Source organism: Sphingomicrobium sediminis (assembly GCF_023805295.1).
Taxonomy (GTDB): domain Bacteria; phylum Pseudomonadota; class Alphaproteobacteria; order Sphingomonadales; family Sphingomonadaceae; genus Sphingomicrobium; species Sphingomicrobium sediminis.
In genome coordinates this window covers 2,275,732-2,321,309 of the sequence record NZ_JAMSHT010000001.1, presented here as the reverse complement: position 1 = coordinate 2,321,309, position 45,578 = coordinate 2,275,732, and the positions used below count along the sequence as shown (strand labels likewise).

Annotated in this window: 42 protein-coding genes and 1 tRNA gene (1 of these 43 running past the window's edge); 27 read left to right on the top strand and 16 right to left on the bottom strand. The window is 63.0% G+C overall.

The window, feature by feature from the left end; all coding sequences use genetic code 11:
- The 3 genes from NDO55_RS11900 to NDO55_RS11890 form a co-directional block, all read right to left on the bottom strand.
- The coding region (locus tag NDO55_RS11900) for a beta strand repeat-containing protein (RefSeq protein WP_252115466.1) at positions 1-8,473 on the bottom strand (8,473 nt) is incomplete at its 3' end.
- Positions 8,474-8,763: 290 nt separating this feature from the next.
- Positions 8,764-10,554: a multicopper oxidase family protein gene (locus NDO55_RS11895; protein WP_252115464.1), complete on the bottom strand. Its 1,791-nt coding sequence runs from the start codon at positions 10,552-10,554 to the stop codon at positions 8,764-8,766.
- A gap of 252 nt (positions 10,555-10,806) precedes the next feature.
- Positions 10,807-10,896 (bottom strand) — tRNA-Ser (locus NDO55_RS11890).
- A gap of 139 nt (positions 10,897-11,035) precedes the next feature.
- On the opposite strand from NDO55_RS11890, the gene NDO55_RS11885 reads away from it, so the two are divergent.
- The 8 genes from NDO55_RS11885 (at position 11,036) to NDO55_RS11850 (ending at position 16,575) form a co-directional block, all read left to right on the top strand.
- Positions 11,036-11,725 carry an SDR family oxidoreductase gene (locus NDO55_RS11885; RefSeq protein WP_252115462.1) on the top strand — a complete coding sequence of 230 codons (690 nt, stop codon included), beginning with the start codon at positions 11,036-11,038 and terminating at the stop codon, positions 11,723-11,725.
- Positions 11,726-11,852: 127 nt separating this feature from the next.
- Positions 11,853-12,332, top strand: a complete 480-nt coding sequence (locus tag NDO55_RS11880) for an EF-hand domain-containing protein (protein ID WP_252115461.1) — start codon at positions 11,853-11,855, stop codon at positions 12,330-12,332.
- Positions 12,333-12,467: 135 nt separating this feature from the next.
- Positions 12,468-13,172, top strand: a complete 705-nt coding sequence (locus tag NDO55_RS11875; RefSeq protein WP_252115459.1) for a response regulator — start codon at positions 12,468-12,470, stop codon at positions 13,170-13,172.
- A 4-nt stretch (positions 13,173-13,176) separates the two neighbouring features.
- Positions 13,177-14,556, top strand: a complete 1,380-nt coding sequence (locus NDO55_RS11870) for an ATP-binding protein (RefSeq protein ID WP_252115457.1) — start codon at positions 13,177-13,179, stop codon at positions 14,554-14,556.
- 19 nt (positions 14,557-14,575) lie between these two features.
- Positions 14,576-14,911 carry a heat shock protein HspQ gene (gene hspQ, locus NDO55_RS11865; RefSeq protein ID WP_252115456.1) on the top strand — a complete coding sequence of 112 codons (336 nt, stop codon included), beginning with the start codon at positions 14,576-14,578 and terminating at the stop codon, positions 14,909-14,911.
- A 161-nt stretch (positions 14,912-15,072) separates the two neighbouring features.
- Positions 15,073-15,591, top strand: coding sequence for a 50S ribosomal protein L21 (rplU, locus tag NDO55_RS11860; protein ID WP_252115455.1), 519 nt, complete (start codon positions 15,073-15,075; stop codon positions 15,589-15,591).
- Between the two features lie 2 nt (positions 15,592-15,593).
- A complete protein-coding gene (rpmA, locus tag NDO55_RS11855; RefSeq protein WP_252115454.1) occupies positions 15,594-15,863 on the top strand; it encodes a 50S ribosomal protein L27 in 270 nt (89 codons plus the stop codon).
- A gap of 169 nt (positions 15,864-16,032) precedes the next feature.
- Positions 16,033-16,575, top strand: coding sequence for a GNAT family N-acetyltransferase (locus tag NDO55_RS11850; protein WP_252115453.1), 543 nt, complete (start codon positions 16,033-16,035; stop codon positions 16,573-16,575).
- A gap of 60 nt (positions 16,576-16,635) precedes the next feature.
- Here the strand turns inward: NDO55_RS11850 and NDO55_RS11845 are convergent, their stop codons facing one another.
- Positions 16,636-17,517 (bottom strand): metal-dependent hydrolase, encoded by an 882-nt coding sequence (locus NDO55_RS11845; protein WP_252115452.1) that lies wholly within the window; start codon positions 17,515-17,517, stop codon positions 16,636-16,638.
- 84 nt (positions 17,518-17,601) lie between these two features.
- Here NDO55_RS11845 and NDO55_RS11840 point away from each other — a divergent pair, with 84 nt between their 5' ends.
- From NDO55_RS11840 to NDO55_RS12105, 6 genes are all read left to right on the top strand, one after another.
- On the top strand, positions 17,602-18,159 hold the full coding sequence (locus NDO55_RS11840) for a TetR/AcrR family transcriptional regulator (protein ID WP_252115451.1): 558 nt from the start codon (positions 17,602-17,604) through the stop codon (positions 18,157-18,159).
- Between the two features lie 9 nt (positions 18,160-18,168).
- Positions 18,169-19,227: a GTPase ObgE gene (gene obgE, locus NDO55_RS11835; RefSeq protein ID WP_252115449.1), complete on the top strand. Its 1,059-nt coding sequence runs from the start codon at positions 18,169-18,171 to the stop codon at positions 19,225-19,227.
- A complete protein-coding gene (locus NDO55_RS11830; RefSeq protein WP_252115447.1) occupies positions 19,224-20,138 on the top strand; it encodes an NAD-dependent epimerase/dehydratase family protein in 915 nt (304 codons plus the stop codon). The genes obgE and NDO55_RS11830 overlap by 4 nt, the downstream gene beginning before the upstream one ends.
- Before the next feature lie 58 nt (positions 20,139-20,196).
- A complete protein-coding gene (locus NDO55_RS11825) occupies positions 20,197-20,439 on the top strand; it encodes an acyl carrier protein (RefSeq protein ID WP_252115445.1) in 243 nt (80 codons plus the stop codon).
- Positions 20,436-21,677, top strand: coding sequence for a serine palmitoyltransferase (gene spt, locus NDO55_RS11820; RefSeq protein WP_252115443.1), 1,242 nt, complete (start codon positions 20,436-20,438; stop codon positions 21,675-21,677). Before NDO55_RS11825 ends, spt begins: the two co-directional genes overlap by 4 nt.
- Positions 21,678-21,758: 81 nt before the next feature.
- On the top strand, positions 21,759-23,696 hold the full coding sequence (locus NDO55_RS12105) for a response regulator (RefSeq protein WP_252115441.1): 1,938 nt from the start codon (positions 21,759-21,761) through the stop codon (positions 23,694-23,696).
- Here the strand turns inward: NDO55_RS12105 and NDO55_RS11810 are convergent, their stop codons facing one another.
- Complete coding sequence (locus NDO55_RS11810; protein WP_252115439.1) at positions 23,697-24,206, bottom strand: DUF2141 domain-containing protein; 510 nt, start codon at positions 24,204-24,206, stop codon at positions 23,697-23,699.
- A 118-nt stretch (positions 24,207-24,324) separates the two neighbouring features.
- Between NDO55_RS11810 and lptF the strand changes: the two genes are divergently transcribed.
- Both lptF and lptG read left to right on the top strand, forming a co-directional pair.
- Positions 24,325-25,548, top strand: a complete 1,224-nt coding sequence (gene lptF / locus NDO55_RS11805; RefSeq protein WP_279639107.1) for an LPS export ABC transporter permease LptF — start codon at positions 24,325-24,327, stop codon at positions 25,546-25,548.
- Positions 25,545-26,645, top strand: coding sequence for an LPS export ABC transporter permease LptG (lptG, locus tag NDO55_RS11800; protein WP_252115437.1), 1,101 nt, complete (start codon positions 25,545-25,547; stop codon positions 26,643-26,645). The genes lptF and lptG overlap by 4 nt, the downstream gene beginning before the upstream one ends.
- A gap of 10 nt (positions 26,646-26,655) precedes the next feature.
- Here lptG and NDO55_RS11795 read toward each other — a convergent pair whose 3' ends face one another.
- On the bottom strand, positions 26,656-27,765 hold the full coding sequence (locus NDO55_RS11795) for a fatty acid desaturase family protein (RefSeq protein WP_252115435.1): 1,110 nt from the start codon (positions 27,763-27,765) through the stop codon (positions 26,656-26,658).
- Between the two features lie 140 nt (positions 27,766-27,905).
- On the opposite strand from NDO55_RS11795, the gene NDO55_RS11790 reads away from it, so the two are divergent.
- The gene (locus NDO55_RS11790) at positions 27,906-29,045 is read left to right on the top strand and encodes an N-acetyltransferase (protein ID WP_252115434.1); all 1,140 of its coding nucleotides are present in this window, start codon (positions 27,906-27,908) and stop codon (positions 29,043-29,045) included.
- Here the strand turns inward: NDO55_RS11790 and xth are convergent.
- The 3 genes from xth to NDO55_RS11775 form a co-directional block, all read right to left on the bottom strand.
- A complete protein-coding gene (gene xth, locus NDO55_RS11785; protein ID WP_252115432.1) occupies positions 29,042-29,821 on the bottom strand; it encodes an exodeoxyribonuclease III in 780 nt (259 codons plus the stop codon). The genes NDO55_RS11790 and xth overlap by 4 nt on opposite strands.
- Positions 29,821-30,147, bottom strand: coding sequence for an iron-sulfur cluster insertion protein ErpA (erpA, locus tag NDO55_RS11780; RefSeq protein WP_252115430.1), 327 nt, complete (start codon positions 30,145-30,147; stop codon positions 29,821-29,823). The genes xth and erpA overlap by 1 nt, the downstream gene beginning before the upstream one ends.
- Positions 30,148-30,219: 72 nt before the next feature.
- A complete protein-coding gene (locus NDO55_RS11775) occupies positions 30,220-31,125 on the bottom strand; it encodes a M23 family metallopeptidase (RefSeq protein WP_252115428.1) in 906 nt (301 codons plus the stop codon).
- A 379-nt stretch (positions 31,126-31,504) separates the two neighbouring features.
- Between NDO55_RS11775 and NDO55_RS11770 the strand changes: the two genes are divergently transcribed.
- Both NDO55_RS11770 and serA read left to right on the top strand, forming a co-directional pair.
- Positions 31,505-32,617 carry a phosphoserine transaminase gene (locus NDO55_RS11770; RefSeq protein WP_252115426.1) on the top strand — a complete coding sequence of 371 codons (1,113 nt, stop codon included), beginning with the start codon at positions 31,505-31,507 and terminating at the stop codon, positions 32,615-32,617.
- 20 nt (positions 32,618-32,637) lie between these two features.
- A complete protein-coding gene (gene serA / locus NDO55_RS11765; RefSeq protein WP_252115614.1) occupies positions 32,638-34,194 on the top strand; it encodes a phosphoglycerate dehydrogenase in 1,557 nt (518 codons plus the stop codon).
- A 3-nt stretch (positions 34,195-34,197) separates the two neighbouring features.
- Here serA and NDO55_RS11760 read toward each other — a convergent pair whose 3' ends face one another.
- A complete protein-coding gene (locus NDO55_RS11760) occupies positions 34,198-35,013 on the bottom strand; it encodes an aldo/keto reductase (protein ID WP_252115425.1) in 816 nt (271 codons plus the stop codon).
- 132 nt (positions 35,014-35,145) lie between these two features.
- Here NDO55_RS11760 and NDO55_RS11755 point away from each other — a divergent pair, with 132 nt between their 5' ends.
- Together NDO55_RS11755 and NDO55_RS11750 are read left to right on the top strand one after the other, a co-directional pair.
- A complete protein-coding gene (locus tag NDO55_RS11755; RefSeq protein WP_252115424.1) occupies positions 35,146-36,435 on the top strand; it encodes an adenylosuccinate synthase in 1,290 nt (429 codons plus the stop codon).
- Positions 36,432-37,169, top strand: coding sequence for a class I SAM-dependent methyltransferase (locus tag NDO55_RS11750; RefSeq protein ID WP_252115423.1), 738 nt, complete (start codon positions 36,432-36,434; stop codon positions 37,167-37,169). Before NDO55_RS11755 ends, NDO55_RS11750 begins: the two co-directional genes overlap by 4 nt.
- Here the strand turns inward: NDO55_RS11750 and NDO55_RS11745 are convergent.
- From NDO55_RS11745 to NDO55_RS11730, 4 genes are read right to left on the bottom strand one after another with little or no spacing between them, the layout of a single operon-like run.
- Complete coding sequence (locus NDO55_RS11745; protein ID WP_252115422.1) at positions 37,162-37,515, bottom strand: YkvA family protein; 354 nt, start codon at positions 37,513-37,515, stop codon at positions 37,162-37,164. The genes NDO55_RS11750 and NDO55_RS11745 overlap by 8 nt on opposite strands.
- Complete coding sequence (gene fabI / locus NDO55_RS11740) at positions 37,515-38,318, bottom strand: enoyl-ACP reductase FabI (RefSeq protein WP_252115421.1); 804 nt, start codon at positions 38,316-38,318, stop codon at positions 37,515-37,517. Before fabI ends, NDO55_RS11745 begins: the two co-directional genes overlap by 1 nt.
- Positions 38,315-39,292 (bottom strand): YihY/virulence factor BrkB family protein, encoded by a 978-nt coding sequence (locus NDO55_RS11735; RefSeq protein ID WP_279639208.1) that lies wholly within the window; start codon positions 39,290-39,292, stop codon positions 38,315-38,317. The genes fabI and NDO55_RS11735 overlap by 4 nt, the downstream gene beginning before the upstream one ends.
- Positions 39,293-39,340: 48 nt before the next feature.
- Complete coding sequence (locus tag NDO55_RS11730; protein WP_252115418.1) at positions 39,341-40,279, bottom strand: DnaJ C-terminal domain-containing protein; 939 nt, start codon at positions 40,277-40,279, stop codon at positions 39,341-39,343.
- 75 nt (positions 40,280-40,354) lie between these two features.
- Here NDO55_RS11730 and pdxH point away from each other — a divergent pair, with 75 nt between their 5' ends.
- Genes pdxH through NDO55_RS11715 form a run of 3 tightly spaced genes read left to right on the top strand, consistent with a single transcriptional unit; the run spans position 40,355 to position 42,650 of the window.
- A complete protein-coding gene (gene pdxH / locus NDO55_RS11725) occupies positions 40,355-40,921 on the top strand; it encodes a pyridoxamine 5'-phosphate oxidase (protein WP_252115417.1) in 567 nt (188 codons plus the stop codon).
- The gene (locus NDO55_RS11720) at positions 40,918-41,853 is read left to right on the top strand and encodes a cation diffusion facilitator family transporter (protein WP_252115415.1); all 936 of its coding nucleotides are present in this window, start codon (positions 40,918-40,920) and stop codon (positions 41,851-41,853) included. Before pdxH ends, NDO55_RS11720 begins: the two co-directional genes overlap by 4 nt.
- Entirely contained in the window at positions 41,850-42,650 is an 801-nt protein-coding gene (locus NDO55_RS11715) for a PhzF family phenazine biosynthesis protein (protein ID WP_252115413.1), read from the top strand. The genes NDO55_RS11720 and NDO55_RS11715 overlap by 4 nt, the downstream gene beginning before the upstream one ends.
- Here the strand turns inward: NDO55_RS11715 and mnmA are convergent.
- Positions 42,647-43,753 (bottom strand): tRNA 2-thiouridine(34) synthase MnmA, encoded by a 1,107-nt coding sequence (gene mnmA / locus NDO55_RS11710; protein WP_252115411.1) that lies wholly within the window; start codon positions 43,751-43,753, stop codon positions 42,647-42,649. The two genes, NDO55_RS11715 and mnmA, sit on opposite strands and share 4 nt — an antisense overlap.
- Before the next feature lie 79 nt (positions 43,754-43,832).
- Here mnmA and NDO55_RS11705 point away from each other — a divergent pair, with 79 nt between their 5' ends.
- The 3 genes from NDO55_RS11705 to NDO55_RS11695 all read left to right on the top strand — a co-directional run bounded on the left by NDO55_RS11705 (position 43,833) and on the right by NDO55_RS11695 (position 44,879).
- The gene (locus tag NDO55_RS11705) at positions 43,833-44,033 is read left to right on the top strand and encodes a hypothetical protein (protein WP_252115409.1); all 201 of its coding nucleotides are present in this window, start codon (positions 43,833-43,835) and stop codon (positions 44,031-44,033) included.
- A gap of 93 nt (positions 44,034-44,126) precedes the next feature.
- Positions 44,127-44,426 (top strand): CtrA inhibitor SciP, encoded by a 300-nt coding sequence (gene sciP, locus NDO55_RS11700; protein ID WP_252115407.1) that lies wholly within the window; start codon positions 44,127-44,129, stop codon positions 44,424-44,426.
- Positions 44,427-44,624: 198 nt separating this feature from the next.
- Positions 44,625-44,879, top strand: a complete 255-nt coding sequence (locus NDO55_RS11695) for a GlsB/YeaQ/YmgE family stress response membrane protein (protein ID WP_252115405.1) — start codon at positions 44,625-44,627, stop codon at positions 44,877-44,879.
- 75 nt (positions 44,880-44,954) lie between these two features.
- Here the strand turns inward: NDO55_RS11695 and NDO55_RS11690 are convergent, their stop codons facing one another.
- Positions 44,955-45,578 carry the 3' portion of an SIMPL domain-containing protein gene (locus tag NDO55_RS11690; RefSeq protein WP_252115404.1) on the bottom strand. 108 nt of this gene lie beyond the right edge of the window, so 624 of the gene's 732 nt are visible here — the last part of the coding sequence; its start codon lies off the right edge, out of view; it ends in the stop codon at positions 44,955-44,957.

The window sequence follows — 45,578 nt, the reverse complement described above, 5'->3', positions numbered from 1 at the left end:
GCGTCGTGCCCGTGCCGGTGGTCGAGGTCGTGGTGAAGGTCGAAGAACCCGCACCGCGCGCAATCGCCGCAACGGTCACGCTGCCCGAGTTGGTGAGATCGACATCGAGACCACCCGGATTGACCGTCACGACCGCCGTCGTGCCCGTGCCCATCGTCGTGGTCGAGCCCGTACCGGTCGCCGAGATATTGATCCCGAAGGCCGTCGCACTGGCGCCGCCAATCGCAGCCGAAGCCACCGCGACCGCACCAATGTCACCCGAGTTGGAAACACTCGCCTCAGCTTCCTGCGCATCGACATGGTAGCCCACCGCAAAAGCATCAGCCTGCGCCGCATGAACCGCCGTCGCTCCAGCAGCAATCGAACCCGAATTGTCGAGGGCGAGCCCGATATCGCCGGGTTCGGAGCCATCGATATAGATAGCCGAGGCATTCGCCCCACCGCTACCGGCCGTACCCGTCGCCGTCGCCAGCGCGTTCGCGCTGATCGTACCGGCGTTGCTGATCGAAGCCGTCACCGTGGTCGGATTACCGTCGATCGACTGCTCGACACCGATAGCATTGGCGAAGGCCAATGCAGGGCCGCTCGCATTGGCATCGGCGACCGCCGAAAGTGAAATCAGGCCGCTATTGCCGACAAAGGCCAAAGCCTGAGACCCACCAACGCGCTGGTAGACGCCGGTTCCGCTAGCGCCGACCGAGACTGAAGAGGCTGAGCCCACCGCGGAGCCGAAGCCGGCAAGGCTGCCGCTATTGGCGAGCGAGGCTACAGCCGAGCCCGATTCATTGGCCTGTGCGCGATTGTCGACCACTTCGACATAAGCGAAAGCCGTTGCCTGGTCCGGCGCAACCGCATTGGCCTGCGCGCTCACACTCACGTTCCCGCTATTGGACATGGTCGCCACCGCGCCGCTGTCGCCCGTCACATATTGCAGCATCGCGCCCGAAGCGCTCGCCTCGGCATTGGCCTGGCCTGTCGCGAAGGTGTTGGTGACGAGCGTGGTGCCCGATCCCATCATTGTCGTCGAGGTTCCGCTGGCCGCAGCGTTGGCGACAGCAGTCAGGCTGATCGTGCCGCTGTTCGAGACCGAGCCCGTGCCAGGTCCGCTCTCGGCGTTCACACGCTGCGCCAAGCCCGAAAGGGCGATCGCGTCGGCGTCGGCGTTGCTGGACCCGGTCGCATTGGCCGAGGCCAGCTGCGAAATCGTGCCGCTATTGCTGAGCGTTGCGGTCGCTGTCGCGCCAACCAGTTGCTGATAGATGCCGCGCACGTTGACGTCGGCCTGCGCCCTGCCGCCCGAAGAGACCGCGTTGCCGATCCCGTTGCCAGAGAGAGCGCCGCTATTGGCGAGCCAGCCCGTGACCGGACCCGACCCATAGGCAAAGCCGCCCTGCTCGATGAGGTCGATATCGACCTCGGCATAACCCTCGGTCCCACCGCTTGCGCTAGCATTGATGGCCGCGTTGATGTCACCGCTATTGTCGAGATAGACATCGACCGTGTTGCCGCTGGCATCCTGGTCGATCCCGTCGATAATCCCGTCGGCGCTCGCATAGTCGGGGCCCGACGCCACGACATTCAAGTTCGCCGACAGCGTAGCCGAATTGGACAGCGTCGCCTCGAGCGATCCACCACCGATATTCTGGTCGAGAATGTCGATGTCACCGTCAGCCAGCGCGCTACTACCCGACGCGATGGCGCTAGCGCTACCCGACAGCGCAATCGCTGCCTGGTTCACCAGCACTGCTTCGACAGTGCCGCCAAAGGCATCCTGATCAATGCCGCTAAGGTCGGCGCTTGCGTAAGCGTTGCTGCCCGAAGCGAAGGCCGCCACGTCGGCATCCATGCTACCGGAATTGACGATCGTCACCGAACGCTGGCCGGCAAAGAAGCCCGACGCATTCTGGTCGATCCCGTCGAAGCTCGCATAGGCATAAGCCGAACTGGCGCCGACCGCCGAAGCGCCGACCGCGACCGAAATGGCGCCGTCATTGGCCAGGTCGAGCGACACGGTGTCGCCATTGCCGCTCTGCTCGATCGCATCGACGTCGGCCGTGGCATAGGCATTGCCTTCGCTGCCGGAGGCCATCGCATTCATCGAGACCGTGATGTCACCAAGATTGTTGAGCACTGCATTGGCGGTGCCGCTTTCGCTGGCGAACGCATCCTGGTCGATGATGCGGGCGTCGGCCGAAGCATAAGCCGAGCCCGCTACGGCAACCGCACTGCCCGATGCAGCGATCGTGCCGCTATTGCTCAGGATCGCGGTGGCGATATTGCCATTCACATCCTGGTCGATGCCGCTGATCGAAGCATAGGCCTGCGCGAATTCCGAACCGACGGCGTCGGCCGCGGCAACTACATTGATCGCCCCCGAATTGTCGATGACACCGACAGCCGTCCCGCCGGTCTGTATGAACGTGGTGGTCGTACCCTCGCTGGTTACGGGAACAGAGTAGGCTGCAGCATCGACATCCTGCCGGATACCGGCCGCTTCTCCGATCGCAGTGGCGAACCCGCCCGATCCGGTCGCCGAGGCCACCGCCGATGCGGAAAGCGAGACGGTTGCCGAATTGACGATGCTCGCATCGGCAGTCCCGCCGCGCGCATCCTGGAGAATGCCATTGGTCCATGCATCCGCGCGGGCCTGCGCATTGCCCACGACATTGGCATCGCCATCGATCGCGATAGCGCCGCTATTGACGATATTGGCACTGACCGGGCCATCGCCCTCGAAGTTGTTCGCTCCTTGCTCGATCCCGGTCACCCAGGCCAACCCGAACGTGCCTCCGGTGCCGCCGCCAATGACGTCCATCGTCGCTTCCACGTCGATCGCGCCGCTATTGTTGATATCGGCATTGGCCGAACCACCCGAATTCACCAGTTGGCGGATGCCGTCGCCGGCAGCATTACCGCCGGCGGGCGCACCATCGCCACTGGCGAAAGCGAAGGCATCGATATCGATCGAACCCGAATTGGCAATCGCGCCCGTGGCTGACATCGCCGCGCCGACCGTCTGGGCGATCGCGACACCTGCCCCGAGCGCATTGACGTTGCCAGTGCCCTGCGCGCTCGCATCAGCATCCAGCGCGATACTGCCGCTATTGGTGATACTGCCATCGGCTTGCGATCCGAAGATGCGTTGTTCGACCCCGCCAAGTCCCGCGAAGGCATTCGCGAACGAGCCCGAAGCAATGGCATCGGCATCGGCAACGAGATTGATCGCACCCGAATTCTGAATGACACCAATCCCGCTTGTTCCGCTCGCCGCCTGCTGGAAGATTGCAACACCGCCCGCATTGACGAAGGCGTCCGTACCCGAACCTTCTGCAATCATCGTGGCGTTGATGGCCCCGCTATTGCTTATAGAAACGTCGGCGACACTTTCAGCAGACGCGACCTGCCGGATGATGTTCACTCGGCCAAACGCATTGGCACCGCTGCCCGCAAGTGCCGTCACATTATAAGTCAGGTTATTGGAGCCAGCCCCGACATAGTCGAGGTCAACATTATCACCGAAGCCCAGCTGTTCGAGCAAATCGATTCCCGAGCCAGCGCCGGCGAAGGCGTCGCCGCTACCGGAAGCCAATACGTCGACATCGACACTGAGGACGCCAACTTGCGATAGTGTCGCTTCGACAGTCGTGGCCTGACCCGACTGATGGATAGCCCAGAGGGCACCGCCTGCGACAGCATTGATGCCTTCAGACGTCATCGCGACAGCATCCACATCAATATCGACGGTCCCGCTATTGGCGAGGTGAAGCGCGAGCGACGTCCCGACCGCATGCTGGTCGAGCGCAGACGCCTGATAGCTGGCATTTGCTGCAAAACCGCCACTCGCAAAGGCCGCGACGTCCACATCGATCAGGCCACTATTGCGCTGGTCGAGATCGATCTCCTGGCCAAAAATGTAGGACCGCTCGCCATTGCCGTAAGCAAAGGCGTTGGCCGTGCCGCCGCCAACGGCATAGGCCGAAGCATCGATCGAGATCGTGCCGCTATTGGTGAAGTCGATCGCATAATCATTTGCGCTGAACTGCCAGTGGTTGACGCCGATCGCGGTCGCTTCGACATTCGCAAAATTAGACGCAAGAGCACTGGCATTGGCCGCGACATCGATCAGGCCGGCATTGGTCATTCCGACCGCCACCTCAGATCCGAAGCCCAGTTGCTGAACGCCAACGCCCACCGCGCTGGCGAAGGCGTTGAACTGCCCCTCGCCGCCTGCCACGGCACCAGCAGAGACATCGAGGACGCCGCTCGTCCCGTTGACGAGGTTGAGCGCAACGCTCGATCCGAAGCCCAGCTGCGTGATCCCGCGGGCCTGTGCACCCACATCACCGAATACGCCCAGCTGATCGGCATCCGCGTTGACATCGACCAGCCCGTCATTGGTGAGATTGACGATGGCTACCGGTGCGTTGACCTGCTGATTGAGCGCATTGGCCAGCGCCACGCCGCTGCCATTGCCGATCAGGTCGAGTTCAGCCGAAATCCCGATCAAGCCGACATTGACGATATTGGCATAGCCCGTACCCGCGGCGAAGACGTTCTGGTCGATGCCGGCGGCACCGTCGACCGAGGCAAATCCCTGCACACTCTCGCCCGAAGCAAAAGCACCGGCCGCCAGCTCTACGGTGCCATTGTTGACGAACGAGGCCGAGGCATCGCCATTGCCCGCCTCGACATTCTGCAGCAGGCCGAGGCCCACATTGGCGTTTGCATCGGCCCCGCCTCCCGAGATGGCAGTAGCCACAGCGCTGCCGAAGAGCAGGCCGTCATTCTGGAATCCGGCAAAGGCATCGCCGCTACCGGCACTGGCAAACTGCCCGGCGACATAGCCGACGACTGCGGTTGCTTCCGCAGAAGGCCCGGCCACGACGGCCGCGGCTTCTGCCACGCCGCTCACCGTACCGGTATTGGTGAAGTTCACGGTCGCGCCTGTGGACGTGATCGCGGCTACCGTCGCAAAAGTCCCTGTCGGCGAAGCTTCGGGGAAGTTGATCGCTTCCTGTCGCACGACATTGGCAAAGGCGAATGCCTCCGCAGCCGTCCCGGCGGCAGAAGCATCGGCATTGACGGCAATGACACCGCCATTGTTGATCGAGGCCGATGCGACGTCGCCTTCCGCAATCGCGATCTGCGACACGGCGGCGCCCTCGCCGCCAATACGCGCATCGGCATCGGCAAATTCACCGCGGGCCGCAGCCACCAGGTCGACATTGATGAGACCATCATTGTCGATTGACGCCGAAGCGCCGCCCGGTCCGCCCTGCGCGGCCTGGATCAGGATGACGTCCATCTGCGCTGTTGCTTCCCCGCTGGTGGCAAGGACGGCCAAGCCAGCCGCATAGATATCCGCACTGAGGGTTGCACTGGTGGCGTTGACAAAGTCGATGCCGACCGCAGTGCCCTGGCCCGACTGCCACACCATCGCGCCGCCATTGGCGCTGGCATAAGCGCCAAAGCCGCCCTCGCCGGTCAGTGCCGAAGCCGCAGCCTCGGCCAGGAGCGCACCACTATTGTTGATACTCAACGAGGCGCTCGAGGCGGCCTCGACAATCTGCGCGATGCCGTAATTGCCCTCGGAGCCGTTGACCAAGGCAGTCGCCTCGGCAGATGCGCCCCCGGCAAGGGCGTTGGCATCCATGAGGACCGTGCCGCTATTGACGATGGCGCCCGTTGCGCCAGCCTCGCCGACATTGACCTCTTGGTAGATGGCTTGCGTGGCATAGGCGAAGGCATCGACGAAGGCCCCGCCGGCTACCGCCGTCGCTTCGAGCGACACGCCGCCGGCATTGGAGATGCTCGCGACACCGCCCGTCACCGCTTCGCCATCCTGCCCAAGGCCGATCACGACCCCGGCGACAACATCGTTGGCGTCGCTTGCAAAAGCGCCAAGCGCAACATCGCCCTCATTCTCGAGCGACAAGTCCACGGACAGACCGTCGGCCTGTTGCCCAATGCCTATTGCTGCAATCGCGACCGCATCGTCCGAGAAGACCGCGTCCGCTCCCGCAGCAGCCTGGAGTGCAATGACACCATTATTGTCGGCAACGGCGATAGCGCTGCCCGAGAAAGCATTGACCTGCTGGAGATTGCCGAAGGCCAGGGCCGTCGCATTGGCCGATGAAGCCCCTTCGGCGATCGCCACCGCGTCCAAAAGGATGGAAGCCGTCCCGGTCGTGCCGGTCCCCGTGCCCGTACCTGTCCCGGTGCCCGTGCCGGTTCCTGTGCCAGTTCCAGTACCCGTCGCCTCGGCTCCGTTGACGAAGCTGGCAAAGGCGAAACTACCGGCCGTCACCGATTGATTGACACCATTGGCGATCGCACTGGCCTGCGCATTTCCGAAAGCCTGTGCGATGGCCACAGCAGAGATGTCGATCAGGCCGTCATTGGAAACCCCGATCGAAACCGAACCGCCGGTCGCGAACTGGTCGATCCCGCCCGCGCGCACGAACGGCCCTTCGATGGTCGAACCGACTTGCGCCACGGCAACCGCGCCAGTCGAGCCTTCCGCCGTGGCGATCATATTGATGTCGATAGTGCCGCTATTATTGATCGAGGCGTCGACTGCGCCGCCACTGATATTCTGGACGACGGGAAGAGCACCTGCACTTGCGGTGGCAGTGCCGCCCCCGTTACCCGCCGCAATAGCAACCACGAAGAGGTTGATGCTGCCTTCATTGTCGATCAGGGCATTGGCGGACGATCCCGCGCCAATGACAGCCTGATTGATGACACCGCCATTCGCCGAGGCATTTTCCGCATCGGCAAAGACCGAAATACCGATATCGCCATCATTTCTCATCGACAGGTTCGCAACCGTCGGGAAGAGCGAGAATTGCGCCATGATGTCGAACGTGGACGCGCTAGCACTATCGGGCGCAGATGCGCTGACTACCAGCTCCATCGAGCCATTGTTCGCCATCAGCATGTCAACCGTGCCGGGCAGGAAGAGCGAGGACTGGCTCATCCCTTCGGCGAAGACCGCAGTGGCGTTGCCATTGGACCCGCTGGCCACGGCATTGGCGCTCAGCGTGATCGCGCCGTCATTGACCATGTCGAGATCGGCATCACTGCCGAAAAATCCGGTGAAGAAGCCGCCCACGGCGATCTGCTGGAAGGCGCCGCCAGCATTGAAAGCAATGGCCTGCGCACTGCCAGTGGCAATCGCAACCGCCGTAACGCCCACATCAAGTGACCCCGACGTGCCGTTATAGAGACTGGCGGCACCGCCGACGACGCCGTCAAGCGCCTGGACGACGGCCACGCTATTCTGCGCGAAGGCGAAAGCATTGCTCGCCGTACCGCCTTCGACATAGCCGGCATCGGCGACGACGTTCATCGAGAAAGCACCATCATTGTTTAGCGCGATGCTGCCGGAAACATTGCTGGTGCGCGCGAAGACGACCTGGCCGATGCCAGGACCGAAGGCCTGCGCATAGGCGTCGGCACCCGCGCCATCGGCAACCGCTGTCGCGTTAATAAAAATGTCGCCCGAATTATCGAGCGACACGGCAAGGTCTGCGCTGCTGGCCGCGGCACTGGCGCGCTGTACGATCCCTTCGAACAGGATCGCATTGGCGTTCGCCGTGCCCGAAGGCGCAATGGCCGCCGCATCGACATCGATTTCGACTTGGCCGGGGAAGAGCGAGGTCGTCGGTGCTGCATTGAGGTCCATCGCGAGATTGACCGAATTCTCGCCGGTCCCGACTTGCGCGATGCCGGCACCCGAAAGCGCCGCATTGGCCGTCGCGCCAAGCGCGACGGTGCCGGTGTTGAACGCATTGGCGGTGATTTCCACGCCAAGATCGTTCGAATTCTGGATGAGCTGGTCGACGTTATTGCCGACACCGCGCTGCAGCAGCGCAACGCCTTCAATCGTTGCATTGGCGACGACATTGGCGGTCGTCGTCCCGGCGACCATCACAGTCGAGGTTTGGGGCGCACCCGTACCGGTACCCGTCGTGCCGCTTCCCGTCGTAAGACCGGGCCCGGTGGCACCGGTTGCGGTGTTGCCGCCGCCAGTCGTTGCGACACCCGTCAGGGTCTGGGTGCCCGAAGCATTTACGCCATCGGCAGTGATTTCGGCGATGGCCAGGATATCGATGGGGCCGGTATTGGAGGCAACCAGGGTAACATTGCCTTCGCTTCCGGTTCCCGTAGCGCTCGCCGACTGGATGACCTGACCATTGGTCGTCGAGGAGACCCGCGCTGTAATCTGGTTGGCGTCCATCGTCGCGGAAGCCGTGACCGTCGTGCGCACACCGCAATCATTGATGAGGGGAGCATCGGCGCAAATCGCACTGATCTCGATGACGTCGACGATATCGACATCGGTCGTGGGGTTCGGGGACCTTCCGCCATCATCGATAATGATGGGCGCCGCGACGGATGGCATGGCCAGTCCGAGCGTCGCGATGGATGCACTGGTAAAAAGAATATTGCGCGTAGATGTGGTCATCATCTGTCCCCTGTTGATCCTGCCGGATCGCCCATGGCGGTGCGCCGTCGCGCACCACCGCCTAGCCCCGCCTGAGGCTCGATTGGTGTGACGCAACGCAACAGAGTACGTTTTCGGTAAACCGAGAATTAATAGCAGTATCCCGCAAAACTGCGGTTGGCAAGCGCTAGTTCCTAACCAAAATCAATCATTTGAAGTGGCAAATCCAGAGAGTGAATCCAGCCCAGTTGTGCACTGAATTTTTCATGACGCCGCAAGGACTTGGGTTTGAATAGGCCGCACCCCACCAGTCGCTAATGCATCATGGCTTGCGTCGTCGGCGACCCGGGCATCACCATGCGAATGCCCTGCATCATTCCGGCATCGCCATGACTGGCAAAGTGACAATGCATGACGAAGTCGCCGATATATCGACGGTATCTCGTGCGCATGGTGACCTTGTAATCCCGCTTGATGAGCAAGGTGTCGCGCCAGCCTCCGACCACGCCGTCATAATCGCTGTCATATGCCGCCGTGCCCTCCACGGTGACATCATTTCCGTCCTCGTCGAGGATGGCGATCACCTGGAATGGGTTTACGTGGATGTGGAACGGATGCTCGGCCAGATTGGAAGTGATTTCCCATTCCTCGACATCGCCAAGCGTCAGGGTTCGATCGATGCGGCCATGTTCGTAGGGCAGGCCGTCGATACTCAATATCGCGGGGCTGTCTTCCTGTTCCACGATGCTGAAGGTCGCCTGCTGATATCCGGTGATCTCGTCGTCCCGGACCGCTTCATGCCAGGTGAAGGCGCTCAGCCCCAGCTCGCCTGAAAGGTCACCGATGACCCGCTCTCTCACTCGCTGATCGTCGATGCGCATTTCGGCATGTTCGCGCAGGGTGTGCATCAGGTGCGACGCGACATTGTCGACCGGAGCAGCCTCGCCGCCCACGTCCAGGATGCCGATGACACGATGGTCTTCGTGGTCCATCCTCCAGCTCTGGTCATTGACCATGCAATAGAGTCCTGGCTGCTCGAAATAGACGAGCGAATCGTAACGCGAGCCTGCATGGATCACCGCCTCGTCGACCTCGCGCATGGCATTGCGGGTCAGCCCGTCATCGGCAAAATGGAATTGGGCAACCTCATCGCCTGAACAGAAATTGGAGATCCAACCCCTCTGCTCGTGCGCCGTGATGCCGCGTAAGGCCGGTGCGCCATCGGCCACGCGGCGAATGCTGACATTGACCGAGCGACGAAGGCCGGCGTGGATCATCCGCAGTCTCTGAAAACGTCCGGTCGACAAACCGGACAAGGTCGGCTGGACTTCGCCATTCACGCCGATCAGGCGGCCCGACGTCATTTCGCGCAATGGCCCGAATTGGTCCCACGACGAAACCTTGCCGACATCACCCTCATCGCATGTCCAAGGCGGCAATTCCCAGGGCCTGGTGTCGGGATCAGGCCAGGCCGGCGCCTTGATCTTTTCGGTATCGTCGAAACAGCCATATTGGATCTGCGAGAAGAGCAGGACTTGCTCCCCGAACGCACTTTCACCCTGACCGAAAAGGATGTCCACGTCGCCGGGAGAACCGATTGTCGGCAGGCGGTCGCCTTCGATGATCAGCGCGCCGGCCATCCCCGACCCCAATTGGGCGCTGGTCGCACCATGCATGTGAGGATGGTACCAGAAGGTGCCGGCGGGATGATCGTCAGGGATGACGAATTCGTAATCGAAGCGATGACCCGGATCGATCGAGATCATGACATTGTCGCTATTGCCGCCCGGCGACACCCACAGACCGTGGGTGTGAATATTGGTCGAATTGAAGCATTCCTCGCGCTCGACCTCTTCGGGCGTGCAAGGTGCCAGGTTGTTGGCAACGCCCAGCCGCAAAACCTGGCCTGGCGACACGCGCAACTCGGGCGCCATGAAGCGATCATTGCCCTCGCCACGAAACGCCCGCAGCTCGACCTTGTCGTTTCGCCCGGTCCAGGGATTGTAGATTTCACCCTCGGCAAACTCGACGGAGACTTCGTAGCTGGGCGATGCAGGCTCGACCGTCGCGGCATTGCCCGCGCCGAGCGCGCTTGCACTCGCCAAAGAAAAGATGAGCGTGGATATTGTTTTGGATTTTGCGCGCATGACGTCCCCCCAGACAGGGCCGTCACATCCGACGAACGCCACTGGTCGAAACGACCCTTTCGCGTACGCAACTCTTCATAGTGATTATGGCGGGGTGACCGGCGAGTCAAACGAAGCCTTGCGGCGAGAAGCAACGGACGACGGTGGACGCCCGCAAAGAAGAAGGCGCACCAAGCGGATGGCGTCAGCAGGAATTTCGGGAAAGGAAAATGGCGGAGAGGGTGGGATTCGAACCCACGGTACGGTTGCCCGCACAACGGTTTTCGAGACCGCCCCGTTCGACCACTCCGGCACCTCTCCGCATGGGATTTGGGACGCAAGCACGAAGGGCGCGTCCCGGGTCGGAGGCGGCCTCTAGCAGCGCTTTTCGATTCTGAAAAGGGGTTGTTCGCACAAAGGCCATATTGAACCCGCCGCTGACCCCGCGCATTGCCCCGCCATGAGCGATTTTTCCAACGCGATCGTGATCGGGCAGGGCGGCATCGGCGGCGCCATCGCCGATGCCATCGAAGCGCGCGGCGGACGCGTCACGCGGCTCGGACGCCAGACGACACCGCCGATCGACTTTCTCGAGCCCGCCACCATCGAGGCGGCCGCGTCGGCATTGGAGGCCCAGGGCCCCTTCGACGCCGTCATCATCGCTAGCGGTATTCTTCATTCGGACGCATTCGGACCCGAAAAGAGCTGGCGCATGCTCGACGCCGATCCGCTGACGACGACATTCGCCATCAACACGATCGGCCCGGCATTGGTCGCGCGGCACTTCATCCCGCTGCTGCCGCGAAAAGAGCGTTTCCTGTTCGCTGCGCTCTCGGCGCGTGTCGGCTCGATTTCCGACAACCGGATCGGCGGCTGGTATGGCTATCGCGCCAGCAAGGCCGCGCTCAACCAGATAATCCGCACCCTCGCCATCGAACTGGGCCGAACGCACAAGGAAGGCGTAATCGCCGCGCTGCATCCGGGCACCGTCGATACGAAGCTGAGCGAACCCTTCCAAGGCAATGTCCCGGACAAACAACTGTTCAGCCCCGAAAAGAGCGCCAACCACCTGCTCGACGTCCTGTCGGGCCTGACGCCGGAAGATAGCGGCGGTCATTTCGACTGGGCCGGAGAGCCCGTCCCCGCCTGATATTCCGGCGACATTTTGCGACATTGTCGGCCTTGGCTGGCAAATCTCTGCGACGCAGACACTCCATAACGGTCATCGTCAGGGCACCACCCCCGGGCCCCGAACGATGACAAGGAGTTTTCGAGCGATGAAGAAATTGACCATCCTGATTGCCGCGACCGCAATCGCGCTGCCCATGGCCGCACAGGCCCACCAGCCGGGCCCGCGCGGTCCGCAGGGCGACATCACGCTGGCCGAGGTCGAGGCACAGAGCGCCGAGCGCTTCGCCAATATCGACGTGAATGGCGACGGCCAGCTCACGCAGGACGAGATGAAGGCGCATGCCGAGGCTCGCAAGGCCGAGTGGCAGGAAAATAATGACGGCGAACGTCGTGGCCCCCGGGCCCGTCGTGGTGGCCGCGGCGGCGGCGAAGGTCGTGGCTTCGACCGGCTCGACGCCGATGGCAGCGGCACCCTCAGCCTCGCCGAATTCCAGTCCCGCCCGCTCGCCATGTTCGAACGCGCCGACGCGAATAATGATCGTGTCGTGACCGAAGCCGAGCGTAACCAGGCCCGCGCCGAGTTTCGCGAGAAGCGCGCCGAGATGCTCGGCCAGCGCGGCCAGTAACCGGCCGTCCTCCAAGGGATTGCTCCCTGCCGCGTGTCTCCCCGCAATCAACCCGTCGTGCGGCAGGGAGTTAAGGGGGCTGGCCTTGCCGGCCCCCTGCCCTATCATCCGACCCGTGTCAGAAGGACCGATCCATTGAGCCGCCCGCACCTCCTCCTGGTCGAGGACGAACCCGCCATCCGCACCCCATTGGTGCGTTATCTCGAGCGCGAAGGCTTTCGAGTGACGGCGTGCGGCGATGCCAAGGCGGCACGCGACGTGCTCGGCGGCTTCGCCTTCCATGCGGCGATCCTCGACATCATGCTGCCGGGTGAAGACGGCTTGAGCCTCGCCCGCTCGATCCGCGAGCAAGGCGACCTGCCCATCCTCTTCCTCTCGGCGCGTTCCGAGGATGTCGACCGCATCGTCGGCCTCGAAATGGGTGCCGACGATTATCTGACCAAGCCGTTCAATCCGCGCGAACTGCTCGCCCGCATCAAGGCGATCCTGCGCCGCGCCAAGCCGGCCGACACGCCTGCCGAAGCGGATGGCGGCAGCTTCCGCTTCGACGAATATCGGCTCGATACCGATCACCAGCGCCTGCTGCGCGAGGAACAACCCATTCCGCTTACCAGCGGCGACTATACGTTGCTGCTGACCCTCGTCGAACGTGCCGGGCGTCCTTTGTCGCGCGAACAATTGCTCGACCTCACCAAGGGCCGCGAAGCCGATCCGTTCGACCGCTCGGTCGACAATGCCATCATGCGCCTGCGCAAGAAGCTGGGCCCCAAGGGCAGCGAGATCATCCGCACCGTCCATGGGGTCGGCTACACGCTCGCCGTCCCGGTCGAGCAGGGCTGAGCCGATGCGCCTGCCCCGCCTTTCGCTCGCCACCCAGGTCGCCCTGATCGTCGGCATCGCCATCTTCGTGGCGCAGCTCATCAACCTGTCGCTCGCGGTCGAGAATCGGCGCGGGCAGCTCATCACCAATGCCGTCGTGCCGGGCGCCCAGCGAATCGCGCTGGTCGCGGCCGACCCGCGGCTCGTCGAACGCGTTGCCGAATTTGGCGATCGTCGCGACCGCCGTCCCATGGCGCGCATGATGGAGCGCGACCGCCGCTGGATCCGCAGCCAGGTCAGCGACATCGATCCGGTCCCGCCGAGCGCACGTGACTTTCCGCGCGGCACCGAGATCCTGGAGACCACTTTGGCCTCCAGTGGCGTGCAAGCCCGCGCCGCGCGCGCCGCCTTGTTGCCGCCGAGCAATCCGCGCGAAGAAGGCCGCGAGGGTCGCGTTCAGTTGATGCTTGCCGTGCAGATCGAGGACGGGCGCTGGCTCAGTATCATGGCGCCGGGGCCGCAGGCGGTCGGCCCGTTGATCCGCGCGCTGATCTTCCAGTCCTTCCTGATCGCACTGGCGGTCCTCATCCCGACCCTGTTGCTGCTCAATCGTGTCGGCGGATCGCTCAAGCGCCTGACCCGCTCGGCGCAGCGTTTCGACGGGCATGAAGCGGTCGAGCCGCTTCCCGAGACGGGCCCGCGCGACGTCGCAACGCTCACCGGTGCCATCAATGCCATGCAGTCGCGCATCGCTGCCATGATGAGCGAGAAGGACGTCATGCTGGGCGCCATCGGGCACGACCTTCGCACACCCCTCACCGCCTTGCGGCTCGAGGCCGAAGCGGTCGAGGATGACGAGCGCCGCGATGCCCTCGTCGCGCAGATCGAAGCGCTGCATGGCCAGTTCGAGGCTGTGCTCGAGCTCGCCCGCGCCAGCCGCCCGATTGCGCATCATCAGACAGTCGCGCCGACAGAATTACTCGAACGCCTCGCTGCCGAACGGCGCAAAGCCGGGCAGGACATCGAGCTGGCCGGCATGGACGCTGCCCCATTCCCCGGCGACCCTGCCGCCATTGCCCGTGCGCTGGACAATCTCATCGACAACGCGCTGCGCTATGGCGAGACGGCGCGCCTGTCGGTGGTCGGCGATGAACACAACGTCACGATGTCGGTGACCGATGACGGACCGGGCATCGCCGCCGACGAGCGCGACAGCGTCCGCGAACCCTTCCGCCGTCTCGAGGGCTCGCGCAATCGCGGGACGGGCGGGCACGGTCTTGGGCTTGCCATCGTGTCGGCAATCATGCGGCGCCATCATGGCGAGCTCGTCCTCGCCGACCGCGACGATGGCGAAAGCGGCCTCGTCGCCAGCCTCGTTTTTCCGCGGCGCTTGCCTCAATCCTGAGGCGCCCTACATTAATGGCATGAGTAATCTGATTCCCACCGCGCGGTTCGGCATCGGCGATGTCGTCAAGCACCGCCTGCTCGATTTTCGCGGCGTCATTGTCGATGTCGATCCCGAATTCGCCAATAGCGAGGAATGGTACGAAGCCATTCCCGCCGACATGCGCCCGCACAAGAAGCAGCCTTTCTACCACTTGCTCGCCGAGAATGACGAGACGAGCTACGTCGCCTATGTGAGCCAGCAGAACCTCGTCGCCGACGACGAGGATGAAGAGATCAGCCACCCCGAGATCGGCGCGATCTTCGACCGCTTCGAGCCGGGTCGCTATCGCCTGCGCGCCGAACGGATGCAGTAAGGCGACCGACGGACCGGCAAAAAGCCGTCACGAAGTGGTCATTACTGTTGACTCACGCCCCTCGTTTCCATAGGTGGCCCCATCCCTTCGCATCGGTACTGCAACTGGCAGGCGCTGACGCGCAGGCACTGATATTAATTTTGACCTGAAGAGAAGAGCCAATGTTCGCAGTCGTGCGCACCGGCGGTAAGCAATATCGCGTTGCCCCCGGAGACAAGATCGTCGTCGAGAAACTCGCTGGTGAAGCGGGCGACGAAGTCACCCTTGATGACGTGCTGCTGGCCGGCGAGGGTTCGGACCTCAAGTCGACCGACGGCCTCACCGTTGCCGCCAAGATCGTGGCGCAGGCCAAGGGCGAGAAGGTGACCGTTTTCAAGAAGCGTCGTCGCCATAACTATCGTCGCAAGCGCGGCCACCGCCAGCAGCACACGATCCTCGAGATCGTGTCGATCGGCGGCAAGGCAGCTGCGAAGAAGGCAGCGCCGAAGAAGGCCGCAGCCAAGAAGGACGATGCTGCGCCTGCGAAGAAGCCGGCCGCCAAGAAGGCTCCGGCCAAGAAGGCAGCAGCGAAAAAGTCGACAAAGGATGCTGCACCTGCTAAGAAGGCAGCGACCAAGAAACCTGCGGCCAAGAAGGCTCCTGCGAAGAAGCCCGCGGCCAAGAAGACCGAGAAGAAGTAACGATGGCACATAAGAAGGCAGGCGGCTCGTCGCGTAACGGCCGCGATTCCAATCCGAAATATCTCGGCGTCAAGAAGTTTGGCGGCGAAAGCGTCGTCGCGGGCAACATCATCGTGCGCCAGCGCGGCACCAAGTGGTATCCGGGCGACAATGTCGGCCTGGGCCGCGACCACACGATTTTTGCGCTTATCGACGGCCGCGTCACGTTCCGTGACGGCAAGCTCGGCCGCAAATACGTCCACGTCGAATCGATGGGCGAAGCAGCCGAATAAGGGCAGATCGATAACGGATCTTCCCTCCTGGGACGGTCCGGAAAATGAACAAAGGGAGAAGGGACCGCTCCAGGTCCCTTCTCTTTTTTTGTGTCCAGAAAAAGAGATGTCCGAAACTTCTCCCTGAATTGTCACGAACCCCGATTAGCGGGGCGGCGAAGGAGAAGACATGATGTTCGCGGTGACCCAGCGATTGCTGTTACGTCCCGGTTGGCAAGATGACGCGCCCGTACTGGCGCGCAAGATTGCCGACGAGAAAATCGTTCGCAACCTTGCCCGCGCCCCCTGGCCCTATGGGCTGGAGGAAGCGGCGGCGCATCTGGAGCGAATGCAGACGGCCGAACTTCCGAGCTTCCTCATCACGCGTCGTGACAATGCCGACATTATCGGTGCCTGCGGGTTCGGCTACGAACCGTCGGGCGAGATCGAGTTCGGCTACTGGATTGCCCGCGACCATTGGGGCCAGGGTTATGCGACCGAAGCCGGCCGCGCCGCGCTCGACATTTCGCGCACCCTCGGCTGGGACAAGATTGTCGGCGGCCATTTCATCGATAATCCCGCCAGCGGCCGGGTGCTCGAAAAGCTCGGCTTCGTGCCGACCGGCGCGCGCGTCATGCGGCATAGCTGCGGACGCGGCGGCGAGGCGATGTGCGAGCTGTATAGCCTCGACCTCAACGGCGCGGTAGCGCGCACGGAGGCCGCAGCGGCCTGATCGGGTCCGAAGAGCGGGAGGACAGGCGCGGCCGGTTGCGTGACCCGGTCGCGCCTTTTCCTATGCGGCTGCCGCAGCGCGGCGAACCTTGCGCCCATTGCGCATGTAATCGTGACTTTCCGTATCCTCGTAGGCCGCGATCAGCTCACGATCATCGTCATTCCACGGATGGAATTTGGGCATGAAGAAAGCGGCCCAGGCGCCGAGGATCTTGCGGAACATGCCCGGCGAGACCAGCGCATATTTCAGCAGGCCCCACTTGGCCTTCCAGCCGGTGATGGCGTCCTGCTCGAGCAGGTAGAGCGCACCCTTGAAGCGGTCGGGGAAGAAGTGACTGGTGACGTTGAGCATCACCATCGTCTTCACCTTCCAGCGCTTGAAGCGTGACCAGTCCTTGGTGGCGTGCATCCAGGTGTCATATGCGACGCCCTTATGCTCGATTTCTTCGGCCGCATGCCATTTCCACAAGGCTGCGGTGGAGGCCTCCGCACCGTCAAGGTGACGCGGGTCGGCAAGCAGTTCGTGGGCGAGGATCGCGGTATAATGCTCCAGCACCATCGTGGCGGCGAGCGAGGCGATGAGCGGCTTGTCCGAAAGGAAGTCGATCCGCTCTTTCACGCGCGCATAGAGCGGCGCCATGTCATAACCGCTCTCGCTGGCGCGCTTGTTGAAGGCGTCATGCTCACGGCTGTGAATGGCTTCCTGCGTGGTGAAGGCCTTGATATCGGCGCCGAGACGCTCGGGCGTGTCTTTGGCAAAAGCGCGAACCGAGCGAACGAAGAAGGCCTCGCCATCGGGAAACGTCGCCGACAGCGCATTGTACATCGCCGTCGCATAAGGGTTTCCGCCATGCCACCAGCGCGGTGCCGCATTCTCCGGCGCGAACTTGCGATCGCGCGGGGTAATGGTCAGATCGGTCGGCGTAACGCTTGCAGTGGTCAACTCTTCGCTCCTAAAGGACGCATTCTTGTATCTAGATGGGTGTAACTGACATTTATGTCAACATCGTTGCCAACTCGTAAACGCATGACCCCCGAGGAAAGCCGGGCCGCCGCCGTCACCGCGGCGCGCGAGCTGCTGCGCGACGAAGGCGCGGCAGCGGTGACCCTGAAGGCGGTCGCCGGCAAGATGGGGCGCACTCATGCCGCCCTCCTCCATCATTTCGGCTCGGTCGACGAATTGCATGCCGCGCTTGCCGACGAAATCGCCCGCGAGGTCGCCGATTCGATTGCAGGAACGGTGGGGCGCTACCAGGCCGGCCAGACCAAGCTGCGCCACGTCGTCGAGGAAATGTTCACCCAGTTTCGCGAGCAGAATTTGGGCGAGCTTATTGCCTGGGTGGTGCTGTCGCGTCGCCGCGATGCGTTGAAGCCGGTCGAAAAGGCGATTGCCGGCGTGGTGACGCAGATCACCCGTAATGACGATGACCGCCCGCTCGACCGCGCCACCATGGGGCTCGTCCTTATCGCCATCGGCGATGCGCTGGTCGGCGACGAGGTCGCGCGGGCCACCAACCTGCCTCACGAAGTCGCGCACGACATTGCGGTCAAGCAAATCCTCGCAGTTCTCGGCGAACTGCGCTAGGGGCGCGCGATGGCGCATTTCCTGGACCAGGCGAAGATCTTCATCGCATCGGGCGCTGGCGGCCCCGGTGCGGTCAGTTTCCGTCGTGAAAAATATATCGAATTCGGTGGCCCCGATGGCGGCGATGGCGGCAAGGGCGGCGACATCGTCTTCGAAGCCGTGCCCGCGCTCAACACGCTCATCGACTTTCGCTACACGCAGCATTTCAAGGCCCCGCGCGGCAAGGGCGGCGCCGGTCGCAACCAGACCGGCGCGGGCGGACGCGACCTCGTCATCAAGGTACCGGTTGGCACGCAGGTGCTGGCCGACGATGAGGAACGCTCGCTGATCGCCGACCTTGCCAAGGAAGGCCAGACCGTCCGCTTGCTCAAGGGCGGCATCGGGGGTCGCGGCAATATGAGCTACAAGAGCTCGACCAACCGCGCCCCGCGCCAGCACCAGCCGGGCGAACCGGGCGAGGAAATGTGGGTGTGGCTGCGTCTGAAGCTGCTTGCCGATGTCGGCCTGATTGGTTTGCCCAATGCGGGCAAGTCGACGTTGCTCAATGCCGTCTCCAACGCAAAGGCCAAGACCGGCGCCTATCCTTTCACGACGCTCCATCCCAAGTTGGGCGTGGTCCTGCACAAGGGCCGCGAATTCGTCATGGCGGACATTCCGGGCCTCATCGAAGGCGCTGCCGAAGGGGCCGGGATCGGCGACCGTTTCCTCGGCCATGTCGAGCGCACCAAGATCCTGGTCCACCTGATCGATGCCGATGGTGGCGATCCGGCCAAGGCCTATCGCACTGTTCGCGACGAGATCGAGGCCTATGCCGATGGTGAGGACCTTTCCGACAAGAATGAGATCGTCGTGCTTTCGCGCACCGACACGGTCGATGAAGGCGTGATCGAAATCGCCCGCGCCGAGCTTGCCGAAATCGGCATCACCGACGTCCTCGAAGTCAGCGCGATGGCCGGCGAAGGCATTGAGCCGCTGCTCGACAAGATCATCGAGACCCTGCCCGAAAAGCAGGAGAAGAAGAGCGAGTTCGGGGACGATCACGACGAACCGGACTGGTCGCCGCTATGAGCAAGAAGCCGCTGGCAGTAACCGGTGCGACCGGTTTCGTCGGCGGGCGCCTGCTCGAGCTGGCCCACGAACTGGGCCGGCCCCTCACCTGCCTCACTCGGCGCCCGCAGCCCGAAAAAGCGGGCGTCAAATGGGTGCAAGGCGACCTGCACGACAAAGCCGCGCTCGCGCAGCTTTGCGAAGGCGCCGATGCGGTGATCCACATTGCCGGCGTCATCAACGCGCCCGACCGCGAAGGCTTCGAGAAAGGCAATGTCGAGGGCACCAAGAACCTGCTCGATGCCGCCAAGGCGCAAGACGTTTCCCGCTTCGTCCACGTCTCCAGCCTCGCCGCGCGCGAGCCGAGCCTGTCGCTCTACGGCGCCTCCAAAGCACGCAGCGAAACGGCAGTGAAAACCGCAGGCATCGACCATGTCATCGTCCGTCCGCCCGCCGTTTACGGCCCTGGCGACCGCGAGACATTGGAATTGTTCAAGATGGCGCAGCGCGGGCTCGTAATGCTCCCGCCCAAGGGGCGCATGAGCGTGGTCCATGCCGACGATCTCGTTCGCCTGCTGCTCACCCTCGCCGACGGCCACGGTCGCTCGGGCCTGCTCATCGAGGTCGACGACAATCATGCGGGCGCATGGACGCATGAGGGCTTCGCCAAGGCCTTGGGCCGGGCCGTTGGGTGCAAGACCATGACGCTTTCGATGCCAAAGCCGGTCGTCCGCTTCGGCGCGACGCTCGACCGCATGTTTCGTGGGGACAAGGCTAAGCTGACCCCAGACCGCGCCGCCTATTTCTGCCACCCTGACTGGAGCGTCGATCCCGACAAGCGGCCCGACCCCGACCTCTTCACGCCGGCCATCGCCACCCCGGACGGGCTGCGCGACACGGCGCGATGGTACCGGGAAAAAGGTTGGCTCTAGCCCCGATTTTGCCCCATTTCATTGCCATTTGGCGCCACGAAATCTATTGGGGTTCACCATGACAGACCGCGCAGACGTTAAGACCCGCATTTTCGGGCTCATCGAACAGTTCAACAAGAAGGGCATCGACGTCTCGGAAGAGACGCGTTTCGCCCAGGATCTCGAGTGGGAAAGCCTCACCGTGCTCGACTTCGTCGCCGAGGTCGAGGACGAGTTCGACATCCTCATCACCATGAACCAGCAGGCCGAGATCGAAAAGGTCGGGCAGTTGGTCGACGCCGTCGCGGAGATGGTGGGTTGAGCGGCACCGGGGCGGACCTCAAGGCGCCGGAGACGCAGTCGGGCGACCTGTTCGACAAGTTCCAGCCGCTGATCGACACGCGCGAGAAGCTGCTGTCGACGGGCGTCACCGACCCGTTCAGTTTGGTCATGGAAAAGGTGCTCTCGCCGACCGTCGCCATCTGCAACGGGCGCGAGACCATCCTGCTCGGCACTTACAATTATATGGGTATGACCTTCGATCCCGACGTCATCGCGGCGGGCAAGAAGGCGCTGGACGAATTCGGCTCGGGCACCACCGGCAGCCGCGTCCTCAACGGCACCTACTCGCTCCACAAGGATTGCGAAGACGCGCTCAAGGAGTTTTTCGGCACCGAGCATGCCATGGTTTTCTCGACCGGCTATCTCGCCAATACCGGCATCATTTCGACGATCGCCGGCAAGGACGATTACATCATCCTCGACATCGACAGCCACGCCAGCATCTATGATGGCTGCGCGATGGGCGACGCCAATGTCGTGCCGTTTCGCCACAACGATATCGAAGCCCTCGAAAAGCGTTTGAAGCGCCTCCCCGAAGGAGCCGGCAAGCTGGTCATCCTTGAGGGCGTCTATTCGATGCTTGGCGATGCTGCACCGCTCAGCGAGATGGTCCCGCTCTGCAAGAAATATGGCGCCATGGTGCTGGTCGACGAAGCGCACTCGATGGGCTTCATCGGTGAGAATGGCCGCGGCGTGGCGGAAGAACAGGGCGTCTTCGACCAGTGCGATTTCATCATCGGCACCTTCTCGAAATCGGTCGGCACGGTCGGCGGCTATTGCGTCTCCAACCATCCCAAGTTCGAGATCATGCGCCTCGTTTCGCGCGGCTATGTCTTCACGGCCTCGCTGCCGCCCAGCGTAATGGCGACCGCGGCGACCTCGATCCGCAAGATCATGGACGCCAAGTACAAGCGCGAGCATCTCTGGAAGAATTCCAAGCGCCTCCACAAGAGCCTGACCGATCTCGGCTTCGAGCTCGGTACCAAGGAACCGCAATCGGCCATCATCAGCGTGATCATGCCCGACCTCGAGCGCGGCGCGATGATGTGGGAAGCGCTGCTGCGCGAAGGTCTCTACGTCAATCTCGCCCGGCCGCCGGCGACGCCTGCCGGAATGACGCTGCTGCGCTGCTCGCTCTGCGCGCTGCATTCGGACGAGCAGGTCACCGAAATCATCGGCATGTTCGAGCGCGCCGGGAAAGCGACCGGCTGCATCTAAAGCTTTGCACAGTCATGATCGGGGGTTATGACTAAGCCTATGACGGCAGGGGAAAAATCGGGGGCCGCGGATTGGCGACGCGTGGGCATCGCCCTTGTGGGCATGGTCGTCCTCTTCGCCATGATCGCGACCATCTGGCTCGTCGCCACCTCCAGCGAGATGCGCGACGAGGCAACGCAGCGCGAGCGCGACGCCTATGACGTCACCCTGCTGACCCGTACGCTCGATGCGTCCATCTCGCGTTCCGAAGCCGCGCTCGGCCGCTTCGTGCTCGATGAGGAGCGCGAGAGCGGCAACCTCTATTATAATGACTGGCGCCTCGCGCGGCAGCAGATGAACCAGCTCGTTCGCCTAACTCGCAGCAGTCCCGAACAGGCCGAGCGCGTCGCCGAGCTGGGCCGCCTGTTCGACCTGCGCGACGAAGAACTGGCACGCGTCGCCCGCGCTGCCGATGCGCAGCAGGGCGATGGCGGGGTCAACCTCTTCTACGCCGCCGGCCAGTCCGAGACCGGGCCCGGCATGCGCCGTCTGCTGATCGAAATCGCCGATGCCGAACGCGAAGCGCTCGCCGCTTCGATCGATCGCAGCCAATTCTTCTCGGCCCGCGCCAATCGCCTCAACGACTATCTCATCTGGCTCGGTATCCTGATGGCCGTGCTGACCATCTTCCTCGGCACGCTTTCGGTCGAGGTCTTCCGCCAATATTCCGAGACCCGCAAGAAGGCCGAGGATGAAAGCGAACGCGCCTCCGCGCTCGAGGAAGCGGTCGCCGAACGCACCGCCGAACTTTACGAGGCCAACGAAGCGCTGCGCGCAGAGGCCGAGGAACGCGCCACTGCCGAAGCGCAACTCCGCCAGGTTCAGAAGATGGAAGCGGTCGGGCAGCTGACCGGCGGCATCGCGCACGACTTCAACAACATGCTGGCGGTCGTCGTGGGCGGGCTCGACCTGGCGCGTCGCCGCATCGACGGACCGCGCCGCGAGTTGCTGGGCCACCTCACCAACGCGATGGAAGGTGCGACCAGGGCAGCCGCGCTCACCCGCCGCCTGCTGTCTTTCGCCCGTTCCGAGCCTTTGCTTCCCGAGCGCGTCGACGCCAACGAGCTGATCGGTTCGATGCGCGAATTGCTCGATCGCACGCTCGGCGAGAGCATCGTCATCGACTATCGCCTCGACGAGGCGCCCTGGCCGGTGTTCGTCGATTCCCACCAGTTCGAGAATGCGCTGCTCAACCTCGCGCTCAATGCGCGCGACGCCATGTCGGGCAAAGGCAAGCTCACCGTGCGATCGCGCAACGTCCGCCTTGCAGCCGGCGAGATTGGCGACATTCGCGCCGGCGAATATCTGCGCATCGCGGTCTCGGACACCGGTGTCGGGATGACCGACGAAGTGCGCGAACGCGCCTTCGAACCCTTCTTCACGACCAAGGAGGTCGGCAAGGGCACGGGGCTAGGCCTCAGCCAGATTTTCGGCTTCGCGCACCAGTCGGGCGGCGAGATTGGGATCGAATCCATCCTCGGTGAAGGCACCACGGTTTCGATCTACCTGCCGCGCACCGAGGTGGAAGAAGACAAGGTCCACGTCCATCCCGCCAGCGCGGCGATGGCCGAAGAGGCCGACTTCGTTTGCGCCAACGCCCGCATCCTCATCGTCGAGGACGATCCGCGCGTGCGCACGGCAACGGTCGGTGCGCTGGAGGATCTCGGCTACGATCCGCGCTGCTGCGGCGGCGGCGAGGAAGCACTCGAGATTTTCGAACCGGGCAAGTTCGACCTCGTCATTACCGACGTCGTCATGCCAGGCATGACCGGGCCCGAACTCGTCAAGGAATTGAAGGTCATCCAGCCCGACCTCGCGGTCATGTTCGTCACCGGCTATGTCGGCGAAGGCGAGAGCGACGACCTCGCCGGCTACGAATTGCTGCGCAAACCCTTCACTGTCGGCGGATTGGCCAATGCCGTCGCCGCAGCTTTACGCCGCCATGGCGACGAGAATTCGCCCAGCGCCAAGACCGGCTGATCAGTTCCAGGGAACGATCGACAGACCCTTGAGGTAGAGCAGGCGGATGCCCATCCGCTTGGTGCCGCTGCCGACTTCGAACTTCACCTTCCGGAATGCCGGCTCGCGGTCGAAGATCGTGAACTTAGCATTGTTCGAATAGGCCCCGCCATCGCGGCGCCCGATCTCGCCATCGCCGTCGACATCATGCTGGATCCCGAAAGCATAGGTGCCCGGCCCCGGCGTCTTCACGCAGATATCGACCGGGCCGGAGCGCGGAATGTCCATGTGCAGCTTGTGGATCTTGCGCCCGCCGACCAGCCAGTTGCTGGGATTGCCGTCATAAAGCGACAGCCGCAATTCGCCGGTGCGCGACTTGAAGCCGTGAACACGGATGAGGATCGAGGATTCGCCGCGGTCGCACGCCCCGACGTCGCCAATCACGGTCACCGCATGCGCGGGACGCGGCGCGATTGCGAGGCTGCCGGCAACCAATGCCGCACTCGACATGGAGGCAATCCACTTCACCATGATTGACTTCACTTCCTCCACGAGGGCACAGGGGCATCACCTCTACAGAGGCGTACGCTTATGCCTATATGGGGCGTAATGAGGCCATTTCATGGTCTCTTGATGAACGAGAGATAAATTGGCGCTGATCGACCGTTACCTGGCCAAGACCATCTTCCTGCCCCTCATGGGCACGTTGCTGCTCGCTGCCATGCTGCTGGTCCTCGACAAGATGCTGCGCCTGTTCGACTTCGTCGTCGCATTGGGCGGCCCGGTCAGCGTCGTGTTCGAAATGCTCGCCAACTCGCTGCCCGAATATTTCGCGCTGGGGATCCCGATCGGCCTGCTGCTCGGCGTGCTGCTTGCGTTTCGCAAGCTGGCCTTGTCGAGCGAACTGGATGCGCTGCGCGGCATCGGCGTCGGCTATGGGCGGATGCTGCGCGTCCCCTACATGTATGCCGTCGTCCTGCTGATCCTGAACCTCTTCATCGTCAGCTACGTCGAGCCCTATGCCCGCTACAATTATGAAGGTCTGCGCTTCGACCTGCGCTCGGGCAGCCTCGGCGCATCGATCAAGGTCGGGGAATTCAATCGGCTCGGCGACGATCTCACGCTGCGCATCGACCGGAGCGAAGAAGAAGGCACGCAATTGTCGGGCATCTTCGTGGCTGCCGAAGATGACGGGATGCGTGTCTCCGCGACCGCTGCCGAAGGCACCTTCCTCGCCACCGACGATCCCGACACCATCATCTTCCGCCTGATCAACGGCCGCCTCATCCAGGACGCCGACAATTTCCCGACCCCGCGGACGTTGGCCTTCGACCAGTATGACTTCCCGATCAGCCTGCCCGAAGTGAGCGCATTCCGCGCCCGCGGGCTGGACACGATCCGCGAGCTCTACATGCCCGAACTGGCGCGGTTGGCTTATGCCTCGCCCGAGGCAGACCCCGAAATGCAACTGGCCGCGCGCGCCAATCTCCATTTCCGGTTGGTCGAGGCGTTGATGATGCTGATGCTGCCACTGCTTGCCATCGCGCTTGCCGTACCGCCCAAGCGAAGCAGCTCGTCGCTTGGCATCTTCGTCGCGATCGTCATGGTGGTGACCTATCACAAGATCAACCAATATGCAGAAGGGGCGGGCGCGCAGGGTCGCCTCAATCCCGAGCTTGCGCTCTACATCCCCTTCTTCGGGCTGATCGCGCTCATCAGCTGGATGTATCACGTCATCGCGCATCGCCCCGGCGGACAGCCGATCGGTGCGCTCGAGGCCGCCTTCTCCAAGACGGCGAAAGTCGTCAAGAAACTCATCCCGAGGCCCAGGCGCCGTACCCTGCCCCGCAGCGAGGAAGCGCCGGCCGAATGATCAACCTGCAATTCATGCCCTCGCGCCGTGTCGCACTCTACATGGCCAAGCTGTTCGTGACGCGCAGCTTTGCCGTGCTCGTCGCGCTCGTCCTCGTGCTGCTGATGCTCGACCTATTGGGCGAGAGCGGCAAGATACTTGGTGTCGAGGGCAATACGGAAGCCGACCTGTGGCGCTATGCGGGCCTGCGCCTGCCCATGCTGGTAAGCCGCTTCCTGCCTTTCTCGGTGCTGCTTGGCTGTCTTATCGCATTCGCCAGCCTCAATCAGAATAGCGAGGTCATCGCGATGAAGGCGGCGGGCCTCTCGGCGCACCAGATCCTCACGCCCATGATCCTTGCGGCGACCTTCGTTGCCGGTGCGCTGTTCGTGTTCAACGAGACGGTGGTGACCCGCTCGGCCGGCTTCATCAATGCGTGGAGCGACAATGATTACGAGCCGATCCCACCCGAGACCGGCATCTACACCAATGTCTGGCTGAGCCAGGATGACGTGCTCGTGCGCGCCCAGCAGGCGTCGGGCCGCGACGAGAATTTCGTGCTGAGCGAACTCACCCTCTATGAACGCGTCGACGGGCGCATCGAGACGATCACCGAGATCGAGCGCGCGACACCCGACCGCAATGGCGATTGGGCGTTCGAGGGCGTGCGTCGCTACAATGCCGAGATGAACCTCGTCACCGAGGCCGAGAGCGCGAGCGGGCTGACCGGCATCACGCCGCAGCAATTCCGCCTCGCCAAGGTCGACCCCGAGGCGCTCGATATCGTGACCTTGGGACAAACGATCGACGATCTGCGCGCGGCAGAATTGCCCACCGCCGTTGCCGAGGCGGGCTGGTGGCACAAGATTACCGGGCCCCTGTCGACCATCCTCATGCCATTGCTTGCAGCCGTCGCGGCCTTCGGGCTGGCGCGCTCGGGCCAGCTCCTGCTGCGCGCCGTCATCGGCATGGCCTTGGGCTTCGCCTATTTCGTCGCCGACAATTTCGCGCTGGCGATGGGCAATGCCGGCGTCTATTCGCCCCTGCTCGCGACATGGGGACCCGTCATTCTCTTCGCCGCCTTGGGCGAAGCGATCCTTATCCGAACCGAAGAGTAGGTTGCAGCGCCTAGCGCTGGCGCAGCGTCTGCTTGGCGAGGTTGCCGATCAGCGGGAAGAGACCGCTGCGGTTGGTCTTGTGATAGGCCGAACCGACTTCCAGCTCGCGGCTCAAGCGGCGGTGCGCCTCGCCCAAATTGTGATAGGGCACGCCCGGCAGCAGGTGATGCAACGCATGGTAGCGCAGGCCCACAGGCGCCCACAGCGCCGGCAGGGTCGCCGGTGGCGGCACATTGACGCTGTCGAGATATTGCGCGGTCACGCTCATCGGCTGGCGATCGTCATTTTCCCACAGGTGGGCGACTAGGGTGCGCAGCTGGTTGGCCGCCATCATGCCGCAGGCAATGACCATGAAGGTCACGAACGCCGCGACGGGAATGATGCCCGAAACAACAAGCCCGATCAGTGTCCAGGACCATAGCATCGCGCCGACTTCCTGCAGCGTGAACTGCTTGGCAAATTCGCCCTGCGGCCAGGCGCGGCGGAAGTCCGGGTTGATCTGCAGGCCCGACAGTTTTTCCACCACTTCTTTGCGCAGCGCCTTCGAGAAGAAGGACGTCGGCGCGAGAACAGCGAAGCGGAACATGAGGAGGACCGGCGCAAAGGTGCCGTAGACCATGAAGAGCGGCAGGCTCCACGGCTTCATCGAGGCGAGCGGCAGATATTCCGGATCGTCGATGGTGCCATATTTGGTCTTGGCATGGTGTTGGTTGTGGACGCCCTCATACATGAAGCTGGGAGCGAAGAGCGGCACGCCGATCAGCACGTTCCACATCAAGCGGAAATTGGGCAGGTCGCCCTTCTTGATATGGGCAATCTCGTGGATGAAGCTGCCGGCGCGATAGAGCGCCAGCATCGACACCAGGCCGAGCACGATCTTCTGGCCCAGCGCCGGCATCAGGATCGCGCCAAATAGCGCACCATAGCCGACGAGCGCCGACGCGATCAGGTCGAGCCAGTAGATGGTCGGATTGGGTCGATTGAGGTCGCGCGTCAGCGAAGCCGCTGCCTTGAGCATGGCCTTGTCGTCGCCGGCGACCTGCGCACGACGGACTTCCGGCACATCGACCGGTTCAGCGCCCGCAATGTCGGGCGAAATGGATTTGCTATCGAACATCATGATTTTTCCGCTTAGCTTGCGCCAATGGTGCCCAAATGCGGCACCATCATGGCGAAAGCGAAGTTTTCACGCCTTTTTTAGCGCATCGAAGCTGAAGCTCGGATGACAATGGCGCCGCTTCGCGCTAGCCCATCGCACACATGACACAGCCCATCGACATCAGCCCCGTCGCGTCAAAGGCCGATCGCAAGGCGTTTATCGACCTGCCATGGGCGATCTATGCCGACGATCCTTATTGGGTGCCGCCCCTGAAGGCGGAAGTCGCCGGATTGCTCGATCCCAAGGCCAATCCCTGGTTCGGCCATGGCGAGATCCAGCTCTTCTTGGCGCGTCGCGGGGACGAGGTCGTCGGCCGCATCAGCGCCCAGATCGATCATCTGTGGATCGAACGCTATCCGGGCGAAGGCCATTGGGGCCTGTTCGAGGCGGTCGATGCCGAGGTCGCCGCTGCCCTCATTGCGTCGGCCGAGGATTGGCTGCGCTCGAAGGGCATGAGCAAGGCGCTCGGTCCTTTCTCCATCTCGATCTGGGACGAGCCCGGCCTGCTGGTGCAGGGCTTCGAAGAGCATCCGTTGGTCATGATGGGGCACCACCGCCCGGCCTATGGCGGCTGGGTCGAGAGCGCCGGTTACGAGAAGGTCAAGGACCTGCACACGTTCGGGCTCGATATCCGCATCGACATGATCCCGCTGGTGCAAAAGCTGATCGATGCCGGCGAACGCTCGTCCAAGATTACGGTCCGCGATGTCGACAAGTCGAAGTTCGACGAGGAAGCGGCGATCATCCTCGACATCCTCAACGATGCCTGGTCGGACAATTGGGGTTTCATCCCGCTGACCGATGCAGAGATCGCCTATGCCGGAAAAAAGCTGAAGCCGATCATCGTCGAGGATCTCGTCAAGATCGCCGAATATGAGGGCGAGCCGGTCGCCTTCATGCTGACCATTCCCGACGTCAACGAACTGATCCGCGACCTCGACGGCAAGCTATTCCCGTTCGGCTGGGCGAAACTGCTCTGGCGCCTGCGCAACCCGTCAAATGTCAGCCGCGTCCGCGTGCCGCTGATGGGCGTGCGCAAGTCTCACCAGCGCGGTCGCCTCGCCAGCCAGCTTGCCTTCATGATGATCGAATATACCCGCCGCGTCTGCGTCGAGAAGTATGGCATCAACCATGGCGAGTTTGGCTGGGTGCTCGAGGACAACCAGGGCATGATGTCGATCGCCCAGCTGCCCGGCGCGGGCGTCAATCACACCTATCGGATTTTCGAGAAAGCGCTCTAGTCGGCGAAGCTCGCCCAGACCGGCGCATGGTCCGAGGCTTTTTCCTCGCCGCGCGCCCATTTGTGGACGCCGGCCCCGATCAGGCGATCGGCAGCACGCGGGCTGCACAGCAGGTGGTCGATCCGGAACCCCGCATCGCGCGGCCAGGCACCGCGCTGGTAATCCCAGAAGGTGTAGAGCTTCTCGGCATCGGGATGCAGCGCGCGTAGTGCGTCGGTCCAGCCGGCATGGACGATTCGGCGGAGCGCCTCGCGGCTTTCCGGCTGCATCAGCGCGTCCTTGGCCATGTCCTTGACCGAATAGGTATCGCGATCCTCGGGGATGACGTTGTAGTCGCCCGCCAGCACGGTCGGCTCCTCGCGCGCGAAGAGCTCGGAGGCATGGAGGCGCAACTGCTCCATCCAGGCGAGTTTGTAGTCGAATTTCTCGGTGCCGATGGGATTGCCGTTGGGCAGGTAGATGCTGGCGACGCGAAGGCCCTTCACATCGGCCTCGATATAGCGCGACTGGTCGGGATTGGGATCGTCGGGCAGGCCCTTGCGGACCAGTTCGGGCTCCTCGCCCTTGGCCAGGATGGCAACGCCGTTGAAGCCTTTCTGACCGTGCCAGACGCCCTTGTAGCCGGCCTCCTCAATCTCCTTGGTCGGGATCGCGTCATCGGCCGCCTTCAATTCCTGCAGGCAGACGATGTCCGGCTGTTCCTTCTCAAGATATTCGACCAGGCGCGGCAGGCGCGCGCGGATACCATTGATGTTGAAGGAAACGACGCTGGGCATCAGACCGAGAAGCTCGATCCGCAGCCACAGCCGCTGGCTGCATTGGGATTGGTGACCTGGAAGGACGCTCCGCCCAGATTCTCGACGAAATCGACCGCAGCACCTTTCAGGAATTCGAGGCTCATCGGGTCGACCAGCAAGGCGACGTCGTCCGTCTCCGTGCGGATATCGTCATCGGCTGGTTCGCCCAGTTCGAACTTGTAGGTAAAGCCGGCACAGCCGCCCCCATCGACCGACAGGCGCAGCATGGCGGGCTTGCCCTGCTTGTCGGCAATGGCGCGCACGCGCTTGGCCGCTGCGGGCGTGAGGAGGGGTTCGTCGGTCATGAGAGTGGATGTAGGATAGCAAAAAGCCCCGGACAAGCCGGGGCCTTCAACCTTTGTCGATGTGACGCGAGCTTACTCGCTGCCGCCGATCGCTTCCATCGCTTCATCAGCGCGGGTGCGGTCCTGCATGGCGAGGAGGTAGTCGCCCGATTCCATGAACGGAATGGGGTTCACTGCACGGCCGTCGATGCGGACTTCATAGTGCAGGTGGCTACCGGTCGAACGGCCGGTCGAGCCCATCTTGCCGATCTGCTCGCCGCGAAGGACGCGATCGCCGCGCTTCACCTGGACCTTCGAAAGGTGGGCGTAGCGGGTGGTGATGCCGTTGCCATGGTCGATCTCGATGAGATTGCCATAGCCACCGCTGTTCCAGCCGGCGCGAACGACGCGGCCATCGGCGGTCGACAGGATCGGCGTGCCGACGGGGCCGGCAAGGTCGATACCCTTATGGTTCGAACGGCGACCGCGGAACGGGTCGCGACGCGTACCGTAGCTCGAGGTCAGGCGGGCATCGTTGACCGGCATGGCCGAGGGAACGGCAATCACGCCATCATCGAGCGTGTCGAGACGCTTCCAGCTCTTGAACAGCTCGGCAAAGGTCTCGTCGGCGGTGAGGTCTCCCTCATAAGGACCACCGACCGAATCGACGCGGTCGGCGACACCGAGATCTTCAAGCTGCTTCAGCTTGGCATCATATTCTTCGTCGAGCAGGCGGTTGGCCATTTCGGCGAGCAGGAACTGACGGGCTTCGATCTGTTCGTGCCACGCCATCTCTTCCGCGTAGCTCATCTGCGCTTCGCGCTCGTTGAGCAGCTGCGCCGTGGCGAAACCCGACCAGCTGGTCAGGCCGAACACCATGGCGATCGCAAAAATCTGGCTGACGATGGAAATCTTGATGCGGGTCACGCGTTCACCGTCACGAAGAAATACCTCGCGATCGCGCAGCAGTTTACCCGTCCTAACTTTCGACTTGCCCATCTTCTAACCCGCTCCCAAATCCACTCGACCACTCTCGCGTCGAGTGGTTGTCATTGCGGAGGCTCCCCTGCCTCCGTCGCCTCAAACCCGAAAATCGGGCTCCCCAGCGAAGTTGTGAGCGAAGCTGTGGTCGAAAGGTTAAGGAAAGCAAGTGAACGTTCCCTATTTAGGGACGAATTGCTGCGACGAAGCGATGAACCGTTGGTCCGTTTGCGTTAGATTAACTATTTAACGGAAAGTAAACAGCGGAAAACCTTGATTTTCGTTAAATTTTGACATGGACCAAATGAGTGGTTCCGCCCGCCTCTCCCGGGCGTTATCAGGGCAGTGGGCCACGCCGTCCCAACGCGGTGCGCCTCTCTGAAAGGGGAGTATTTGAATGACCAGACCAACGCGCAAACCCGCGCGACCATATTTCTCGTCCGGACCCTGCGCGAAGCCGCCGGGCTGGAGCCTCGACAAGCTACGCACCGACGGCCTCGGCCGATCGCATCGCAGCGCGCATAACAAGGCGCGCTTGGCGCATTGCATCGCGCTGATGCGCGAGGTGCTCGATCTGCCGGACAGCCACCGAATCGGCATCGTCCCCGGTTCCGACACCGGCGCCTTCGAAATGGCCATGTGGACGATGCTGGGCCAGCGCCCGGTCACCGCCATGGGCTGGGAAAGCTTCGGCAAGGATTGGGTGAAGGACGTCGCCGACGAGCTGAAGCTGGAAAGCAATCTCGTCACTGCAGATTATGGCGAACTGCCCGACCTCGATGCGGTCGATTGGAGCCACGACGTCCTGTTCACCTGGAACGGCACGACCTCGGGCGTGAAGGTCCCGAATGGTGACTGGATCGCTGACGACCGCGAAGGCCTTGCGTTCGCTGACAGCACCAGCGCCGTCTTCGCGATGCGCATCCCATGGGACAAGGTCGATGTCGCGACCTTCAGCTGGCAGAAAGTGCTGGGCGGCGAGGCTGCGCATGGCGTGCTGATCCTCGGCCCGCGCGCCGTCGAGCGCCTCGAAAGCTACACGCCCGACCGTGCGCTACCCAAGCTCTTCCGCATGACAAAAGGCGGAAAGCTCAACGAGGGTATTTTCACCGGCGCGACCATCAACACGCCCTCGATGCTCTGCGTCGAAGATGCGATCCACAGCCTTGAATGGGCCAAGTCCGTTGGCGGCCTTGATGGCATGATCGCGCGTGCCGAGGCCAATGCAGCCGCAGTGAACCGCATGGTCGAGGAACGCGACTGGCTGCATCATCTTTGCAAGGACCCAGCGCTGCGCAGCGTTACCGGTGTGTGCCTCACCGCCGACGCCAGCCCCGACCAGGTGAAAGCGATGGTCAAGCTGCTCGAGGATGAAGGCATCGCCTACGATTTCGGCGCCTATCGCGACGCGCCTGCGGGCTTCCGCATCTGGTGCGGATCGACCGTCGACACTGCTGATATCGAGGCCCTCGGGCCCTGGCTCGACTGGGCCTATGGAGAGACCAAGTGAAAGTCCTGATTTCCGACAAGATGGATCCGCGCGCTGCCGAAATCTTCCGCGAGCGCGGGATCGAGGTGCACGAGAAACCGGGCCTCAGCCCCGAAGAGCAGAAGGCGATCATCGGCGAGTATGACGGCCTTGCCATCCGCTCGTCGACGAAGGTGACTGCCGACATGCTGGAGGCCGCGACGAACCTCAAGGTCATCGGCCGCGCCGGCATCGGGGTCGACAATATCGACATTCCCGCCGCAACCGCGAAGGGCATCGTCGTAATGAACACGCCGTTCGGCAATTCGATCACGACGGCCGAACATGCCATCGCTTTGATGTTCGCGCTGGCCCGCCAGCTTCCCGCCGCCGACGCCTCGACGCAGGCCGGCAAGTGGGAAAAATCCAAATTCATGGGCGTCGAGCTGACCGGCAAGACGCTGGGCCTGATCGGCGCCGGCAATATCGGCAGCATCGTCGCCGCCCGCGCGCAGGGGCTCAAGATGAAGGTCATCGCCTTCGATCCCTTCCTGACGCCCGAACGCGCCATCGAGATCGGGGTCGAAAAGGTCGACCTCGACACGCTGCTCGCCCGCGCCGACTTCATCACGCTGCACACGCCGCTGACCGACCAGACGCGCGGCATTCTCGGCCGCGACGCGCTGTCCAAGGTCAAGAAGGGCGTGCGCATCATCAACTGCGCGCGCGGCGGCCTCATCGACGAGGAGGCGCTCAAGGAAGGTCTCGAAAGCGGCCACATTGCCGGCGCTGCGCTCGATGTCTTCGCGACCGAGCCGGCCAAGGAAAATGCGCTGTTCGGCACGCCGGGCTTCATCTCGACCCCGCATCTCGGCGCCTCGACCACCGAAGCGCAGGTCAATGTCGCCATCCAGGTCGCCGAACAGATGAGCGACTACCTCCTGCTGGGCGGTATCACCAATGCCTTGAACAGCCCGTCGCTCTCGGCCGAGGAAGCGCCCCGTATCAAGCCCTATATGGGCCTGTCGGGCAATCTCGGTCGCCTCGTCGGCCAGGTGCTGGGCGAGGAAATCGATTCGATCGCGGTCGAGGTCGAGGGCGCTGCTGCCGAGCTCAACATCACGCCGATTTCGGGCGCGGTGCTGGCCGGCCTCATGGGCAGCTATTCGGACAGCGTGAACATGGTCAACGCGCCGGTGCTGGCCAAGGATCGCGGCCTCGACGTCTCCGAAGTGCGTCATGCCCACGAGGGCGATTATCACACGCTGGTCCGCGTCACGGCCCGACTCAAGGACGGCAACAAGTGCAATGTCGAAGGCACGCTCGTCGGCAATGCCAACCCGCGCCTCGTCGAGATGTTCGGCGTCGGCGTGGAGGCCGAATTGACCGGCCCGATGCTCTACATCGTCAATGAGGACGCGCCGGGCTTTATCGGCGCATTGGGGTCGACGCTCGGCGATGCGGACGTCAACATCGCAACCTTCGCGCTGGGCCGCCGCAACATTGGCGGTGAGGCGTTGGCGCTGGTCGCGATCGACAGCGAACCGTCCGAAAAATTGCTCGATGCGCTACGCGCCATTCGCGGTGTGAAGAAGGTTGTCGCGCTGCGCTTCGACTAGCGACTAGCAGAAATTGGCGGGGTGCGGGCCCATGCGCCCGCCCTCGTCATCCAATGCATCGATCCGCGCCATCTGCTCGTCGCTGAGCTCGAAGGTCGTGGCCGCAAAATTATCCTCGATATGCCCCCGGCTCGACGCTTTCGGGATGGTCAGCAATCCGTGCTGGAGATGCCAGCGGATGATGATCGCGGCCGGCGATTGCCCCGTCTCCTCGGCAATCGACGCAATCGCCGGATCGTCGAAATAGTCGGCCCGGCCGAGCGGCGACCAGCTTTGCGTTGCGATGCCCAGCTCTTCATGCACTTGGCGCAATTCACGCTGCTGGAAGCGAGGATGCAATTCGACCTGGTTCACTGCAGGTGCAAATCCGGTCGCATCGACCAATTCGCGTAGCTGGGTCTCCTCGAAATTGCTGACCCCGATCGATTTGGCGCGTCCCTCTTCGCGGAGCTCGATGAAGGCTTTCCATGTCTCCAGGTAGAGCTGCTTGTCCGGGCAAGGCCAGTGGATCAGCAGCAGGTCGACATCCTCTCGTCCGAGCCTGTTCAGCGCATGACCGAACGCGGTCTTGGCCTCCTCATAGCCTTGATCACTGTTCCAGATCTTCGTGGTCAGCCAGACATCGCCCCGATCCTGCAGCGCTTTGCCGACGCCGCGCTCATTCTCGTAGATGGAGCCCGTGTCGACGAGCTGGTAGCCGACATCGAGCGCGATCCCGACTGCATTGGGCGCCGCCTCGTCATCGATCTTGTAGGTGCCGAACCCCAATTGCGGGATCTGGCGGTCGTCGTTGAGGGTGATCATGGGCTGGTCGGTCACGGCGGATCCTGTCGGTTGTTCATCCCCTCAAACAATTGCGCCTCGCGATGTTCCAATCGGCAGGTTCAGGGTGGACGCGGCGCTCTCCTGTCCCTAGGCAGCAGGGCGCAAGTTCAATCGGGATTTCACGTCATGCCGAACGTCACCGTCATCGGCGCCCAATGGGGCGATGAGGGCAAGGGAAAGATTGTCGACTGGCTGGCCAGCCGCGCCGATCTGGTGGTCCGCTTCCAGGGCGGCCATAATGCCGGCCACACGCTGGTCGTCGACGGCACAACCTACAAATTGTCGCTGCTGCCCTCGGGCATCGTGCGCGGCACGCCGAGCGTCATCGGCAATGGCGTGGTGCTCGATCCATGGGCCCTGAAGGCCGAGATCGAAAAGGTCGAGGGCCAGGGCCTCAAGGTGACGCCGGAGACGCTCTGGATCGCCGAGAATACCCCGCTCATCCTGCCCATCCACCGCGACCTTGACGCGCTACGCGAAGATGCGCTGCAAAAGGGCAAGATCGGCACCACCCGCCGCGGCATCGGCCCGGCCTACGAGGACAAGGTCGGCCGCCGCGCCATCCGCGTTTGCGACCTTGCCGACCTCGACAGCATCGGCCCCATTTTCGAGCGCCTGTGTGCCCATCACGATCACCTGCGCGCCGGTTTCGGGCAGGACCCGATCGACCGCGACGCATTGCTCGCCGAGCTGCGCGAGATTGCCGACTTCGTGAACCCCTATGCACGGCCCGTCTGGCGCGACCTCGACGATGCCCGCCGCGAGGGCAAGCGCATCCTGTTCGAAGGCGCACAGGGCACCATGCTCGACGTCGACCATGGCACCTATCCGTTCGTCACCTCGTCCAACACGGTTTCCGGCACTGTCGGCGCTGGCAGCGGCATGGGCCCGACCGCGGCAGGCAATGTGCTTGGCATCACCAAGGCTTATACGACCCGCGTTGGATCGGGCCCCTTCCCAACCGAACTGGACGACGAGATCGGCCAGCGTCTTGGCGAGCGGGGCCATGAATTCGGCACGGTGACGAGCCGCAAGCGCCGCTGCGGCTGGTTCGACGCCGTGCTGGTACGCAAGAGCGTCGCGGTATGCGGGATCAACGGCATCGCACTGACCAAGATCGACGTGCTCGACGGGCTCGAGACGATTAAGATCTGCACCGGCTATCGCATCAACGGCAAGGTCTATGACTACATGCCGTCGAGCGCGAGCATGCAGGACGCGATTGAGCCTATCTATGACGAGATGCCCGGCTGGGAAGGCTCTTCTGCAGGCGCACGCAGCTGGGCCGAATTGCCGGCACGCGCGATCAAATATGTGCGCCGCATCGAGGAACTGGTGCGCTGTCCCGTGACATTGCTCTCGACCAGCCCCGAGCGCGACGACACCATCCTCGTCACGGACCCGTTCAGCCAGTGACCAGTCGCGAGACCACCGGCTTCCTGCCCAAGGACCATGCCGCCGACGCGCATGTCGGATGGAAGGACAAGCTGGCCTTTCTCGCTTTCGCCCCGATCACGGCGCCGTTCCTGCTGAAAAGCCTGCGCGGCGGTTCGAAAGAGGAAAAGCAGCGCCTCACCGAGCGGCTCGACCTGCCGGCCGACGCCTTGCCCAATCTGGGATCGTGGAAAGCCGATACGGGTTTCCTGCATCTCATCTGCGACATTATCGCGGCCAAGCGCCCCGGGCGCGTGGTCGAATTCGGATGCGGCGCCTCGTCGCTGGTCATTTCCGCGGCCCTCAAGCAAGCGGGCTGCCCGGCGCATACAAGCTTCGACCAGCATGCCGACTTCGTGGCCTCGACGACCGCATGGCTGGCCGATCACGATCTCGAGGCAGACATTCGCCATGCCGCGCTGCAGCCGATCGACGATGACTGGCCCGGCCTGTTCTACGATACCGGCCCGCTCGAAGACGGCATCGATCTCATGATCATCGACGGCCCGCCCTGGACGCTGCATCCGATGACGCGCGGCGGTGCGGCGCGGCTGTTCAAGCACCTCTCTCCGGGCGCGATCGTGCTGCTCGACGATGCCAGCCGCCCAGGCGAGCGGCTTGTCGCCAAACGCTGGCGCAAGGAACATCGCGACATCGACTTCCGCCTGTGGACCGGCGGCGAGAAGGGCACGCTGATCGGGACGAAGGCTAGCTGAACGCCTGCCAGGCCGCGAATCCGATGAGCAACCACAACAGGATGATGATGATTAGGCCGAGCCTGCTGACCGGTCGCTCGGCCATGCTTGCACCCCGCGCCCGCAATTCGGCGCGCAGGCCCCTCGGCACCAGTTTCAGCGCCAACCAGACCCCCGCCGGCACGATGAGCACGTCATCGACCAGCCCCAATACCGGAATGACGTCCGGAATGAGGTCGATCGGACTGAAGGCATAGGCTGCCACGAGCAGCGCGATGAGCTTGGGCAGCGCCGGCACCTCGGGATGCCGCGCCGCCACCCATAAAGTCAGCGCCTCGCGCCGGAGCGCCTTGGCCCAATGTTTCATCAGTCGATAGTGAGATCCGGTGCGTCCTCGGCCTTCATGCCGACGACATGATAGCCGGCATCGACATGGTGAACTTCGCCGGTCACGCCGCTCGACAGGTCGCTGAGGAAATAGAGGCCCGCACCGCCGACATCTTCGATCGTCACGTTGCGGCGCAGCGGCGCATTCACCTCGTTCCAGCGCATGATGTAGCGGAAATCGCCGATGCCGCTGGCGGCCAGCGTCTTGATCGGGCCCGCACTGATCGCGTTGACACGGATGCCTTCGGGGCCGAGGTCGGCGGCGAGATATTGCACGCTGGTCTCCAGCGCGGCCTTGGCGACACCCATGACGTTATAATGCGGGATGACTTTCTCGGCGCCATAATAGGTCAGCGTCAGGATCGACCCGTTCTCGTTCATCATCTCGCGCGCCCGCTTGGCGACCGCGACCAGGCTGTAGGCCGATATGTTCATGGTCATGAGGAAGTTGTCGAGGCTGGTGTCGACATATTTGCCGCGCAGCTCGTTCTTGTCGGAGAAACCGATCGCATGGACCACGAAGTCGAGGCTGTCCCAATGAGACTTCAGTTCGTCGAACGCCGTATCGAGCGCGTCCATGTCGGACACATCGCAATTGATGACGATGTCACTGCCAAGCTCGGCTGCCAGCGGCTCGACGCGCTTCTTCAGCGCATCGCCAAGGTAGGTGAAGGCCAGTTCGGCGCCCTGCTCCGCCAGCTTCTTCGAGATGCCCCAGGCCAGCGACTTGTTGTTGGCGAGCCCCATGATGAGCCCGCGTTTGCCCTTCATCAGGTCGGTCATGCTTTTCCCTCTTCAGTGTCGGGCTCTTCATCCTCGCCCGGATCCTCGATCTCGAGCTCGGACGCGTGCGGCCCCTCATATTTTTCGCCCTTTAGCGCCTTGTCACCCGAATCCGCTAGAGCCGCGTTCAATTCCGCACCGACAACGACGCCGAATCCGACGATATAGAAGAAGATCAGCGCGACCATCGCCCCGGCAAGGCTGCCATAGGTGCGCCCATAACCGCCGAACAATTGCACCGCCTGCGGCAACAGCGCGACCGTCACCAGCCACCATAGGGTGATCGCCAGCGCCCCCGGCCAGATACGGCACTGGCTGCGACGGTAGCGCAGCGGCGTCAGCGCCCAGATCAGCGTGTAGATCGTGCCGTAGAGCGTGACGGCCGGCACGATCTGCAGGAGCGTGATGAGCCCCGTCCCGTCGCGCTCGAGCACCGTATATTCGGCGATGAGTGCCTGCAGGCTCGACAGCGTGAGGCTGGAAGCAAAGGCGACCATCAGCAGGAAGACCGACCCCAGGATCAATCCGATCGAGGCCAGCCGATATTCCCAGAAAGGCGCCACCATGCGCACCCCGTAGGCGCGCCGCAGCACGTCGCGGATCGTCTCGATATAGCTGCCTGCCGTCCACATGCCGACAATGGCGCCGAACCAGAGTAGCGGGCCCGACCTGCCGCTCGTCGCCTCGAACAAGGGTTCTGCCAGCGCCTCGGCAACATTGGGCGGCAATTGCGACAACAATCCCAGGATCGCCTCGTCGGTGGCATCGCCGGTGCCCAGCAATTTGGCGACCGCGCTGGCCAAGATGATGAACGGGAACAGCGCCAGCATCGAGATGTAGGCAAGGTTGCCGGCATGGATAAAGCCGTCGGAATAGACGCCGACAGCGACGCGCTTGACGACCTCCCAGGGTCGCTCGCTGCGCTTGAGCTTCGAAATCGCCTCGCTACCGAACTTGGCGCGGAGGCTGGCCAGCCTCTTGCGCCGCGCCTCGGGGCTCTCTGGCGATCGATGGGTCAGAGGCTAGCTCCCCATCCCCGCGCGAGGATCACCGGGATGCTCCCAATCCTTCACAAAGGTTTCCAGCGCCGAGTCACCCTTCGGAATTTCGATTTCCAGCGTCACGAGCTGGTCGCCGCGACCACCGGTTTTCTTGGAAAAGCCCTTGCCCTTGAGGCGCATCACCGTGCCGCCGCTGGTGCCCTTGGGAATGGTCATGGTGACCGCGCCATCGACCGTCGGCACCTTCACCTTGGCGCCCTGGACGGCTTCCTTGAGCGTGATCGGCAGGTCGATACGGATATCGTTGCCGTCGCGCTTGAAATATTTGTGCCCGGCAATCGCGATGGTGACGATGGCATCGCCCTTGCCACCGGCGCCTTCTTCGCCCTGCCCGGCGAGGCGGATCTTGGTGCCGTCTTCGACTCCGGCGGGAAGCTTCATGTCGAGCGTCTTGCCGCCGGACAATTTGACCCGCTGCGGCTCCTGCCGCGCTGCGTCCACGAACGGCACGGTCAGGCGATAAATGGCGTCCTGGCCCTTTTGCGGCGGAGCGCTACGCCGTCCAAAGCCGCCAAAGCCACCGCGCTGGCGACCACCACCGCCACCGAAAATCCCTTCGAACAGGTCGGAAAGGTCGCTTTCCTCGAAGCCTTGCTGGCCAGCCCCTCCTCCCGGATAGCCCTGCCCGCGCGCGCCGCCACCGAAGCCACCGCCGCCAAAGCCGCCAAAAGGTGATTTGGGATTGCCTTCCTCGTCGATTTCGCCGCGATCATATTGCGCGCGTTTGTCCTTGTCCGCGAGGATGTCATAGGCCTGCGTGACCTTGCCGAAGCGCTCGGCGGCCTTGGGATTGTCCTTGTTGCGGTCGGGATGAAGCTGTTTGGCGAGGCTGCGATAGGCCTTCTTGATCTCGGCCTCGGTCGCGTCCCGCTTGACGCCCAGTTGCTGATATAGGTCCATAAGACAGTCCTAAAGCGCATCTTTTCGCAAAAAGCCAGCCTTGCGCTAACCCCTTTCCCCTCCTACGCCAACGCCATGGATCCGTTCCGCATCTTCGAAGAATGGTACGAAGAGGCCAAGGCCTCCGAACCGCGCGATGCCAACGCCATGGTCGTCGCCACCGCCACATCCGACGGGGCGCCGTCAGCCCGATATGTCCTGTTCAAGGATCACGGCCCGGGCGGCTTCGTCTTCTATACCAACCTTGAAAGCCGCAAGGGCTTGGAACTGGCCACCAATCCACGCGCGGCGATAGCGATCCACTGGAAATCCACCTACAAACAGGTGCGCATCGAGGGACCGGTGGAGCAGGTCGACGACGCCACCGCGGACGCCTATTTTGCAAGCCGTGGCCGCGACAAGCAGCTTGCCGCTAGCGCTTCGCAACAAAGCCGCGAACTTCCGAGCGAAGACCTCTTCGAAGCGCGGATCGAAGAACTCGACAAGCTTGATGTGTTGAGCCGTCCGGCCCACTGGTCGGGCCTGCGTGTCATCCCCGAACGGATCGAATTGTGGGAAGGCAATGAAAGCCGGACCCACCACCGCCGCCTGTTCGTCAAACAGGAAGACGGGAGCTGGACCGAGAGCCTGCTCTACCCATGAGCGGCGTGCATCATCACCACGGCCATGACCACCATAGCGAGCGGTCGACCCTGACCAAGCGCGCCGCGCTTTTCTCGGTCAGCGTCGCGCTCTTCCTGGTCGGGCTAAAGCTATGGGCAACGTGGAGCACAGACAGTGTCGCGATGCTCGGCAGTCTCGCCGATACCGCGCTAGACCTCATCGCCAGTCTCGTGACTTTCTTCGGCGTGCGGTACGCCGCCATGCCCGCCGACGAAGAACATCGCTTCGGCCATGGCAAGGCGGAAGCCATCGCCGCGCTCTTCCAGGTCATCCTCATTTCGGTCAGCGCCATCGGCATTGCATGGCGCGGAATCGAACGGTTCGGATCTGGCACACGGACGCAGGAGCTCGAACTTGGCGTCGGCGTCAGCGCTGTTGCCATCGTCGTGACATTAGGCCTGCTCGCCTACCAGCGCTTCGTCATCCGCAAGACCGGGTCGGTCGCAATCCAAACCGATCATGTCCATTACCAGTCCGACTTGCTGCTCAATCTCGCCGTCATCGCCGCGCTGGCGCTCGACCAATTGGGCAATTTCGCGCTTGCCGACCCGATCCTCGGCCTGGCCATCGCAGCCTGGCTACTCTGGGGCGCGTGGCGCGGCGCGGGACATGCGCTCAACCAGCTGATGGATCGCGAATGGGACGAGGATAAACGCCAGCGCTTCGTCGACATGATCAATGCCCATCCCGAATTGCACGGCATCCACGAACTGCGCACGCGCACCTCGGGTGGGCACGATTTCGCGCAATTCCATATCTGGCTCGACCCCGACATGACCATCTCGCAGGCGCATGTCGTGATGGACGAGATCGAGGCGACGATTCACAAGGAATTCCCGGCGGTCGACATCCTCATCCATCCCGATCCCAAGGGACTGAAGGAGCCAGGGCAGGACATGACACCCGAATGAAGCGCATTCCTTTCACGCAGGTCGACGCCTTTACCGACCGCACCAGCCGACTGACCGGCAATCCGGCCGCCGTCATGCCGCTCAAGGAATGGCTACGCGACGAACATCTGCGCAAGATTGCCGAAGAGAATAACCTCTCCGAAACCGCCTTCACCGTGCCGTGGCACGACGATGATGCCGACTATCATCTCCGCTGGTTCACGCCGACGACCGAAGTCGCGCTCTGCGGCCACGCCACCCTTGCCGCCGCGCACGTCCTGATCGGCGAACGCGAGGCGGTGCGCTTCAAGACCAATCATGCCGGGATCCTGACCGTGCGCCGCAATGGCGAGCATCTCGTCATCGACATGCCGCTCGCGAAGCACGAGCAGACCGACCTCGGCACGGCCACGCTCGCTGCCCTCGGTGTCGATGCAGAGCTGCATCTTTATCAGGGCCCCGAACCCCTGCTGATCGTCCCGCTGGAGGACGAAACCACGGTGCGCGGCCTCAAGCCCGACTTTGCAGCACTCCGCCATATCGAGGCGCTAGTGATGATCACCGCGCCTTCGTCCATGCCGAACGTGGATTTCGTCAGCCGCGTGTTCGCCGGCGCTTACGGGATCGACGAGGATCCGGTGACGGGCTCCGCGCATGCCGGCCTCGCCGCCTACTGGACCGAACAGACCGGCAAGACGCGGCTCAATGCCTTCCAGGCCAGCCGTCGCGGCGGCCGCCTAACCTGCATGGTCGAGGGCGACCGGCTCCACCTGATGGGCCGCGCCATGACCGTGATCGAGGGCGAGTTCTTCTTTTAGGCGTCTTCGAGTTCGGCAGCCTGCGTGGCGACGATCGTGCCACCGCCCAGCAAACGGTCACCTTCATAATAGACTGCCGACTGGCCCGGTGCGACGCCGAACTGGGGCGCATCGAAGCGCACGCCAACATCGGTGAGCGTGGCGGGAACGGGCGGCGCGAGGCTGCGCACCTTGGTCTCGACCTGCCGCTGGTCCTCGGCGAGCCAGTTGAGGCCTTCCACCGTGCAGGACGCGATGGCGAGCGCACGCTTGGGCCCGACCACGACCTCGCGCGCCTCGGGGTCGATCTTCACGACATAAAGCGGTTCGGCCTGTCCACCGATCTCCAGCCCACGGCGCTGGCCGATCGTATAATGGACGACGCCCGGATGATCGCCGAGCACGGTGCCGTCGAGCGTCACGATCTTGCCCGGCGCAGCCGTTTCCGGGCGCAGCTTCTTGACCAGCGAGGCATAGTCGCCGTCGGGCACGAAACAGATATCCTGACTGTCGGGCTTGTTGGCGACTTCCAGACCCGCTTCCTCGGCCAGCTTGCGCACCTCGTCCTTGGGCAGGTCGCCCAGCGGAAAACGCAGGAAGTCCAGCTGCTCCTGCGTGGTGCCATAAAGGAAGTAGCTCTGGTCGCGGCGCGGATCGCGGCCTTTCCAAAGCTGCGCCTTGCCGTCCTCACCGATGACGCGGCGCACATAATGGCCTGTCGCGAGGCAGTCGGCGCCCAGCTCTTTCGAGAAGGCGAGCAGGTCGACGAACTTCACGCCTTGGTTGCACTGGCTGCAGGGGATGGGCGTGCGGCCCATCGCATATTCGTCGGCAAACTTGTCGATCACGCCTTCGCGAAAACGCGATTCGTAATCGAGCACGTAGTGCGGAATACCCAACCGGTCGCACACCATCTTGGCATCATAGATGTCCTGCCCTGCGCAGCAGCTGCCCGAACGCGCCACGGCTTCGCCATGATCGTAGAGCTGCAAGGTCACGCCGATCACCTGCGCACCAGTCTTGGCAGCGAGGCAGGCAACCACGCTCGAATCCACGCCGCCGGACATGGCGACGACGATGCGCTGCGACGAAATGTCGCCGGAAAGGTCGAAATCGGGGATCATCTTGCTGTCATCTTTACCGGAAATTCACCCTGTTCGCATAGAGGATGAGGTTCGAAGAGGTCAAAAAAGGGGATGGCGTTTGGCCAGACACGAACGCGATTTTGGGGGCGCAAGCCCGATTTCAAGGGAAGAAGCCGCGCATTTGCGTGACTTGGTGGAAGCGAAGAATCGTCGCAACAGCGACGCTCTTATCCGCTTCCTTGCAGGGGAAGAGGATGCCGCGCCCACCGGCGGCGCCTTTGCCCGTTCATCAGGGTTAACGCCCGATAAGCAAAGTTAAGGACCGCGTTAACCCACCTCGTAGGTCTTTTCTTCAAGGCCGACGATTAAACACTGGTCCCGTAACGAACATGATTATCAGTTGAGGAATTCAATGCTCGAGAACCAGAAGATCAAGCCCGCTCAGGTGATTGGCCCGCTCGGCGAACCGCTGACACTGGAGTCGCTCCCCCCCAAGGGCACGACGCGCTGGGTTGTCCGTCGCAAGGCCGAGGTGGTGGCCGCGGTTAACGGTGGCCTGCTGACAGTCGACGAAGCGTGCGAACGCTATGACCTGAGCCTGGAAGAGTTCACCAGCTGGCAGCGTGCGGTCGACCGCTCGGGCATGCCCGGGCTGCGCGTCACGCGGCTCAAACAGTATCGCGATCAGTATGAGCGCCAGGCGCGCTACTAAGGATCGCCAGTAGAAGTACGCGTACCCGAATACCCAATCCCAAGACTATTCAACTTCCCTGAAACGGCCCCGTCCCTCCCTGGCGGGGCCGTTTTTTATTTCGCTTACGGTGGCGGAACAAAGGTCGGTGATCGCTCTTTGATTCCCCCAGACACCCGCGCATGGGGATTTGCGGGCTAACAGAGGGAGTAGTTGAATATGGGTATCATCATTCTGATCGTCGTCGGCGGCATTCTGGGCTGGCTTGCCAGCATCGTCATGCGCACCGACGCACAGCAGGGCATCCTGCTCAATATCGTCGTCGGCATTGTCGGCGCGCTGCTCGCCGGCTTCCTGGTGCCGGGCGGCTCAATCACCTCGGGCATCTCGCTGCCGAGCATCCTGTGGTCGCTGCTTGGTGCGATCGTCCTCCTGGCGATTGTCAACCTCGTCCGCCGCGGCAAGGTTCGCTAGAGCCTCAGCGCAGACCGAATGAAATGGGCCGGGACGCCGCCAAGGCATCTCGGCCCTTTCTTTGTGCGTGATCGACTATTCTAGGTCGAAGCTCATCGACAGGGTCACCGCAAGGTCCTGCTCGCCGGCCACGATTTGCGTACGCGATCCGGTCGTCACGATATCGGCCTCGGCCATCGCCATGGGCGGGCGCGGCCGATTGATGGGCCCGCCGCCTTCCTGCACGACGACAACCCGCGCGACGCGCTTGCCCATCGCGGCGGCATAGAGCTTGGCGCGGGCCATGCCCTTGGCGATGGCGTCCTGCCGCGCCTCGTCCAGCGCCTCTTCCGGATCATCGATCATCAGCGTCGGGCCATTAAGCTGGTTCGCACCTTCCGCGACGAGGATGTCGAGGATGCGCCCCGCCTGCTCGATATCGCGAAAACGGATCGTCAGGCTGTTATTGGCAACATAGCCGGTCAACTTGGGCGTCTCGCGATCGCGATAATCATATTGCGCGTTGAGATTGATGCGCTGCGTCTGGATGTCGCGGCGCTCGATCCCGAGATCTTCCAGCGCATCGAGCATGGCGTCGATCCGCTGCGCATTCTGCGCCAGCGCGTCCGAGGCGGTCAGCGCGCGGGTCTGCACACCGGCATTGATAACGGCGATATCGGGCACGCGGGTGGCCTTGCCGGTGACGGTGATATCGAGCCG

Excerpts from the sequence above, each read along its gene's own strand:
- NDO55_RS11885 (WP_252115462.1), top strand. The coding sequence starts at position 11,036 with ATGAGCGATTTTTCCAACGCGATCGTGATCGGGCAGGGCGGCATCGGC.
- NDO55_RS11880 (WP_252115461.1), top strand. The coding sequence starts at position 11,853 with ATGAAGAAATTGACCATCCTGATTGCCGCGACCGCAATCGCGCTGCCC.
- NDO55_RS11870 (WP_252115457.1), top strand. The coding sequence starts at position 13,177 with ATGCGCCTGCCCCGCCTTTCGCTCGCCACCCAGGTCGCCCTGATCGTC.
- hspQ (WP_252115456.1), top strand. The coding sequence starts at position 14,576 with ATGAGTAATCTGATTCCCACCGCGCGGTTCGGCATCGGCGATGTCGTC.
- rplU (WP_252115455.1), top strand. The coding sequence starts at position 15,073 with ATGTTCGCAGTCGTGCGCACCGGCGGTAAGCAATATCGCGTTGCCCCC.
- rpmA (WP_252115454.1), top strand. The coding sequence starts at position 15,594 with ATGGCACATAAGAAGGCAGGCGGCTCGTCGCGTAACGGCCGCGATTCC.
- NDO55_RS11850 (WP_252115453.1), top strand. The coding sequence starts at position 16,033 with ATGATGTTCGCGGTGACCCAGCGATTGCTGTTACGTCCCGGTTGGCAA.
- NDO55_RS11840 (WP_252115451.1), top strand. The coding sequence starts at position 17,602 with ATGACCCCCGAGGAAAGCCGGGCCGCCGCCGTCACCGCGGCGCGCGAG.
- obgE (WP_252115449.1), top strand. The coding sequence starts at position 18,169 with ATGGCGCATTTCCTGGACCAGGCGAAGATCTTCATCGCATCGGGCGCT.
- NDO55_RS11830 (WP_252115447.1), top strand. The coding sequence starts at position 19,224 with ATGAGCAAGAAGCCGCTGGCAGTAACCGGTGCGACCGGTTTCGTCGGC.
- NDO55_RS11825 (WP_252115445.1), top strand. The coding sequence starts at position 20,197 with ATGACAGACCGCGCAGACGTTAAGACCCGCATTTTCGGGCTCATCGAA.
- NDO55_RS11810 (WP_252115439.1), bottom strand. The coding sequence starts at position 24,206 with ATGGTGAAGTGGATTGCCTCCATGTCGAGTGCGGCATTGGTTGCCGGC.
- lptG (WP_252115437.1), top strand. The coding sequence starts at position 25,545 with ATGATCAACCTGCAATTCATGCCCTCGCGCCGTGTCGCACTCTACATG.
- NDO55_RS11795 (WP_252115435.1), bottom strand. The coding sequence starts at position 27,765 with ATGATGTTCGATAGCAAATCCATTTCGCCCGACATTGCGGGCGCTGAA.
- NDO55_RS11790 (WP_252115434.1), top strand. The coding sequence starts at position 27,906 with ATGACACAGCCCATCGACATCAGCCCCGTCGCGTCAAAGGCCGATCGC.
- xth (WP_252115432.1), bottom strand. The coding sequence starts at position 29,821 with ATGCCCAGCGTCGTTTCCTTCAACATCAATGGTATCCGCGCGCGCCTG.
- erpA (WP_252115430.1), bottom strand. The coding sequence starts at position 30,147 with ATGACCGACGAACCCCTCCTCACGCCCGCAGCGGCCAAGCGCGTGCGC.
- NDO55_RS11775 (WP_252115428.1), bottom strand. The coding sequence starts at position 31,125 with ATGGGCAAGTCGAAAGTTAGGACGGGTAAACTGCTGCGCGATCGCGAG.
- NDO55_RS11770 (WP_252115426.1), top strand. The coding sequence starts at position 31,505 with ATGACCAGACCAACGCGCAAACCCGCGCGACCATATTTCTCGTCCGGA.
- serA (WP_252115614.1), top strand. The coding sequence starts at position 32,638 with ATGGATCCGCGCGCTGCCGAAATCTTCCGCGAGCGCGGGATCGAGGTG.
- NDO55_RS11755 (WP_252115424.1), top strand. The coding sequence starts at position 35,146 with ATGCCGAACGTCACCGTCATCGGCGCCCAATGGGGCGATGAGGGCAAG.
- NDO55_RS11745 (WP_252115422.1), bottom strand. The coding sequence starts at position 37,515 with ATGAAACATTGGGCCAAGGCGCTCCGGCGCGAGGCGCTGACTTTATGG.
- fabI (WP_252115421.1), bottom strand. The coding sequence starts at position 38,318 with ATGACCGACCTGATGAAGGGCAAACGCGGGCTCATCATGGGGCTCGCC.
- NDO55_RS11730 (WP_252115418.1), bottom strand. The coding sequence starts at position 40,279 with ATGGACCTATATCAGCAACTGGGCGTCAAGCGGGACGCGACCGAGGCC.
- pdxH (WP_252115417.1), top strand. The coding sequence starts at position 40,355 with ATGGATCCGTTCCGCATCTTCGAAGAATGGTACGAAGAGGCCAAGGCC.
- NDO55_RS11720 (WP_252115415.1), top strand. The coding sequence starts at position 40,918 with ATGAGCGGCGTGCATCATCACCACGGCCATGACCACCATAGCGAGCGG.
- NDO55_RS11715 (WP_252115413.1), top strand. The coding sequence starts at position 41,850 with ATGAAGCGCATTCCTTTCACGCAGGTCGACGCCTTTACCGACCGCACC.
- mnmA (WP_252115411.1), bottom strand. The coding sequence starts at position 43,753 with ATGATCCCCGATTTCGACCTTTCCGGCGACATTTCGTCGCAGCGCATC.
- sciP (WP_252115407.1), top strand. The coding sequence starts at position 44,127 with ATGCTCGAGAACCAGAAGATCAAGCCCGCTCAGGTGATTGGCCCGCTC.
- NDO55_RS11695 (WP_252115405.1), top strand. The coding sequence starts at position 44,625 with ATGGGTATCATCATTCTGATCGTCGTCGGCGGCATTCTGGGCTGGCTT.